The organism is Vibrio sp. MM46 (assembly GCF_027587135.1).
Taxonomy (GTDB): Bacteria; Pseudomonadota; Gammaproteobacteria; order Enterobacterales; family Vibrionaceae; genus Vibrio; species Vibrio harveyi.
On record NZ_JAPPTO010000007.1, the window covers coordinates 173,014 to 228,567 of the forward strand.

68 protein-coding genes and 1 pseudogene (2 of these 69 cut by a window edge) are annotated in these 55,554 nt (G+C 45.7%); 26 read left to right on the forward strand and 43 right to left on the reverse strand.

Going from position 1 to position 55,554, the window contains the following annotated elements; genetic code table 11:
* Positions 1-2,592, reverse strand: the 5' portion of a protein-coding gene (gene tamB / locus OH459_RS10215; protein WP_269986648.1) for an autotransporter assembly complex protein TamB. 1,323 nt of this gene lie to the left of the window's left edge; the window shows 2,592 of its 3,915 coding nt (coding positions 1-2,592); the start codon lies at positions 2,590-2,592; its stop codon lies off the left edge, out of view.
* The gene (tamA, locus tag OH459_RS10220) at positions 2,589-4,301 is read right to left on the reverse strand and encodes an autotransporter assembly complex protein TamA (RefSeq protein WP_009698863.1); all 1,713 of its coding nucleotides are present in this window, start codon (positions 4,299-4,301) and stop codon (positions 2,589-2,591) included. The genes tamB and tamA overlap by 4 nt, the downstream gene beginning before the upstream one ends.
* Positions 4,302-4,467: 166 nt before the next feature.
* On the opposite strand from tamA, the gene msrA reads away from it, so the two are divergent.
* The gene (msrA, locus tag OH459_RS10225) at positions 4,468-5,106 is read left to right on the forward strand and encodes a peptide-methionine (S)-S-oxide reductase MsrA (RefSeq protein ID WP_017817246.1); all 639 of its coding nucleotides are present in this window, start codon (positions 4,468-4,470) and stop codon (positions 5,104-5,106) included.
* A gap of 48 nt (positions 5,107-5,154) precedes the next feature.
* On the opposite strand, the gene OH459_RS10230 is transcribed toward msrA, so the two are convergent.
* Positions 5,155-5,355, reverse strand: a complete 201-nt coding sequence (locus OH459_RS10230) for a DUF1107 domain-containing protein (RefSeq protein ID WP_005450516.1) — start codon at positions 5,353-5,355, stop codon at positions 5,155-5,157.
* Positions 5,356-5,570: 215 nt separating this feature from the next.
* Here OH459_RS10230 and OH459_RS10235 point away from each other — a divergent pair, with 215 nt between their 5' ends.
* The 7 genes from OH459_RS10235 to OH459_RS10265 all read left to right on the forward strand — a co-directional run bounded on the left by OH459_RS10235 (position 5,571) and on the right by OH459_RS10265 (position 11,186).
* Positions 5,571-6,122, forward strand: coding sequence for a YtfJ family protein (locus tag OH459_RS10235; protein WP_009698865.1), 552 nt, complete (start codon positions 5,571-5,573; stop codon positions 6,120-6,122).
* 205 nt (positions 6,123-6,327) lie between these two features.
* On the forward strand, positions 6,328-6,627 hold the full coding sequence (locus OH459_RS10240; RefSeq protein WP_005450520.1) for a DUF2607 family protein: 300 nt from the start codon (positions 6,328-6,330) through the stop codon (positions 6,625-6,627).
* A gap of 94 nt (positions 6,628-6,721) precedes the next feature.
* Positions 6,722-7,423, forward strand: coding sequence for a zinc uptake protein ZrgA (zrgA, locus tag OH459_RS10245; protein WP_050924529.1), 702 nt, complete (start codon positions 6,722-6,724; stop codon positions 7,421-7,423).
* A 52-nt stretch (positions 7,424-7,475) separates the two neighbouring features.
* Positions 7,476-8,204, forward strand: coding sequence for an ABC transporter ATP-binding protein (locus OH459_RS10250; protein WP_029788842.1), 729 nt, complete (start codon positions 7,476-7,478; stop codon positions 8,202-8,204).
* Positions 8,201-9,460: an ABC transporter permease gene (locus OH459_RS10255; RefSeq protein WP_005450526.1), complete on the forward strand. Its 1,260-nt coding sequence runs from the start codon at positions 8,201-8,203 to the stop codon at positions 9,458-9,460. The genes OH459_RS10250 and OH459_RS10255 overlap by 4 nt, the downstream gene beginning before the upstream one ends.
* Before the next feature lie 5 nt (positions 9,461-9,465).
* Positions 9,466-9,960 carry a DUF3299 domain-containing protein gene (locus tag OH459_RS10260; RefSeq protein ID WP_005450528.1) on the forward strand — a complete coding sequence of 165 codons (495 nt, stop codon included), beginning with the start codon at positions 9,466-9,468 and terminating at the stop codon, positions 9,958-9,960.
* 320 nt (positions 9,961-10,280) lie between these two features.
* Positions 10,281-11,186, forward strand: coding sequence for a TIGR03899 family protein (locus tag OH459_RS10265; RefSeq protein WP_009698869.1), 906 nt, complete (start codon positions 10,281-10,283; stop codon positions 11,184-11,186).
* Positions 11,187-11,276: 90 nt separating this feature from the next.
* On the opposite strand, the gene cysC is transcribed toward OH459_RS10265, so the two are convergent.
* The 5 genes from cysC to cobA form a co-directional block, all read right to left on the reverse strand.
* Entirely contained in the window at positions 11,277-11,894 is a 618-nt protein-coding gene (gene cysC, locus OH459_RS10270; RefSeq protein ID WP_005450533.1) for an adenylyl-sulfate kinase, read from the reverse strand.
* 24 nt (positions 11,895-11,918) lie between these two features.
* Positions 11,919-13,643: an SLC13 family permease gene (locus tag OH459_RS10275; protein WP_009698870.1), complete on the reverse strand. Its 1,725-nt coding sequence runs from the start codon at positions 13,641-13,643 to the stop codon at positions 11,919-11,921.
* A gap of 210 nt (positions 13,644-13,853) precedes the next feature.
* Positions 13,854-15,284, reverse strand: coding sequence for a sulfate adenylyltransferase subunit CysN (gene cysN, locus OH459_RS10280; protein ID WP_269986651.1), 1,431 nt, complete (start codon positions 15,282-15,284; stop codon positions 13,854-13,856).
* An 18-nt stretch (positions 15,285-15,302) separates the two neighbouring features.
* Positions 15,303-16,211: a sulfate adenylyltransferase subunit CysD gene (gene cysD / locus OH459_RS10285; protein WP_005450539.1), complete on the reverse strand. Its 909-nt coding sequence runs from the start codon at positions 16,209-16,211 to the stop codon at positions 15,303-15,305.
* A 58-nt stretch (positions 16,212-16,269) separates the two neighbouring features.
* Entirely contained in the window at positions 16,270-17,145 is an 876-nt protein-coding gene (gene cobA / locus OH459_RS10290) for a uroporphyrinogen-III C-methyltransferase (RefSeq protein WP_050935616.1), read from the reverse strand.
* A 275-nt stretch (positions 17,146-17,420) separates the two neighbouring features.
* On the opposite strand from cobA, the gene cpdB reads away from it, so the two are divergent.
* Positions 17,421-19,382 carry a 2',3'-cyclic-nucleotide 2'-phosphodiesterase gene (gene cpdB, locus OH459_RS10295; RefSeq protein ID WP_269986653.1) on the forward strand — a complete coding sequence of 654 codons (1,962 nt, stop codon included), beginning with the start codon at positions 17,421-17,423 and terminating at the stop codon, positions 19,380-19,382.
* Positions 19,383-19,529: 147 nt separating this feature from the next.
* The gene (locus OH459_RS10300; RefSeq protein WP_269986655.1) at positions 19,530-20,102 is read left to right on the forward strand and encodes a Crp/Fnr family transcriptional regulator; all 573 of its coding nucleotides are present in this window, start codon (positions 19,530-19,532) and stop codon (positions 20,100-20,102) included.
* Positions 20,103-20,169: 67 nt separating this feature from the next.
* Here OH459_RS10300 and dbpA read toward each other — a convergent pair whose 3' ends face one another.
* Complete coding sequence (gene dbpA / locus OH459_RS10305; RefSeq protein ID WP_005430562.1) at positions 20,170-21,549, reverse strand: ATP-dependent RNA helicase DbpA; 1,380 nt, start codon at positions 21,547-21,549, stop codon at positions 20,170-20,172.
* 146 nt (positions 21,550-21,695) lie between these two features.
* Between dbpA and OH459_RS10310 the strand changes: the two genes are divergently transcribed.
* Together OH459_RS10310 and OH459_RS10315 are read left to right on the forward strand one after the other, a co-directional pair.
* Complete coding sequence (locus OH459_RS10310; protein ID WP_005450547.1) at positions 21,696-22,148, forward strand: GNAT family N-acetyltransferase; 453 nt, start codon at positions 21,696-21,698, stop codon at positions 22,146-22,148.
* On the forward strand, positions 22,149-23,009 hold the full coding sequence (locus tag OH459_RS10315; RefSeq protein WP_256902033.1) for a DMT family transporter: 861 nt from the start codon (positions 22,149-22,151) through the stop codon (positions 23,007-23,009).
* A gap of 76 nt (positions 23,010-23,085) precedes the next feature.
* Here OH459_RS10315 and OH459_RS10320 read toward each other — a convergent pair whose 3' ends face one another.
* Positions 23,086-23,682 carry a LysM-like peptidoglycan-binding domain-containing protein gene (locus tag OH459_RS10320; protein WP_269986656.1) on the reverse strand — a complete coding sequence of 199 codons (597 nt, stop codon included), beginning with the start codon at positions 23,680-23,682 and terminating at the stop codon, positions 23,086-23,088.
* A gap of 231 nt (positions 23,683-23,913) precedes the next feature.
* Between OH459_RS10320 and OH459_RS10325 the strand changes: the two genes are divergently transcribed.
* The gene (locus OH459_RS10325; protein WP_005450553.1) at positions 23,914-24,534 is read left to right on the forward strand and encodes an FKBP-type peptidyl-prolyl cis-trans isomerase; all 621 of its coding nucleotides are present in this window, start codon (positions 23,914-23,916) and stop codon (positions 24,532-24,534) included.
* A gap of 151 nt (positions 24,535-24,685) precedes the next feature.
* Positions 24,686-25,165 carry a DUF2780 domain-containing protein gene (locus OH459_RS10330; RefSeq protein ID WP_050907797.1) on the forward strand — a complete coding sequence of 160 codons (480 nt, stop codon included), beginning with the start codon at positions 24,686-24,688 and terminating at the stop codon, positions 25,163-25,165.
* Between the two features lie 156 nt (positions 25,166-25,321).
* Here the strand turns inward: OH459_RS10330 and rplQ are convergent, their stop codons facing one another.
* From rplQ to rpmE, 29 genes are all read right to left on the reverse strand, one after another.
* Entirely contained in the window at positions 25,322-25,702 is a 381-nt protein-coding gene (gene rplQ / locus OH459_RS10335; RefSeq protein WP_005383141.1) for a 50S ribosomal protein L17, read from the reverse strand.
* 26 nt (positions 25,703-25,728) lie between these two features.
* Positions 25,729-26,721 (reverse strand): DNA-directed RNA polymerase subunit alpha, encoded by a 993-nt coding sequence (locus OH459_RS10340; RefSeq protein WP_005383143.1) that lies wholly within the window; start codon positions 26,719-26,721, stop codon positions 25,729-25,731.
* 24 nt (positions 26,722-26,745) lie between these two features.
* A complete protein-coding gene (gene rpsD, locus OH459_RS10345; RefSeq protein ID WP_005383146.1) occupies positions 26,746-27,366 on the reverse strand; it encodes a 30S ribosomal protein S4 in 621 nt (206 codons plus the stop codon).
* Between the two features lie 27 nt (positions 27,367-27,393).
* Positions 27,394-27,783, reverse strand: coding sequence for a 30S ribosomal protein S11 (gene rpsK, locus OH459_RS10350; RefSeq protein WP_001118870.1), 390 nt, complete (start codon positions 27,781-27,783; stop codon positions 27,394-27,396).
* Between the two features lie 18 nt (positions 27,784-27,801).
* A complete protein-coding gene (gene rpsM / locus OH459_RS10355; RefSeq protein ID WP_005450559.1) occupies positions 27,802-28,158 on the reverse strand; it encodes a 30S ribosomal protein S13 in 357 nt (118 codons plus the stop codon).
* Positions 28,159-28,307: 149 nt separating this feature from the next.
* Complete coding sequence (rpmJ, locus tag OH459_RS10360) at positions 28,308-28,421, reverse strand: 50S ribosomal protein L36 (protein ID WP_000868186.1); 114 nt, start codon at positions 28,419-28,421, stop codon at positions 28,308-28,310.
* 38 nt (positions 28,422-28,459) lie between these two features.
* The gene (secY, locus tag OH459_RS10365) at positions 28,460-29,794 is read right to left on the reverse strand and encodes a preprotein translocase subunit SecY (protein WP_005435093.1); all 1,335 of its coding nucleotides are present in this window, start codon (positions 29,792-29,794) and stop codon (positions 28,460-28,462) included.
* A 20-nt stretch (positions 29,795-29,814) separates the two neighbouring features.
* The gene (rplO, locus tag OH459_RS10370; RefSeq protein WP_005450562.1) at positions 29,815-30,249 is read right to left on the reverse strand and encodes a 50S ribosomal protein L15; all 435 of its coding nucleotides are present in this window, start codon (positions 30,247-30,249) and stop codon (positions 29,815-29,817) included.
* 5 nt (positions 30,250-30,254) lie between these two features.
* On the reverse strand, positions 30,255-30,431 hold the full coding sequence (gene rpmD, locus OH459_RS10375) for a 50S ribosomal protein L30 (protein WP_005450564.1): 177 nt from the start codon (positions 30,429-30,431) through the stop codon (positions 30,255-30,257).
* Positions 30,432-30,438: 7 nt separating this feature from the next.
* The gene (rpsE, locus tag OH459_RS10380; RefSeq protein WP_005435090.1) at positions 30,439-30,942 is read right to left on the reverse strand and encodes a 30S ribosomal protein S5; all 504 of its coding nucleotides are present in this window, start codon (positions 30,940-30,942) and stop codon (positions 30,439-30,441) included.
* A 14-nt stretch (positions 30,943-30,956) separates the two neighbouring features.
* A complete protein-coding gene (gene rplR / locus OH459_RS10385; RefSeq protein ID WP_005435088.1) occupies positions 30,957-31,310 on the reverse strand; it encodes a 50S ribosomal protein L18 in 354 nt (117 codons plus the stop codon).
* A 9-nt stretch (positions 31,311-31,319) separates the two neighbouring features.
* Complete coding sequence (gene rplF, locus OH459_RS10390) at positions 31,320-31,853, reverse strand: 50S ribosomal protein L6 (protein ID WP_005450565.1); 534 nt, start codon at positions 31,851-31,853, stop codon at positions 31,320-31,322.
* Between the two features lie 12 nt (positions 31,854-31,865).
* On the reverse strand, positions 31,866-32,258 hold the full coding sequence (gene rpsH, locus OH459_RS10395; protein ID WP_005450567.1) for a 30S ribosomal protein S8: 393 nt from the start codon (positions 32,256-32,258) through the stop codon (positions 31,866-31,868).
* A 29-nt stretch (positions 32,259-32,287) separates the two neighbouring features.
* A complete protein-coding gene (gene rpsN / locus OH459_RS10400) occupies positions 32,288-32,593 on the reverse strand; it encodes a 30S ribosomal protein S14 (RefSeq protein ID WP_004410442.1) in 306 nt (101 codons plus the stop codon).
* Between the two features lie 17 nt (positions 32,594-32,610).
* On the reverse strand, positions 32,611-33,150 hold the full coding sequence (gene rplE / locus OH459_RS10405) for a 50S ribosomal protein L5 (protein ID WP_005450569.1): 540 nt from the start codon (positions 33,148-33,150) through the stop codon (positions 32,611-32,613).
* A gap of 23 nt (positions 33,151-33,173) precedes the next feature.
* Positions 33,174-33,491 carry a 50S ribosomal protein L24 gene (gene rplX / locus OH459_RS10410; RefSeq protein WP_005435084.1) on the reverse strand — a complete coding sequence of 106 codons (318 nt, stop codon included), beginning with the start codon at positions 33,489-33,491 and terminating at the stop codon, positions 33,174-33,176.
* Between the two features lie 13 nt (positions 33,492-33,504).
* Positions 33,505-33,876, reverse strand: coding sequence for a 50S ribosomal protein L14 (gene rplN, locus OH459_RS10415; protein ID WP_004410450.1), 372 nt, complete (start codon positions 33,874-33,876; stop codon positions 33,505-33,507).
* Between the two features lie 165 nt (positions 33,877-34,041).
* On the reverse strand, positions 34,042-34,296 hold the full coding sequence (gene rpsQ / locus OH459_RS10420) for a 30S ribosomal protein S17 (RefSeq protein WP_005450571.1): 255 nt from the start codon (positions 34,294-34,296) through the stop codon (positions 34,042-34,044).
* Positions 34,296-34,487 (reverse strand): 50S ribosomal protein L29, encoded by a 192-nt coding sequence (gene rpmC, locus OH459_RS10425; RefSeq protein ID WP_004410456.1) that lies wholly within the window; start codon positions 34,485-34,487, stop codon positions 34,296-34,298. The genes rpsQ and rpmC overlap by 1 nt, the downstream gene beginning before the upstream one ends.
* Entirely contained in the window at positions 34,487-34,897 is a 411-nt protein-coding gene (rplP, locus tag OH459_RS10430) for a 50S ribosomal protein L16 (RefSeq protein WP_005379577.1), read from the reverse strand. Before rplP ends, rpmC begins: the two co-directional genes overlap by 1 nt.
* 11 nt (positions 34,898-34,908) lie before the next feature.
* Positions 34,909-35,607, reverse strand: a complete 699-nt coding sequence (gene rpsC, locus OH459_RS10435; protein ID WP_005435080.1) for a 30S ribosomal protein S3 — start codon at positions 35,605-35,607, stop codon at positions 34,909-34,911.
* A gap of 18 nt (positions 35,608-35,625) precedes the next feature.
* The gene (gene rplV, locus OH459_RS10440; RefSeq protein WP_005383164.1) at positions 35,626-35,958 is read right to left on the reverse strand and encodes a 50S ribosomal protein L22; all 333 of its coding nucleotides are present in this window, start codon (positions 35,956-35,958) and stop codon (positions 35,626-35,628) included.
* Positions 35,959-35,968: 10 nt separating this feature from the next.
* A complete protein-coding gene (rpsS, locus tag OH459_RS10445; protein ID WP_005431614.1) occupies positions 35,969-36,247 on the reverse strand; it encodes a 30S ribosomal protein S19 in 279 nt (92 codons plus the stop codon).
* Between the two features lie 21 nt (positions 36,248-36,268).
* Entirely contained in the window at positions 36,269-37,093 is an 825-nt protein-coding gene (rplB, locus tag OH459_RS10450) for a 50S ribosomal protein L2 (protein WP_005450574.1), read from the reverse strand.
* A gap of 15 nt (positions 37,094-37,108) precedes the next feature.
* On the reverse strand, positions 37,109-37,411 hold the full coding sequence (rplW, locus tag OH459_RS10455) for a 50S ribosomal protein L23 (protein WP_004398471.1): 303 nt from the start codon (positions 37,409-37,411) through the stop codon (positions 37,109-37,111).
* The gene (gene rplD, locus OH459_RS10460) at positions 37,408-38,010 is read right to left on the reverse strand and encodes a 50S ribosomal protein L4 (RefSeq protein WP_005435074.1); all 603 of its coding nucleotides are present in this window, start codon (positions 38,008-38,010) and stop codon (positions 37,408-37,410) included. Before rplD ends, rplW begins: the two co-directional genes overlap by 4 nt.
* A 17-nt stretch (positions 38,011-38,027) precedes the next feature.
* On the reverse strand, positions 38,028-38,657 hold the full coding sequence (gene rplC / locus OH459_RS10465) for a 50S ribosomal protein L3 (RefSeq protein WP_005435072.1): 630 nt from the start codon (positions 38,655-38,657) through the stop codon (positions 38,028-38,030).
* Positions 38,658-38,671: 14 nt separating this feature from the next.
* Positions 38,672-38,983 (reverse strand): 30S ribosomal protein S10, encoded by a 312-nt coding sequence (gene rpsJ / locus OH459_RS10470; RefSeq protein WP_004410492.1) that lies wholly within the window; start codon positions 38,981-38,983, stop codon positions 38,672-38,674.
* Between the two features lie 456 nt (positions 38,984-39,439).
* Positions 39,440-39,661, reverse strand: coding sequence for a 50S ribosomal protein L31 (gene rpmE, locus OH459_RS10475; RefSeq protein WP_005450576.1), 222 nt, complete (start codon positions 39,659-39,661; stop codon positions 39,440-39,442).
* 296 nt (positions 39,662-39,957) lie between these two features.
* Here rpmE and priA point away from each other — a divergent pair, with 296 nt between their 5' ends.
* The 7 genes and pseudogenes from priA to rraA all read left to right on the forward strand — a co-directional run bounded on the left by priA (position 39,958) and on the right by rraA (position 48,138).
* The gene (priA, locus tag OH459_RS10480; protein WP_269986672.1) at positions 39,958-42,159 is read left to right on the forward strand and encodes a primosomal protein N'; all 2,202 of its coding nucleotides are present in this window, start codon (positions 39,958-39,960) and stop codon (positions 42,157-42,159) included.
* Between the two features lie 203 nt (positions 42,160-42,362).
* Positions 42,363-43,373: pseudogene (gene cytR, locus OH459_RS10485) on the forward strand (DNA-binding transcriptional regulator CytR); the annotation flags it as partial.
* Positions 43,374-43,538: 165 nt separating this feature from the next.
* Positions 43,539-44,084, forward strand: coding sequence for an SPOR domain-containing protein (locus tag OH459_RS10490; RefSeq protein WP_269986674.1), 546 nt, complete (start codon positions 43,539-43,541; stop codon positions 44,082-44,084).
* Between the two features lie 323 nt (positions 44,085-44,407).
* Entirely contained in the window at positions 44,408-44,959 is a 552-nt protein-coding gene (gene hslV / locus OH459_RS10495) for an ATP-dependent protease subunit HslV (protein WP_009698878.1), read from the forward strand.
* Positions 44,960-44,988: 29 nt separating this feature from the next.
* Positions 44,989-46,320 (forward strand): HslU--HslV peptidase ATPase subunit, encoded by a 1,332-nt coding sequence (gene hslU, locus OH459_RS10500; RefSeq protein ID WP_009698879.1) that lies wholly within the window; start codon positions 44,989-44,991, stop codon positions 46,318-46,320.
* Between the two features lie 297 nt (positions 46,321-46,617).
* Entirely contained in the window at positions 46,618-47,535 is a 918-nt protein-coding gene (locus OH459_RS10505) for a 1,4-dihydroxy-2-naphthoate polyprenyltransferase (RefSeq protein ID WP_005450584.1), read from the forward strand.
* 75 nt (positions 47,536-47,610) lie between these two features.
* Positions 47,611-48,138, forward strand: coding sequence for a ribonuclease E activity regulator RraA (gene rraA / locus OH459_RS10510; RefSeq protein ID WP_005450585.1), 528 nt, complete (start codon positions 47,611-47,613; stop codon positions 48,136-48,138).
* Positions 48,139-48,234: 96 nt separating this feature from the next.
* Here the strand turns inward: rraA and zapB are convergent, their stop codons facing one another.
* A complete protein-coding gene (gene zapB, locus OH459_RS10515; protein ID WP_005450586.1) occupies positions 48,235-48,477 on the reverse strand; it encodes a cell division protein ZapB in 243 nt (80 codons plus the stop codon).
* Positions 48,478-48,824: 347 nt separating this feature from the next.
* On the opposite strand from zapB, the gene glpX reads away from it, so the two are divergent.
* The 3 genes from glpX (at position 48,825) to OH459_RS10530 (ending at position 51,721) form a co-directional block, all read left to right on the forward strand.
* On the forward strand, positions 48,825-49,832 hold the full coding sequence (gene glpX / locus OH459_RS10520; RefSeq protein WP_005450587.1) for a class II fructose-bisphosphatase: 1,008 nt from the start codon (positions 48,825-48,827) through the stop codon (positions 49,830-49,832).
* Between the two features lie 792 nt (positions 49,833-50,624).
* Positions 50,625-51,239, forward strand: coding sequence for a helix-turn-helix transcriptional regulator (locus tag OH459_RS10525; RefSeq protein WP_050926558.1), 615 nt, complete (start codon positions 50,625-50,627; stop codon positions 51,237-51,239).
* A 137-nt stretch (positions 51,240-51,376) separates the two neighbouring features.
* Positions 51,377-51,721 (forward strand): DUF3135 domain-containing protein, encoded by a 345-nt coding sequence (locus tag OH459_RS10530; protein WP_009698881.1) that lies wholly within the window; start codon positions 51,377-51,379, stop codon positions 51,719-51,721.
* Here the strand turns inward: OH459_RS10530 and OH459_RS10535 are convergent.
* The 3 genes from OH459_RS10535 to OH459_RS10545 all read right to left on the reverse strand — a co-directional run bounded on the left by OH459_RS10535 (position 51,718) and on the right by OH459_RS10545 (position 53,186).
* A complete protein-coding gene (locus OH459_RS10535) occupies positions 51,718-52,005 on the reverse strand; it encodes a GIY-YIG nuclease family protein (RefSeq protein WP_269986706.1) in 288 nt (95 codons plus the stop codon). The two genes, OH459_RS10530 and OH459_RS10535, sit on opposite strands and share 4 nt — an antisense overlap.
* A 228-nt stretch (positions 52,006-52,233) precedes the next feature.
* Complete coding sequence (locus OH459_RS10540) at positions 52,234-52,656, reverse strand: DUF805 domain-containing protein (protein WP_269986679.1); 423 nt, start codon at positions 52,654-52,656, stop codon at positions 52,234-52,236.
* Positions 52,657-52,838: 182 nt separating this feature from the next.
* Positions 52,839-53,186 carry a 5-carboxymethyl-2-hydroxymuconate Delta-isomerase gene (locus OH459_RS10545; RefSeq protein WP_020195823.1) on the reverse strand — a complete coding sequence of 116 codons (348 nt, stop codon included), beginning with the start codon at positions 53,184-53,186 and terminating at the stop codon, positions 52,839-52,841.
* A gap of 271 nt (positions 53,187-53,457) precedes the next feature.
* On the opposite strand from OH459_RS10545, the gene tpiA reads away from it, so the two are divergent.
* Together tpiA and OH459_RS10555 are read left to right on the forward strand one after the other, a co-directional pair.
* On the forward strand, positions 53,458-54,228 hold the full coding sequence (tpiA, locus tag OH459_RS10550; protein WP_005428123.1) for a triose-phosphate isomerase: 771 nt from the start codon (positions 53,458-53,460) through the stop codon (positions 54,226-54,228).
* A gap of 577 nt (positions 54,229-54,805) precedes the next feature.
* Positions 54,806-55,554 carry the 5' portion of an MBL fold metallo-hydrolase RNA specificity domain-containing protein gene (locus OH459_RS10555; protein ID WP_269986684.1) on the forward strand. 601 nt of this gene lie beyond the right edge of the window, so the window shows 749 of its 1,350 coding nt (coding positions 1-749); it begins with the start codon at positions 54,806-54,808; its stop codon lies off the right edge, out of view.

The following is a 55,554-nucleotide window of genomic DNA, read 5'->3' on the forward strand; positions in this document are numbered from 1 at the left end:
ACCGTTATCCGTTACATCAAGCAACCACTCAGCATCTAGCTTATCTTGTGCCAACTTGGCTTTAAAACTCACGCTTTCCCAACCGACTTTCACTGGTTGTTCTAGCGTTTGTTCTACCTGACCTTTTGGCATATCGACATTCACCGTGACTTCCGGTTTCATGTCTGGCGCCCATTTCGCGAAAGCATTCGCGTTCACAGAACCTTGCAGTTTGGTTTCTGGCGGTAAGAATTGTTTGATTTGGTCGAAGTCAAAGTTAGTGATTGCTAACTTCGCCTCACCGCTTTTACCAACGCTGATGTCTTCACTTAAACACACGCTTGATTTTGACTGTAACCAACAGTGTGCTTGCACATCAGCAATCTGCTTGTCGATGTTCACTTTGACTGCCGTCGACTTTTGCAATGCCCATGGACCTTGAGGCGTGCTCAGCGTTAAGCGGCGTAGCGCACCATCCCAAATCATTTCTGGCTTTTGCTTAAAGGCGCCTTCGATCTCTAAACTGCTCGAAACAATGTCTGAAACCACGTCGAGTGTCAGTTGGTGTAGCTTTTCATCGCCACTCACTTCCAAATCTGCACTGTCAATTTTAATGTCGTCGTAGGTGATGTTCTTCGCAATTAGGCTAACATCAGCTTTTGGCGCAGGCAGTGGTGTAACATCCCCTTTTAGAGTGATGGTTTCCACCTTGGCTTGCTGCTGCCAATTCAGCTGGTTCAGCGCGAGATCTAAATTAATGTCCGGCTGTTTCAAACTGCCACGAAGAGCAACCGTACCATTCATCTTACCAGCAAGATCCGGTACGCTTTTCGCAAAATCAGGGAAATTAACATCAACATCCATCAAGATTTGTTTGTCGATTTTACCCTTTGCTCGCAAAGAGTTGGGACCATGTGACAAAGCTAAACCTTGCGTGTTCAATTGAATATCTTCACCTTTACCGTTCTTATCTGAGGCTTCTAATTGACCTTCGATATGCAAAGGGTAGCCACGTAAAATACCGTCAATATCCAATTTAGGTAAACTCACTTGCCAGCCACCTTGTGCGGTTAATGACCCCGACGTCGACAAGCTACCACTGATATCGCCTTCCGCTTCTTCCCACTGTAAGCCCGGTTGAATATTTTTTAAGTTCAGATCGGCTTGCCAGTTGATAGGTGCAGCCCAATTCGCCATGACTTTACCTGCAAGCTCACCACCCAGCGTTTTGACAACTAAGCTGTCTAAGTCAATCTGTTCTAAAGTACCTTTACCGTTTAACGCCACATCAACTGCTGGAATATCTTTACCAGACGCCTTAGTTTCCAAGGCAACCGTGTAACCTTGTAAAGAGCCTTTCGCTGCAAGACTCGGGACCGATACTTGGTAATCACTCTTACCACTCAATGGCCATTGCGCCTCAACATCTTTCAATTTGATATCAAACGGCAACTCAGACTTAAGAGGTTGAATTTGCCCCTGAATCTTGGCTTTCACCAAATCAGATAACGTGGCATCCAGTGATAAATCACCAACCGAGCCAGATGCCGTCAGTGACAATTTCTGACCTTTTACATCCGCTTGTTTAACCAATGCGTCAATTTGGGCTTGAATTGGGTAGTCACCTGATAATGTCACTTGAGTGCTTAACTGCCCTTTCACTTCTGGCATGTCAAGCTCAAGGGTTTTGACATCAACTTGGTCACCACCCGCTTTGGCTTCTAACCCTAAATGATGAACGATAACCGGTGTGTCGCCAGCCAACTTAAAGTCATGAATATCGAGGCGCTGTGCTTCAATAGTGAGCGGAATCCAGACTTCAGGTAGAGCGATACCATTTGATTCAGGCTTAACGTCTAACTTCTGTTCATCAGGCTTTGAACCTTTGTTAGCAGCAACATTTTCTGCACCTTGCTGCGATGGCTTTTTAGACGCGTCTGAATTGACCGATGTTGACGACTGGACTTCCGCGTCTTGCTCAACTTGAGCTTGATGGTTCGTTTTAGTGTCTTGAACTGGCGGCTGTTCCACACCCTCTTCACTTGGTGCAAGTGCCACATTAATGGTTTTCAATGCCGTAGGGGCAATCACCAAACGATCACCTTGCATTGATAATGCGGTTGAAAAATCTTGCCAATCAATCTTATTCCCCAAGATATTCAGATTGATATCATTAAAGCTGACTTTATTGACAAAAATAGGCACTGGCGTACTGATAGAGCGCAATGGTGGCGTTTCTTCTTCAGGCTCGTCAGATGCCGGAGGGAGCTCTGGCATCTGAAAGTTCACCCCTTTCAGTGCCAACTCATCGACACACACTTTCGGATCGAAGAAGCAACGGAAGTTGATAGCAAGCGTTACGCTTTCAACCTTAGCATCGACATGTAAGGATTCATCGACAAAGCTGACGTTACGTAAAGCAAAACGCGGAAAAAGCGAACCTTGAACTTCTTCCACTTTGAGTTGCGGTAAGGCTTTCTCTGCCCCCCACAGCGCAAGTTTTAAACCCGGATGGGTGAAAAGCAATGTGCCAACAAAAACCGTCAGCAGCAATAATAGACTCAGCAGACCGATTGAGAGCCATTTCGTCCACTTCAGAGTTGTTTTGATCATAGTTCAGGCCCCAACGAGAAGTGAATGCGGAATTCTGGATCAGGCTCGGAGTCGAGCCCCCAGGCAAAGTCAAAGCTCACCGGACCAACCGGTGACGCCCAGCGGATACCAACACCCGCACCAGCCTTCCATTCTGGGGTTTCATTAAATGCATCACCAATATCGTAGAAAGCAGCGCCCCACCAGTTACCGTAGACACGGTATTGATATTCAAGGGTGCTGGTCACCATATACTTAGCACCCGTCAATGCACCACTGGCATCTTTCGGTGAGATAGACTCATAGCCATAACCACGAATGTTGTTATCACCACCAGCAAAGAAACGTAGTGATGGCGATAGTTTTTCAAATTCATCCGTAATGTTGGCACCGCCCTCTAAACGGAACAAACCACGGTGGTTTTGGCCAATACCGCGAATCCAAGATGTGCGTCCTAACAAGCGCAGTACTCGTGTTTCTGACAGCAAAGCAGTATCGCCATATTCAACGGTCACACTCTGCTTATCCCCCCACATTGGCATATTGCCACCACGGGTTCGGGTTCGAGAAAAAGAAGCACCAGGCAAGACAAATTGCACACCATCTTCTTGCAAACCTTGCGAGAAGTTTTCGTACAGGTGGCGAACATACAAAGTCTTATGCCAGCCACCGTCGGTGATCCAGTGGCGTTCTACCGCAAGATTCGATTCCAAACTTTCGGTATCTCGGTTATCAAGATGCTTGAGACCAAACTGCAATTGGTAGTATTCGTGTAGAACGTCATCAAGAGGGATTTTGTAGCCTGCTGTGATAGTTTGTTCAGGCTTGGAAAGAGAAAGAGCAGTATCAAAACTATGACCACGTGCGCTTACCCACGGTTTTTTCCATTTCAGCGTACCGCGAACACCCGTATCGGTCGAATAACCAATACCAGTCTCAAGTTGGTTTTTCGCTGCGGGGGCAAGTGAGACTTTGATTGGCAGCTCGCGACCATCGTCTAGCTTACTTAAATCTGGCTCAACAAATACTGACGAAAACCAATCGGTATTAGACAGGTTTTGGTTGTATTCCCCAACTTCTGAAACCAAATAAGGTTCACCAGTTTTAAATGGACGCAGAGACTCAACACGGTCTTCCCAAATCTGACTTCCAAAAATCTCCACCGAACCAAAGTGATAACGGATACCACTGTCATAATGAAGACGCACATTCGCTTCGTTAAGTTCGGGAACCACCTCAAGACGGCTTAAAGTGAAATCTCCATTAAAGTAACCACGTTGCAACGCTAAGTTACGAATACTTGATTTCAAGCTGTCGTATTCACCTTGATTTAAGATGCGTCCTACCTTCAATGGTGATTTTTCAAGAAGCTTAACGAATGCTTCGTCTTGGTTTGCCTCACCTGAAATCACCACATCCATCAGTTTCACCCTTACAGGCTCACCCGGTTGGACATTGACGATCAATTCATCATTATCTTTCGTAATAGTGTATGAAATTTTCGCATGATAATAGCCGAGCGCATTGAGCGCTTCAGTGATACTTTGTTCCAATCGCGCCTGAAAACGCAGGGACGTGGAATAATCGTCTTCAGGAATGGAAGACAAATAAGCGTTCACATTATCTTCTAGCGCACCATCGATCCCTTTAATTTTTAAGGAAACATCGGCATAAGCGCTATGAGAAAAGGCAAGTAGGCTGACAATGATCGGAGTAGCTTTTCTTATCATGCTTTTTAGCTGGACGAGGTTAAATAAACGTAAACAATAATAACGCCAAATAAAGGCTAAGTCTGTAATATTAATAGGTTTAACACGGTCTATGTCATCACAACATCATATTCAGACTGAATAGATTTTTTCGCAAAATTAAGACACGTATTAAAGGACAAATACCATGCTCAACAAACAGACAATGATCAGTATAGAAGATGCACTGCCCGGTAGAGAGGCATCAATGCAGATCGACGACACTCATTTTGTCAATCAATCGAGTTTAACGGCGCAGCCACAAGCTAACCAGCAACAGATTTTGTTTGGCATGGGATGCTTTTGGGGAGCTGAACGCTTGTTTTGGCAACTCGATGGCGTGATCTCAACATCGGTCGGTTACGCTGGCGGTTATACTCCAAATCCAACTTACGAAGAAGTCTGCTCTGGAAAAACCGGACACACAGAAGTTGTTCGTGTCGTATTCGATGAAGCGGTAATTTCTGTAGAGCAGTTACTTGCGGCATTCTGGGAAAAACACGACCCAACTCAAGGTATGCGTCAAGGCAACGATTTGGGTACTCAATACCGCTCAGCGATCTACACCTACTCTCAAGAACAACAAGATGCCGCTGAAAAATCAAAAGCTCAATATCAACAAGCACTGCAAGAAGATCAACGTTCAGCAATCACTACAGAGATCCAAGCAGCAGGTCCTTATTACTTTGCTGAGACTTACCACCAGCAATACCTAGCGAAGAACCCTAACGGTTATTGTGGTTTAGGCGGTACGGGCGTGTGCTTCCCACCAAGCCTACAAAGTTAACCACAACGAAAAAGAGCGACAAAAGTCGCTCTTTTACAATTCTTGTCATCAAACTGGAAGAGATAAAATCGCTTGGTTTACTTCTCTAAATACAGAGAGTTGCTTGGGATTTTTGACATCAGGTAATAGCACTTTTCCGTTGTCAAAACGGAACTCACCAATACCTGCAATTGAGAATTGACCTTTGAATAAAGTCTTAACGAAACGCGCCACCTGACGTGGACGGTACACAGCAAACTCACGTAGCATAACCAACCTCAACATCCTTTTGAGAAAACACCGATTGCTCTTTCCTTGGCAACCTTTATGCGCAATTTGCGACGAACTTCATTCTATCAAATTCCAACGTGAACGCAACATTATTAGATGGCATACGTTAAATAATTGTTATGTCGGGTTCTACATTTTTATGCACCGTACGTATATACTTGGTGAGTCTCACAACCCATATGGAACATAACAACATGAAAACTAAGACTCTCCTCCCTCTTATACTCGCTCTTGCTCCGGGTCTGGCTCTGGCTCATAACCTATCTGTTGGTGAGAGTGTACCCGCAGCAAAAGTCGATGCTTATGGTGAAATCGTACTGCAAGGCGAAGGTGTCGCTTACCAGCCTTGGGCAACTCAAAACATGCTGGGTAAAGTTCGAGTCATTCATGCAATTGCAGGACGCAGCAGCTCAAAAGCGATGAACGCACCACTAATGACAGCGCTAACTGAAGCGAAATTCCCAGAAGACGCTTACCAAACGACTACCATCATTAACCAAGATGATGCTGTTTGGGGAACAGGTTCATTTGTAAAATCATCGGCGCAAGACAGCAAACAAGAATTCCCTTGGTCTTCAATGGTGCTGGATGAAAACGGTGTTGTGGCAAACACATGGGCACTGCAAGAAGAAAGCTCAGCAATCGTAGTCCAAGATAAGCAAGGTAAGATTTTGTTTGTAAAAGAGGGCGCATTAACCCCTGATGAAATCACTCAAGTGCTTGGCTTAATCAAACAAAATATTTAGAACTGTTGATATATGCCCAAGCAACCTTGAGATGCTTGGGTATACAGCTCTCTGCTCATTGCACTCTTTCAACAAAGAGCCCCCTATTTTCCTGAGCGTAAGCTCTTATTTCACCTAGATAATTTACCCAAAACGAACAAAAGTGTGAACTTTTAACGAAAATGGGTGTTATATTATAACACTAGGTATCGTTTCAGGTTTTAAGATGCATTCTCGTTGGCAAGTCACCACACATCATTGGCGTCGCACTGTCATATTACTCAGTGTTGCGCTGCTGCTTACCTGGAACTTTGCAACCATCGCGCATCAACTTGATCTCATCCCAGAACATCATAGCCATCATCATTGCCAGCTGTTTGCTGGTGCACAACATGGTTTGGTCAAGCAGTTACCGGAGATAATCCCTCCAACCTACCAGCGCGCCGCACACTCTGACGTCATAGAACGGCAGTTCAGCCTTAGCGACGTGCGTTATACTGCGCGTGCACCTCCTATTTTTGCTTAAACTTAAGAAGTCCCCTTATAAGAAATTAAGGTTGCTAGTCGCACGATTTGAACTGCAACCACATCAGAAAATTAAGCAAAATTAGGATAAGAAAATGCCATCTAAACACGCTCTAGCTCTTGTTATCGGTCTATCACTAACCGCTACTGCTAACGCTGAAGAATACCGTCAACATGAAGCACACGTACACGGTCACGTAGAATTCAATATTGCTCAAGACGGTAAAGACCTATTGATCGAAATCACATCTCCAGGTGCTGACGTAGTGGGCTTTGAGCATGCACCAGAAAACGCAGAACAAGAAAATGCACTGAATAATGCTATTGCTGCTCTAAAAGACACGAACAAACTGTTTGCTATCAACCAGCAAGCAAAGTGTGTAATTGAAGATGTACATGTAGCTCACACGCTAGGAGAAGAGTCACACGAAGGTCATGATCACCACGACCATGGAGGTCACGATCATGATAAACATGACCACGAAGGGCATGATCACGATAAACATGACCATGACCATGACAAGCATAAAGACCATGATCATGATGAGCATGATGACCACCACGATCATGACGGTCACGAGCATCACGAAGGTCATGACCATGAACACGGTGGTCATGGTGAATTCACCGTAGAGTACCGCTACCACTGTGATTCAGTTGCAGACCTAAACAGCATCGATACGACTTGGTTTAAGCAATTCCCAGCAACGGAATCTATCAGTGTGAACCTGTTCACTGACACCACTCAGTCTGCGACTAACCTAAGCAAAGACAACGCAAAGATCGCAATTAAATAACTCATATGGCGTGTAAGTACCCACTTACACGCCATTGCTTTGGTGATTTACTATGACTGAAACCACGTCAAACGTTGTTGAGCTATCTAACGCCCAGTTTGTCTGGCCCGGCTCAGAAAACGCGACCATTAACATCCCGCAACTTCACATTGCTCAAGGCGAGCATGTCTTTATCAAAGGTCCTAGCGGCTGTGGTAAATCGACTCTGCTTGCTTTGTTAACTGGCATCAACACACTCACATCTGGCTCACTGTCGGTATTGGACACTGATATCGCCAGCCTAAGAGCAAGCCAAAGAGACAAATTTCGTGCCGATCACATTGGCTATATCTTCCAACAATTCAATTTGTTGCCTTACCTAAATGTGATTGAGAATGTCCTAATTCCATGCCAATTCAGCAGAATTCGCCGCGACCGCGTTGCTCCAAATGCTTCTACGGCATCACTGGAGCAACAAGCAACGACGTTATTGGAGCGCTTACGTTTACCAAAAGCACTGCATGACAAGCCAGTATCAGAACTCAGCATTGGTCAGCAACAACGTGTCGCAGCCGCACGCGCTTTGATCGGTCAGCCTGAATTGGTGATTGCCGATGAACCGACATCTGCATTGGATCATGACAACCGTAAGGCTTTTATTGAACTATTAATGGAGCAAGCCAACCTTGCTAACGCGACACTGGTTTTTGTCAGCCATGACCCGACGCTAGAGTCCTTGTTTGACCGAACACTCAATCTGCCTGAAATCAATCAAGTGCAAACCCTAGGAGCCGCATCATGAGTGCAGTTGTAAAGCTCGCTTGGAAAAGCCTGATGAACCGCAAGGCGACTGCTATTCTCACCATCATGACAGTCGCAATTTCTGTTGTCCTACTATTGGGTGTAGAACGCATTCGAACCCAAGCAAAAGACAGCTTCGCTAACACCATTTCTGGTACAGACTTAATTGTCGGAGGTCGCTCAGGGCAAGTGAACCTGTTGTTGTACTCGGTATTCAGAATTGGTAATGCCACAAACAACATTGACTGGAAGAGCTACCAAGAGTTTGCTAACCACCGCGCTGTAGATTGGGCGATTCCAATCTCGCTGGGTGATTCACACAAAGGCTTTCGAGTCATGGGGACCAACCACAGCTATTTCGAACATTATAAGTACGGAAGTAAGCAACCACTAACCTTCTCTGAAGGTAGAGAATTCAATGGCTTGTTTGAAACCGTACTTGGCTCTGATGTAGCGAAACAACTTGGCTATAAGATTGGTAGCGAGATCATCATTGCTCATGGCATCAGTGATGTCGGCTTCAGTCGACACGATAACTTGCCATTTAAAGTGGTGGGGATTCTTGCGCCTACTGGCACTCCGGTGGACAAAACTGTCCATGTTTCTCTAGAAGCAATTGAAGCGATTCATGTCGGTTGGGAAAGCGGAGCTCGATTAGGTCCGACACCAAGTGCGGCTGAGCTCAAAGCCAGAGACTTCCAACCTAAACAGATCACTGCCATGTTGGTTGGCTTGAAATCACGCATTCAGACTTTTGCTCTGCAAAGACAAATTAATACTTACCCGAAAGAGCCGCTTAGCGCCATCATGCCGGGCGTCGCTCTGCATGAATTATGGGGCATGATGTCGGTTGCAGAACAAGCACTGATGGCAGTCTCAGGCTTCGTAGTCGTTGCAGGTTTATTGGGTATGTTGAGTAGCTTGCTAACCAGCTTACAAGAACGCCGCCGTGAAATGGCAATTCTGCGTGCGATGGGGGCAAGACCTAAACACGTCTTCTCATTACTGATCAGTGAAGCGAGTTTACTGACGTTTGCAGGCATCATTACTGGTGTTGCGGGCTTGTATTCCATTCTTGCCCTCTTGCAACCAATAATCCAACAAAGTTATGGTATACACCTAACCTTAACGGCACTGTCGCCGTATGAATGGATGTTGCTTGGCTTTGTACAGTGTGCAGGTATTGTGATTGGCTTCATCCCAGCATTCCGCGCTTACCGACAATCGCTCAGTGATGGAATGACAATTAGGATTTAGTAAAAATGTGGAAAAAGATACTCGCTAGCTGTTTGCTACTGATTTCCTTCACTGCGCCAGTAATGGCAAGTGATGAACCATTAACGCTCGATTGGATTGATCTTGTGCCAGAGAATGAGCGCAAGATGTTCGACAGTGTTGGCATGCCAGCCACTGACCACAATGGTGGTGCGGCACTTCAATCTAAGATTGGTAATGTTCGCCCTGAGCTTAACGGCAGCAAAGTGAAAATCCCGGGCTTTGTCATCCCATTAGAAGGTGATGCGAATACGGTGACGGAATTCCTACTGGTGCCATATTTTGGCGCTTGTATCCATGTTCCGCCACCACCACCAAATCAGATCATCTATGTAAAATTCCCGAAAGGAGCCCCAGTGCAGGAGCTTTGGGATGTCATTTATGTGGTGGGAACGTTAAAAACCGAGACCATTGAACATGAGTTGGCAGAAACTGCCTACGTGATTGAAGGCTCATCAATCGAACCCTACGATGACATGTAATGTCTGCTTGATTAAATAAATACACTAGGCGTCGGTTCGGCGCCTTTTTTATGCCTGCTGTTTATACGATGTAACGAGATAAATACGCTAACACGCCAACATACAAAACCAAAAGTAGCGCTATCGACAGGTGTTTTCTCAGTTTGCTTGCGTCTGAATATTTCATCACCCCTCCAAAATAACGATAACAATTTTAACAACTCATTATCATTTTGAATAGTCCTTATTCTGTCAAAATCCGGACATGCCTCTCTGGTCGAGAAAACAGGAAAGGTGTAAATTTAAGCAAGCGCTAATCGCCAGTCTTGGTAGGAAATGAAATGGCAGAACCAACAAAGCAACCTGTTGTTATCGAACACGAACCCACACAACAAAAACATACTCATCATGAAAAGAAGTCTGGCTACATTAAAGACAGTGCAAGCCGTGTTCAAAGCATTGCCCAAATCTACGGGTTAGACGCATTGTTGCAAAGTGATCCTCCAGCTAAAACCGCACTAGAACGCGCTCAATTGCGTGAACAACGCCGCCAAGAGCAAAGACAAAAGAACTTAGAGCAGATCCTAAAACTGGCGCACAGCTCATGTCGAGATGAGACCGCAGGTGAACCTGACCAAGACTGGTTGTATCGTTTTTTCGATATGGCTCAGGACATCCACAACAGCTCAATGCAAAAGTTGTGGGCACAAGTCATGAAGCGCGAAGTGACCAATCCCGGCTCAACATCGATGAAAGCGCTTAAAGTCCTTAAAGATATGTCGCCGAGAGAAGCACAGACTCTGCAACGGGCAGCCACACTGGCATGCAGCTTCGGTGGAGATACCAGTCGCAAACTGCTGATTGGCTACAAAGCGCATGGCGGGATGTTCAGCTTTGGCAAACGCGATACCACTAGCAATCTTAATATGGGCAGCTTCCAGCTTCCTTATTCAAGCTTGTTAGTGTTGATTGAATTGGGACTGCTGCACAGCACTGAATTAGAGTCCGGAGAAATTGGCATTGAAACGCCTTTGATGCTCACCTATCAAGGTAAAAACTTATCACTGCAGGTAAATACGAAAGGCGTGCGCCTGTTGTACTACCGCTTTACCCCAACAGGTAATGAGTTGTGTAAACTGCTCGGAAATAAACCTAACAACCAGTATTACGATCAGATGTTAGCGCTTTTAAATCAGAGATTTAGCGTTCATAGTGAAGCAAAACCTACGGTGAATCACACCGTTTAGTACAGCAAAAAGAGCTTTTGGTCACCTATGATCCAAAAGCTCTTTTATCTGCTCAATGACTTTTTGGCCACCTATGATCCAAATGCTTTTTTATCGGATCACGCCACGTTGTTTAAGGTCGATTAAACACAACTCCACCAGCTCTTCGACACTCTTTTCGCCCGCAGGCAAATCAATTTCTGGGTTTGCTGGTGCTTGGTATTCTGAGTCAATACCGGTGAAATTCGGGATTTCACCTGCGCGTGCTTTTTTGTACAAGCCTTTTGGATCGCGACCTTCACATACTTCTAGAGACGCATTGACGAACACTTCAATAAACTCACCCTCAGGCAGTAGATCACGCACCAATTGACGCTCAGCGCGGTGAGGAGAAATAAACGCTGACAAAACAATCAACCCCGCATCTGCCATCAGTTTTGCTAACTCACCAATACGGCGAATGTTCTCGCGACGGTCTTGCTCAGAAAAGCCTAAATCGCTGCACAAGCCATGGCGCACATTGTCGCCATCGAGCAAATAAGTGTGATAACCCAATTCGGCTAAGCGATTTTCCAATGCGCCCGCCACCGTTGATTTACCTGCACCTGATAGCCCAGTAAACCAAAGTACCGCAGGCTTCTGCTTTTTTAATCCAGCACGAAACTGTTTATCAACCGAGTGCTGATGCCAAACGATGTTTTCATCTTTTACCGGAGTTTCGGCAGTCATAACGTATCCTTGTAAATTTACAGATTAAAACGGAAAGAAGACCGGAATCAGCGTCAGTACTAGCACTGAATACACAATGGAAATCGGCACGCCAATTCGCACATAATCGGTCAATTTGTAATTCCCTACGCTGTATACCAACAAGTTGGTTTGGTATCCGTAAGGAGAGATAAAACTGGCACTGGCACCAAACAGCACCGCCATAATGAAAGGCATTGGGTCAACGCCATAGCCTACCGCCATGCTATAGCCAATAGGGAAAGACAGCGCCGCCGCCGCATTATTGGTGACAAGTTCCGTTAGCACCAGAGTCATGATGTAAGTTGCAACTAAAGCGCCAAACACGCCCCAGCCATTAAAGGCTTCGATAAACATATTGCCCATACGCACCGACAAGCCGGATGAAATCATCAATTGCGCAATAGATAACGCAGAGCCAACAATCACCACGATATCAATTGGGAAGCGACGACGAAGTTCAGAAAGTTGAATCACACCAAAGGCAAGTAGCGCAATCAAATACGCCGCCAGACCTTTGATAATAGGTACGAGTTCCAACAACGCACAGCCAATCACTGCAGCAAAGCCAAACAACACCAAGGCCGATTTATTCGCATCCAAACGTGCACTCGAATCTAAATCGTTCACCAACACGAACTCTTTACGATGCGCGCGACGTTCTGCTTCAAAGCGCTTACCGGGAACTAAAACTAACGTATCACCTGCGGCTAAAGTGATATTGCCTAAGCCACCTTCAAGACGCTCATGACCACGGCGAATCGCCACGACCACCGCATCAAATCGATCTCGAAAACGGCTCTCTTTAAGCGTTTTATGGCAGAAGGTCGCCGATGAGCTCACCACCACTTCCATAAAATTTTGTCCGTTGAGGTGTTGATGACCAAACAACGTTAAACCTGGGATCTCTTGTAGCGTCGCAACACTCTCTACATCACCACAAAATAGTAATCGGTCTTTAGCATTAAGCACAAAATCAGGACCAACAGAAGGTACACTGACACCATCGCGTATCACTTCAGCCAAGAATAGTTTTCTCAGTGCGCGTAAGTTATTTTCCGTAATAGTACGTCCAACCAGTGGCGAGCCCGGTTCGACACGAGACTCCAAGAAGTAAGGCAAGTCTTCTTGGTTTTGGTCATCGTAATTAGGCAAAAGGTAACTTAGCGGAATCAGAATCAGCACACCGCCCACTAGCACCGCTAAGCCAATCATGGTTGGAGTAAAGAAGCTCAAGCTTGGTAAGCCCGCATCCTCAACAAAGCTGTTGATGATTAAGTTTGTCGAGGTTCCAATCAGAGTCAGCGTGCCACCAAAAATCGCCGCATAAGAAAGGGGAATTAAAAGCTTAGAAGGCGCGTGTTGTTGATTACGTTTTATCGCACCAATTAATGACACCACAACGGCAGTATTATTAGTAAAAGAAGAAAGCAAAGCAGTAGAAAAACCCAACTTAGCGATCACACTGCCAAGGTGCCCTTCAGAAATACTGCGACTGACCCAACTGATTAATAGCGTTTTTTCTAATGCGCTCGATGCAAGAATCAACAACACCAAGGTCAGAAGTGAAGAATTAGTAAAGTTTGCCGCAATGGTATTGAGCTCAATCATCCCCGCCATAAACGCAATGAAAGCTGCCCCAGCAAATACGTAGCTTGGTTTGATTTTGGTTACGAGCAAACAAGTGATAATGCCAAGCAAAATCGCTAATACAAATCCTTGTTCCCACATAGCCAATCCTTACCAATAAACCCGATACGGGCACAACAACGACTCGTGCAAACTTAGCTGCACGGAGTGACAAACGAGTAACCAGACAAAAAAGCAAAGCAAGCGAAAAAGAACGCCAGAATGCTCGGTTTCTTGGGCTTCCGGAGCATTCTGGATTCGGGGGAAATCAGCCTGACGGGTTTCGCAATCCAGTCAGGCTAAGTGAACCAATTACTTCTTCAATAACTGGCTCAGGTCTTTAGCTTCCCAATGCGGGAAGTGCTTACGAACCAAAGCATTGAGTTCAAGCTCGAACGCAGAAACATCCGCAAGACCACGCTCAACAGCAGCCAAACTTTCTTTCACCATGCCGGCACCTACTGTTACATTGGTTAGACGATCGATGATGATGAAGCCGCCGGTATCGGCACAATCTTGGTAGTTATCCAATGCGACAGATTCGTTCAGCGACCACTCACACAAACCGATGCCGTTGAGTGGCAATTCAGCTGCACCGTGAGTAGAAAGATTGTTGATGTCGTACTGGTGACGAATCGCTTCAACGTGACCAACCGTCTTCTTACCAGCAATCTTAATGTCGTAATCACGACCCGGTTGCAGCGGTTGCTCTGTCATCCACACCACGTCAGCCAACAAGTGGTTAGTTGACTCTACTTGTGCATTTTCCAGCACCAGCAAATCACCACGACTGATATCAATTTCGTCATTCAGAGTCAGCGTCACAGCCAGACCTGCTTGTGCTTCCTGTACATCGCCATCAAAGGTCACGATGCGTGCAACGGTTGAGGTTTTGCCTGATGGCAGCGCCTTGATCGCATCACCTACTTTCACTGAACCTGATGAAATCGTGCCCGCAAAACCACGGAAATCGAGATTAGGACGGTTTACATACTGAACAGGGAAACGGAAATCACCTTCGCCTTTCTCATGGTCAACATCAACAGTCTCAAGTAGCTCAAGCAGAGATGGACCTTCAAACCAACTTAGGTTCTGTCCTTTCTCTACTACGTTGTCGCCTTCTAGCGCTGACAACGGAATGATTTGGATATCCGTCTCACCCGCTAGGTTTTCTAAGAACTGTAAGTACTCATCACGGATCTCTTCAAAACGTTCTTGTGAGTAATCCACCAAGTCCATTTTGTTGATAGCGACAACAAAGTGTTTCAAACCCAGTAGGTTAGAAATGAATGAGTGACGACGCGTTTGGTCCAACACTCCTTTACGTGCATCAACCAGAATCACAGCCAAATCACAGGTCGATGCACCTGTTGCCATGTTACGCGTGTATTGCTCATGCCCTGGCGTATCAGCAATGATGAACTTACGTTTCTGCGTCGAGAAATAACGGTAAGCCACATCAATGGTGATGCCCTGCTCGCGTTCTGCTTGTAGACCATCTACCAGCAATGCCAAATCTGGCTTTTCACCCGTGGTGCCTACGCGTTGGCTATCCGAGTGAACCGCAGCTAGCTGATCTTCATAAATTTGTTTTGAGTCGTGGAGTAAGCGACCGATTAGGGTACTTTTACCGTCATCTACCGAGCCACAAGTCAGGAATCTAAGTAACGACTTGTACTGGTGTTGTTTTAAATAGCCTTCAATACCAAGCTCGGCTAACTGAGCTTCAACTGCACTGTTCATTATCTTTCCTTAGATCCTTTAGAAGTAACCTTGACGTTTCTTAAGCTCCATCGATCCTGACTGATCGTGGTCGATCGCACGACCTTGGCGCTCACTTGAGGTTGCCACCAGCATTTCTTCGATGATGCCTGTTAGCGTGTTTGCTTCAGACTCAATCGCGCCAGTCAGTGGGTAACAACCCAAAGTACGGAAACGAACACTCTTCTCTTCAATCACTTCACCTGGTTCTAGCTCCATGCGGTCATCGTCTACCATGATCAGCATGCCATCACGCTCAACAACCGGTCGCTTGTCTGCAAGGTACAGAGGCACAATCTCGATGTTTTCTAGGTAGATGTATTGCCAGATATCCAGCTCAGTCCAGTTTGAAAGTGGGAACACACGAATGCTTTCCCCTTTGTTTACTTGACCGTTGTATGTTTTCCAAAGCTCCGGACGTTGGTTTTTCGGATCCCAGGTATGGTTCTTATCGCGGAATGAGTACACGCGCTCTTTTGCACGTGACTTCTCTTCATCACGACGTGCACCACCGAATGCCGCATCAAAACCATACTTGTTCAGAGCTTGCTTCAAACCTTGAGTCTTCATGATGTCAGTATGCTTTGAAGAGCCGTGCACAAATGGGCTACACCCCATTGCTAGACCTTCTGGGTTCTTATGAACCAAAAGCTCAAAGCCGTATTTCTCAGCGGTACGATCACGAAACTCGATCATCTCGCGGAATTTCCAATCCGTATCTACGTGCAGCAGTGGGAATGGAATTTTGCCTGGGTAGAAGGCTTTACGCGCAAGATGCAACATGACTGATGAATCTTTACCAATCGAATACATCATGACTGGGTTATCGAACTCAGCCGCAACTTCGCGGATGATATGAATACTCTCCGCTTCGAGTTGTTTAAGGTGAGTTAAACGTTGTTGGTCCATGTTTTGTCTTTCCTTTTTAAGCTTGAAGGCTCATTAGTCCCTAATCTTTGGTCTGAAATTATATGGAGCTGGCAATAGCACTTTTGTTGAATTCAGTACTAGACAAAAACCAGTCCAACTTTTGAGACAGACGCACAACTTCGCCGACAACAATCAAAGACGGAGCTTGAGCTTCTTTAGATAATTCAGATAGTTGAGAAAGTTCTCCGGTGAAAACTTTTTGCTGGATTTGCGTACCGCGCTCGATGATGGCGATAGGGGTTGAGGCTGCCCTACCATGTTTGATGAGCTGATTCTGAATATAGTGTGATTTCATCAGTCCCATGTAGATCACTAAAGTCTGATTCCCGCGCGCTAATGTCGACCAGTCCATGTCGTCACTTTCTTCTTTAAGATGACCCGTAACAAACAGTGCTGACTGCGCGTAATCACGATGCGTCAGCGGGATCCCTGCATAAGCAGTCGCACCCGCAGCGGCAGTAATGCCCGGAACTACTTGGAAACGAACACCGGCATCAGCCAAAACTTCCAATTCTTCACCACCGCGACCAAACACAAATGGATCGCCACCTTTAATGCGCACCACTTTGTAGCCTTGCTTGGCAAAGTCCACCAGCAATTGGTTAGTCTTTTCTTGCGGCACACTGTGGTGACCAGCACGTTTACCCACGCACACCAAAATGGTTTCGCTTGGAATTAGCGTCATGATCTCGTCAGACACTAGGTAGTCGTAAAGCACGACGTCAGCCTGTTGTAGGCAGTTAAGTGCTTTCAGTGTTAACAGCTCAGGGTCACCCGGACCGGCACCAACAAGGGCAACTTCACCCGGTTGAAGAGATTGCTTGCTAAAACGCGGAAGATCGGCAGCTCGGTTATTCGAAACCAGCCGAGGCTTGTTGATTGGAAAATTCGTTACTGAATCGTTAACTGCCATGTGCTTGCTCATCATCCATTGATATCGTTATGGATGGCATTATGGCGGTGGGTTTATATTACCGGAAATTCTAAAATTTCATTTTTTATTCAAAAAACTGCTAAGAAGCTTTTGTTAGGTCTCATTCAAAATGGTGAAAAAGGCATCACTTTGACACTTTCCTCCGCATTTAATTGCCTAATGTTCACAGTTTTCTGCATCTTAGCCTGAGCTTGCACTAATATTTGTTACATTACGCTGTACGACCCCTCTATCCCATTTAATTGGAGCACCTCATGAAAATGGCAGTTAATCCCGTATCCGTCGCAGTTTTAAGCGGTATGTTGACGCTTGCAGGTCCAGCAATGGCGGACACTATTAAGCTACGTATTATCGAAACCACCGATATTCACACCAATGTGATGGATTACGACTACTACAAAGATCAGCCTTCTCAACAAATCGGTCTTAGCCGTGCGGCAACACTGGTTAAGCAAGCTCGTGAAGAAGCTGTAAACAGTGTATTGGTCGACAATGGCGACTTGATTCAAGGCAGCCCGATGGGCGATTACATGGCAGCGAAAGGGATTAACGCTGGCGAAATCCACCCGGTATACAAAGCGATGAACCAGTTGGATTACGATGTGGGTAACATTGGTAACCATGAATTCAACTACGGTCTTGAGTTCCTGAAAAACTCTATCGACGGTGCGAACTTCCCTTATGTTAGTGCTAACGTTTTCGACAAGAAGACAGGTGAGCACTACTTCAAACCTTATCTCATTAAAACGCACACGTTTAAAGACACCGACGGTCAAAGCCACGAAATCAAAGTGGGCTACATCGGCTTCGTACCACCGCAAATCATGGTGTGGGATAAGAAAAACCTAGAAGGTAAAGTTTTCGCTGAAGACATCACTGAGACTGCGAAAAAGCTGGTTCCTCAGATGAAGAAAGAAGGTGCTGACGTAATTGTGGCAATTCCACACTCGGGCATTTCGACTGACCCATACAAGCTCGGCGCTGAAAACTCGGTTTACTATCTCACAGAAGTTGAAGGCATTGATGCGATTGCATTTGGTCACTCTCACGCCGTGTTCCCAGGTAAAGACTTTGCCAAGCTGCAAGGTGTCGACAACGCAAAAGGCACAATTAATGGCGTAACCGCAGTCATGCCAGGTCGCTGGGGTAGCCACGTTGGCGTAATGGACTTGATGCTGAAAGAAAAAGACGGCAAATGGCAAGTTGTTGAGAGTCAATCTGAAGCTCGCCCTATCTTCGACAAAGCCAACAAAAAGTCGTTGGCGAAAGCCGATAAAGGCATCGTGGATGCACTTGTTGATGACCACAAAGGCACACGTGAATTCGTCAATCAGCCAATCGGTAAAGCAAATGATGTGATGTACAGCTTCCTAGCGCTTGTACAAGATGATCCAACGATTCAAATCGTAAACCTTGCTCAAAAAGATTACGTGGAACGCTTTATCCAAGGCGACCCAGATCTTGCAGACATTCCAGTACTAAGCGCAGCTGCACCATTTAAAGTGGGCGGACGTAAAGACGATCCAAATGGCTTCACGGAAGTAGAGTCCGGTCAGCTGACTTTCCGTAATGCCGCGGATCTTTACTTATACCCGAATACGCTGGTAGCAATGAAGGTTAAAGGCAAAGAAGTTCACGAATGGCTAGAGTGTAGCGCGGGTCAGTTCAACCAGATTGATGTCAACAGCACCAAACCTCAGTCTTTGTTGAATTGGGATAACTTCCGCACTTATAACTTCGACGTGATTGATGGTGTGAACTACCAAATCGATGTCACTCAACCACCGAAGTACGACGCAAGTTGTAACGTGATCAACCCAGACTCACAACGTATCGTGAACCTGACTTATAACGGAAAACCGGTGGATCCGAAGCAAGACTTCATCATTGCAACCAACAACTACCGTGCTTACAGCGCGACTTTCCCAGGCACTGGTCCGGATTTCATCGCATTTGATTCTCCAGATGAGAACCGCTCAGTAGTTGCTGCTTACATCTCTCGCATCAGTAAAGAGCAAGGTGAAGTAACACCAAGTGCAGATAACAACTGGTCTTTCGCGCCAATCAAATCGGATAACAAACTTGATGTTCGCTTTGAAACCTCACCAAGTGATAAAGCTGCGCAGTTCATCAAAGAGAAAGGGCAATACCCGATGAAACGTGTCGCAACTGACGAAGTTGGTTTCGCGATTTACCAAATCGACCTGAATAAATAAGGGGTATGCCCAAGTAACCTCGAGATGCTAGGTTCTGCGAGAATGACTTGGGTATACTTGACAATGATTTCAAGCGGCTCTCATGAGCCGCTTTTTTGTTATCAGTAAAAACCGTTAGAATGAGAAAAACCGTTTCTGAGTTATCACATGCACAGCGATCTTTTTTCAGGCTTAATCAATCATGGCTTCCTCGAAAATGAGGCAAATCAGCTTATTGAACATGGGCAACAGCTTGAACTGCCAACGCGCCATATTCTCAATCACCAAGGTGAGTTCAGCTCGCACATCTACTTTGTATTAGAGGGATTGTGTCACGCCAGTTATCTGACCGACAAAGGGAAGGAATTCAGTAAAGAGTTCTACTGGGAAAAAGATTGGGTGATTGGCTTTGAAGGGCTTATCAAAAATCAGCCTTCGCCGTATTTATTGGAAACGCTGACACCTTGTCATCTGTTTTGCTTACCGGTTGAAGTGCTACATCAGTGGCGTGAAGAAAAGCATCCTATCTACTTAAAGCTGCTCGAAGCGCAACTGATGCATAAAGAAAACAAAGAACGTTTTATGTTGCTTTACTCACCAGAAGAACGTTACCAACTGTTTTGTCAACACTATCCAGACTTAGAACAGCGCATTACCGATAGCCAGATTGCCGCTTACTTGGGGATTACCGCGATCAGTCTTAGCCGAATTAAGTCGCGCTTAAAGAAAGGCAATGAATAAGGTCAGATAGGCTGGAAAAAACAAAGGCGCTCAATGTCGAGCGCCTTTGCATTAAATGAGGTTCTGCTTACTTCAGAATACGAGCACGGAATTGACGACCTTTCATCTTACCGTTACTGATAGTTTGCAGTGCTTTCTTCGCCACAGATTTCTCTACCGCAACGTAAGAGCGCATCGCCATTAACTGGATCTTACCCACTTGTGCACCCGTGATACCATTTTTACCAGTCAAACAGCCAAGGATGTCACCCGCACGTACTTTCTGTTTCTTACCGCCATCGATATTAATCGTCACCATCTTCGCTTGGTATGGCTGCTGAGTTGATTTCGCTGGCAGTGTTGCTGGTACCACATCCATATCTAGGTACTCTTCAATACGAGCTACACGTAGACCATCTTTCTCACCAAAGAAGCTGAACGCCAGACCTTTGCTGCCCGCACGACCAGTACGACCAATACGGTGAACGTGTACTTCAGGGTCACGAGACAGTTCGAAGTTAAATACTGCATCAAGGTTGTCGACGTCTAAACCACGCGCCGCCACGTCTGTTGCAACAAGGATAGACACACTCTTGTTAGCAAACTGTACCAGAGCTTGGTCGCGTTCACGTTGTTCTAGATCGCCATGAAGGTCCACCACACTGAAGCCTTTGTGATGCAGTTCATCTGCCACATTCTGTACTTCTTTCTTGGTATTACAGAACACTACTGCTGACTCTGGCTGGTGCGTCAGTAGTAGGTTTGCCAGAGCTTCATCGCGTGCTTCTGAACCTTCAACGTTGTAAAAGTATTGCGCGATGCTCGACGTATCATGTGTCGATTCTACTTTGATCATCTCTGGTGATTGCATAATACGTTGAGCAATCTGTTCGATCTTCTCTGGGAAAGTCGCACTGAATAGCAGTGTTTGACGTTGCTTCGGTGCTGCATCAATGATCGCATCGAGTGCGTCTTGGAAGCCCATTTCCAGCATGCGGTCTGCTTCATCTAGGACCAGCGTGTTTAGCTCTTCTAGGTTAATGCGACCTTTCTCTAGGTGATCAAGGATACGACCGGGCGTACCTACCAGAATATGCGCGCCATGCTCTAGCGAACCGATTTGCGGTCCCATTGGCATACCACCACACAATGTCAGTACTTTAATGTTGTGAATACCACGACCTAACGTACGGATCTCTTTCGCCACCTGATCAGCCAGTTCACGCGTTGGGCACAACACCAAAGATTGTACACGGAAGCGCTTCACGTTTAGGTTGGACAATACGCCCAGACCAAATGCCGCGGTTTTACCTGAGCCTGTTTTGCCCTGACCAATCACATCACGCTGATTCAAAATCGCAGGTAAGCTCAACGCTTGAATTGGCGTCATATGGGTGTAGTTCAATGATTCAAGCGTCTCTAGTAGCGCTGGATTAAGCCCTACTTGGTCAAAAGTTTGTTTGCTCACAGGGAAATATCCTCAGGTGGGATGAAAAAGAGGGCACATTATCGCCAGATTTGTCACGAAGACCAGTGAAAATTAACCATTGTTAATGAGTAATAGCAGAAAACGACGTAAAGTCAGCTGCATTCGCTCATTAATGGATATTGAAAATGATCAACTGGACTGCCCTACCTTTCTCTCAACTGACGACGACACAACTCTACGAGATGCTGCGCTTGCGCGTTGATGTCTTTGTGGTGGAGCAAACCTGTCCTTATCCAGAGCTAGATGGAAAAGATACACTGGAAGGCGTTTTTCACCTATTAGGTTACAAAGGAGATGAACTGGTTGCCTGTGCTCGCCTATTGCCTGCAGGTACCACCTACGACAATGTCAGTATTGGTCGTGTAGTAACCAAGCAAAGCGCTCGTGGTGGTGGTCTTGGACATGAACTGCTTGAGCAAGCCCTGCAACATTGCCAACAGCTTTGGGCAGGTAAAACGATAGATATCGGCGCACAGGAACACCTGATGGCTTTCTATGCGAGTCATGGTTTTGAAGTTATTTCCGAAAGCTACCTTGAGGATGGTATCCCTCATGTGGATATGCGCCGAGTAAGCTAAATGTCACCCCATCATCTGGCGTTACTATTACTGGTTATCGGCAACTTGGCGGCGTCACTCTCCGATGTCGCCGTTAAACTGATTGAAGGCGGCATTAGCCCGTTCCAATATATGTTTGTGCGCCAGTTGGCTTCACTGCTGCTCATCCTACCTTTCTATCTCAGACAACAACCGGATAAACGTAGCCTAAAGCAAGCACCTATTACCTTGTTGCGAGCGCATCTAATATTAATTGGTAGCGGATGTATGATGGTTGCGGTGACTCACCTCCCTCTGGCAACTGCAAACGCGGTTTTTTACGCAGCGCCGATTTTAATGTTGCCGCTGTCGATATTGTTCCTCAAAGAGCATCCTCCACTAAGTAAAATCTTGCTCACTTGCTTCGGGTTCCTTGGTGTCTTAGTGGTGCTCAGGCCGGATCATTTTCATTGGGCTGCACTATTTGCACTCAGCACGGCGACCACACTGGCGATGTTTAATATATTGGTAAGAAAGCTACCCAGTGAACAGTCTGTGGTCACCACACTTTGGTGGACCACGCTGTTCTCCCTGCCTATATCGGCGATAATGGCTTGGTTTTATTGGCAGCCGATTAGTTGGCAAGAACTGACACTAGTTATCGCAAGTGCAGTGTGCATCTTAAGCTATAACGGCTTGGCAGTAATGGCATATCAAAAAGCTCCAGCCGGAGAAATTGCTTTAGCAGAATACTCTGGCTTAGTGTTCGTAACACTCTTTGGGATATGGTGGTTTGACGAGATTCCAGATTGGCTGACTGCAATAGGGATCCTGATGATCGTATTACCGCTCTTACCATGGAATAAGAGAAGACAACTTGCCAATCAACAGGCACAAGATTGAGTTCCAGCAGCAAGTAAGGTGACAGACATAAAAAAGACGCGAATCATCGCGCCTTTAGAATGCTTACGAGTGAACGTTATTTATTACGTCCGAATGTCCCGTCAGATAAACGGAAGAACATCACCGACTCACCACTTTTCTCAAGTTGAAGCATATCTAATTTGCCATCGTCAGCGAGCTTGAAGCGCACCAATTGACCTTGCTTGATTCGACTTAAAGGTTTGTCGCTGCCTTCAATTTTAACTAGGGCGTTTAAGTCCGCCATTGGCAGTTGATTACTGCGGAATACTTGGGCCAGTGTATCGCCGTTCTTTACCATGTACTCTTTCCATTGCTCAGACTTTGGTTCTGAGTTTTGTGCAGAACGCTGCTCACTCAAGCTTTGTGCATTCAATTGAATGGCAACACGTTGATTCTCAACTTGAGTATCATCGATAAGTGCTTCAGTATCTTTTGGCACTGGAATGATCAGAAGCACCAACACCACAGGCACCAATACCATTAGTGCACGTTGATGTAGTTTTGGAAGACGGTGCCAAAACTGAGTGACAGGCTCGATCCTCTCCTGCCACTTCTCTTTGCTAAACGGCTGCTTCCAATCGATAGCAGCGAACTTTTGTTTCATCAATTCGACGTGGTCGACTTGCTGCTTTTTCTTTCTGCGACGATTCATTCTGATGAGTCCCTTAATACTTCTAATCTCAGTATAAAAATACCAGCGCGGAGAGTATATGTTTTTCGCCAAAGTAAAATGTAATTTGGCGTAAATTAGCAGAAATTTCACTTGGAGTAAGAGATAAGTCACACCCTCTGCTCCAGAATGCGACATTCGAGCTCAATCATTTAAACCGAGGCTCGAACCTGATATCCTGTGCCTTTATCACTCCTAACAAGAGCGACATTCATGTCTGAAATTAAATTTGAAACTGCAGAACAGAAAGCTAGCTACGGTATTGGTCTGCAAATGGGTCAGCAACTAGCTGGTTCTGGTCTAGAAGGTCTTAGCGTTGACGCTATCGCTGCTGGTATTGCAACTGCACTAACTGGTGACATGCCATCTATCGAAATCGATGAGATTAACAACGCGCTTCAAGAGCTACACACTCGTGCAGAAGCAGCTCGTCAAGAAGCAGCTAAAGCAGCAGCAGCTGACGGCGAAGCGTTCCTAAAAGATAACGCTCTACGTCCAGAAGTAAACGTTCTTGAGTCTGGTCTTCAGTACGAAATCATCACTGAAGGTACTGGTGAAATCCCAACAGCGGCGTCTCAAGTACGTGTTCACTACCACGGTGAGCTAACTGACGGCACTGTATTCGACAGCTCTGTATCTCGCGGTCAACCTGCTGAGTTCCCAGTAACTGGCGTAATCAAAGGCTGGGTTGAAGCACTTCAACTAATGCCTGTTGGCTCTAAGTGGAAACTATACATCCCGCAAGACCTAGCATACGGTGAGCGTGGCGCAGGTGCTGCAATCCCTCCATTTGCAGCTCTAGTATTCGAAGTAGAACTACTAGACATCCTATAATTGAGACCATTCTCAATAGCAAATTCGAAGCGGCGCACACTAGCGCCGCTTTTTTTGTCTAGAATAAACAGACTTGATCTCAATAACCTTACGTCTCAGTAATCTCAAGAAGTAAACAAACAATAATAATCGCAAGCCACATGGAGGTATTATGCGTAAAACACTCCTCACCCTAGCTCTGCTGTCAATGAATATTGGTACAGCTCACGCTTTTCTTGATGCCGTGACCAACAAAGATAACCAAGAAGGTTTAATGGACATGGTTAGCCAAGGTATGAATGCGGAGTCCTCTCCAATCACAGATTTACTAACGAGCCAATTACCAGTTTCGACTGAACAAGCCGCTGGTGGCACAAGTGCATTATTAGCTTTGGCACAAAGCCAACTGTCAGATCAAAATAGCAGTGAACTAAAATCTCTGATCCCAGGGATGTCGAGTTTGGATGGCGCACAAAGCTTGCTAGGTAATATTGAAAGTTTAAGCGCGGTACAAAGCACTTTTGACAAATTGGGGTTAGACCCTTCAATGATCAGTCAATTTGCGCCGGTGATACTGGGCTATTTGGGCGACCAAGGGGCAAGCGAGGGCTTACTCAAGTCACTAAGTGGATTGTGGGGTTCAGGCAGCTAAGAAGTTTCGCCTAAACATAAATTAAGACTAAAGATTCGATTATCAAAGATTAGTTTGAGAGGGGAGACGGAAAACTCAATTTGTTTCGCTTTCAAATACGACAGATACAAAAAAGCCGAGCTAATGCTCGGCTTTTTTTGTTCTTACGAACTGAGATTACTCAGCAGCTTCTTCAGCAGCTGGGCGATCTACAAGCTCAATGTAAGCCATTGGAGCTTTATCACCAGCACGGAAGCCAGCTTTTAGGATACGAGTGTAACCGCCCTGACGAGCAGCAAAACGTGGACCTAGTTCGTTAAACAGTTTTGCAACTACTTCGTTGTCACGAGTACGTGCAAATGCTAGACGACGGTTAGCAACACTGTCAGTCTTAGCTAGTGTAATCAAAGGCTCAACTACGCGACGTAGCTCTTTTGCTTTTGGCAAAGTAGTCTTGATAACTTCATGACGTACTAGAGAGCTAGCCATGTTGCTGAACATCGCTTTACGATGTGAGCTGTTGCGGTTGAGTTGACGACCACTCTTACGATGGCGCATGACCTAATCCTTCTAACTAGTATCGATTAATCTTCAGCGATTGATGCAGGTGGCCAGTTTTCTAGGCGCATGCCCAGAGACAGACCACGTGACGCAAGTACGTCTTTAATCTCAGTAAGAGATTTTTTACCAAGGTTAGGCGTTTTAAGTAGCTCAACCTCAGTACGTTGTACTAGATCACCGATGTAGTGAATCGCTTCTGCTTTCAGACAGTTAGCAGAGCGAACTGTTAGTTCAAGATCGTCTACAGGACGCAGTAGGATCGGATCGAATTCTGGCTTCTCTTCCTTCTCCTCAGGTACACGTACATCACGAAGATCTACGAACGCATCCAATTGTTCAGCTAGGATAGTAGCTGCACGACGGATTGCTTCCTCAGGTTCTAGAGTACCGTTTGTTTCCATATCGATAACAAGCTTGTCTAGATCAGTGCGCTGTTCTACACGAGCTGCTTCTACAGCGTAGGCAATTTTGTCTACTGGGCTGTAAGTAGCATCTACTAGTAGGCGACCGATTGGACGCTCGTCTTCTTCGTTATGGATACGCGCAGAAGCTGGAACATAACCACGACCACGTTCAACTTTGATACGCATTGCGATCTCAGCGTTGTCATCCGTTAGGTGACAAATAACGTGTTCAGGGTTAGCGATCTCTACATCACCGTCATGGGTGATGTCACCTGCAACCACAGGGCCCGAGCCTGATTTGTTCAAAGTAATGAACACTTCATCTTTGCCTTCAGCTACGCGCACTGCCAAACCTTTAAGGTTTAGAAGGATTTCAAGAATATCTTCTTGTACGCCTTCTTTAGTGCTGTACTCATGAAGTACGCCTTCGATTTCTACTTCTGTCACTGCACAACCAGGCATAGAAGATAGAAGAATGCGGCGAAGTGCATTACCTAGAGTATGACCAAAGCCACGCTCTAATGGCTCAAGAGTTACTTTTGCGTGAGTCGAGCTGATTTGTTCGATGTCAACTAGACGTGGCTTAAGAAATTCTGTTACAGAACCCTGCATTGTGTCCTCTCTTTAGTTTAAACCTTACTTAGAGTAAAGCTCGACGATCAATTGTTCGTTGATGTCAGCTGATAGATCAGAACGCTCAGGCATACGCTTGAATGTACCTTCCATCTTGCCACCATCTACTTCAATCCAAGTTGGTTTTTCACGTTGTTCAGCAACTTCTAGAGCTGCTTTGATACGAGCTTGCTGTTTAGCTTTCTCGCGGATAGAAACAACGTCATTAGCCGCTACTTTGAAAGAAGGAACGTTTACAACTTTACCGTTAACTAGGATAGCTTTGTGGCTAACTAGCTGACGTGCTTCTGCGCGAGTTGCGCCAAAGCCCATGCGGTAAACTACGTTATCAAGACGACCTTCAAGAAGCTGAAGTAGGTTTTCACCTGTGTTGCCTTTAAGACGCGCAGCTTCTTTGTAGTAGTTACGGAATTGTTTTTCTAGAACGCCGTACATACGACGAACTTTTTGCTTCTCACGAAGCTGAACGCCATACTCAGATAGACGACCGCGACGAGCGCCGTGTACACCTGGTGCGTTATCAATTTTACACTTGGTATCGATCGCGCGAACACCAGACTTAAGGAATAAGTCAGTGCCTTCACGACGGCTAAGCTTCAGCTTAGGACCCAAATATCTTGCCATGATCTTTCTCCAGTAATCTAAAAAACGTTATACGCGACGTTTCTTAGGTGGACGACAACCGTTATGAGGGATTGGTGTAGCATCAACGATGTTTGTGATGCGGAAACCAGCAGCGTTCAGAGCGCGAACAGTAGATTCACGACCTGGACCAGGACCCTTAACCATAACTTCCAAGTTCTTTAGACCGTATTCTTTAGCCATTTCAGCACAACGCTCAGCAGCAACCTGTGCAGCGAACGGAGTAGACTTACGAGAACCACGGAAACCAGAACCACCTGCAGTAGCCCAAGCTAGAGCGTTACCTTGACGGTCAGTAATGGTTACGATTGTGTTATTGAAAGAAGCATGGATGTGCGCAACGCCATCTGCAACTTGCTTGCGTACGCGCTTACGAGCGCGAGTTGGTTGTTTAGCCATTGTACTCTACCTTCCCGATTATTTCTTGATCGGCTTACGCGGACCCTTACGGGTGCGAGCGTTGGTTTTAGTACGCTGTCCACGTAGTGGTAGACTGCGACGATGACGAAGACCACGGTAACAGCCAAGGTCCATAAGACGCTTGATGTTCATAGATACTTCACGACGTAGATCACCTTCTACAGTGTACTTAGCTACACCATCACGCAGTTGATCGATCTGCTCTTCAGTTAGTTCACTGATCTTAACATCTTCAGCAATACCCACTTCAGCTAGGATAGCTTGAGAGCGAGTTTTACCGATGCCGTAGATCGCCGTTAGAGCGATTACAGCGTGTTTCTGATCAGGAATGTTAATGCCTGCTATACGGGCCATTATTCACTCCTAAGTGTTTCTATAAAAGAATTAGCCGCAGCAAAGCCCGTTATGGATACGCTGCGGAGTACTACTTCTTTTGCACGCAAAAGGTAGGCCGAGGAATATACTCGACCTAACCTTCATTTTCAAGTAAAAATTTCTGCTAATTAGCCTTGGCGCTGTTTGTGCTTTGGCTCACTGCAAATCACGCGAACAACACCGTTGCGCTTGATTACTTTACAGTTACGGCAGATTTTTTTAACGGAAGCACGAACTTTCATTGCTAAACTCCGTAATTGAAACTGAGTCTACCGTCGAATTAACGACCGTAGCCTTTCAGATTCGCTTTCTTCAACACAGAATCATACTGTTGAGACATCAGATGAGTCTGTACCTGTGCCATAAAGTCCATGATAACAACAACCACGATAAGTAGTGATGTACCGCCGAAGTAGAAACGAACGTTCCACGCGACCATCATGAACTCGGGAATCAGACAGATAAAGGTAATGTACAGTGCACCCGCTAGGGTTAAACGTGTCATCACTTTATCAATGTACTTAGCTGTCTGCTCACCTGGGCGGATACCGGGTACGAATGCACCGGACTTCTTCAAGTTATCTGCTGTTTCACGCGGGTTGAATACCAACGCCGTGTAGAAGAAACAGAAGAAAATAATCGCTGCTGCATAAAGCATTACATACAGCGGTTGACCTGGGCTAAGAGCCAAAGACACGTCAGTTAACCAACCGAACGCGCTGCTCTCACCGTTCTGACCAAACCACTGAGCCAGTGTTCCTGGGAACAGGATAATACTTGATGCAAAAATCGCTGGAATAACACCCGCCATATTAATTTTAAGTGGCAAGTGCGAGCTTTGCGCAGCAAATACTTTACGACCTTGTTGACGCTTAGCGTAGTTAACGACGATTCGGCGTTGACCACGTTCCATGAAAACAACGAAGTAAATTACTGCAAAAGCTAATACCGCGATTAGCAACAGAAGAAGTACATGCAATTCACCTTGACGCGCTTGCTCGATTGTTTGACCGATTGCAGAAGGCAATCCAGCAACAATACCTGCAAAAATCAGAATGGAAATACCATTACCGATTCCTCGCTCTGTAATTTGTTCACCTAACCACATTAGGAACATGGTACCAGTTACTAAACTTACGGTAGCAATTAGCGTAAACATGGTTTGGTTCATAACAACCAGATTATCGACCATGTTTGGTAAGCCTGTTGCAATACCAATAGCTTGGAATGTTGCAAGTACAAGCGTGCCGTAGCGTGTATATTGGCTGATCTTACGACGGCCTGCTTCACCCTCTTTTTTGAGTTCCGCTAACGCTGGATGAACTACAGTTAGCAATTGGACAACAATAGAAGCCGAAATATACGGCATGATGCCCAACGCTAATATAGATGCACGCTCAAGAGCACCACCGGAGAACATGTTAAACATTTCAACGATGGTACCTTTTTGCTGTTCGAACAAATCGGCAAGTACAGCAGCGTCAATACCAGGAATCGGCACAAAAGAGCCGGCTCGGAATACTAAAAGTGCACCAATTACGAATAACAAGCGCGACTTTAGTTCACTTAAGCCGCTCTGAGCACTACGAAAATCTTGTCCTGGTTTCTTAGCCATCTGTACCTCGTTCCTCGAGATTATTCCTCGATTTTACCGCCTGCAGCTTCGATTGCAGCTTTAGCGCCTTTAGTCACACGTAGACCTTTAACAGTCACTGCTTTGTTAATCTCACCAGAAAGAACAACTTTTACAAATTCGATGTTCTTAGTGATGATGTTAGCAGCTTTAAGGCTGTTTAGATCAACCACGTCACCAGAAACTTTCGCTAGCTCAGCTAGACGAACTTCAGCAGACACTAGGCTCTTACGAGAAGTGAAACCGAATTTTGGTAGACGTTGTTTCAGAGGCATTTGACCGCCTTCGAAACCTGGACGAACTTTACCGCCAGAACGTGATTTTTGACCTTTGTGACCACGGCCACCAGTTTTACCTAGGCCAGAACCGATACCACGACCTACACGCTTAGGAGCGTGCTTAGAGCCAGCAGCCGGTGCAAGAGTATTCAAACGCATTCTGATTACTCCTCAACTTTAACCATGTAGAAAACCTTGTTGATCATACCGCGTACACACGGAGTATCTTCAAGTTCTACTGTATGGTTGATTTTACGAAGACCTAGACCACGCAAAGTAGCTTTGTGCTTTGGTAGGCGGCCAATTGAGCTTTTAGTTTGAGTTACTTTAATAGTTGCCATGGTGTTCTTACTCCGAAATAGCTTCAACAGTTAGACCACGTTTAGCAGCAACCATTTCTGGCGACTTCATGCTACCTAGTGCATCGATCGTTGCACGAACGATGTTGATAGGGTTCGTAGAACCGTATGCTTTAGATAGTACGTTGTGTACGCCAGCAACTTCTAGTACTGCACGCATCGCACCACCTGCGATAACACCAGTACCTTCTGCAGCAGGCTGCATGTAAACTTTAGAGCCCGAATGGCGACCTTTCACTGGGTGGTGAAGAGTGCCTTCGTTTAGCGCGATAGTAGTCATGTTACGACGCGCTTTTTCCATTGCTTTTTGAATCGCTGCAGGTACTTCACGAGCTTTGCCGTAACCGAAACCTACACGACCGTTACCGTCACCAACTACTGTTAGTGCAGTGAAGCTCATGATTCGACCGCCTTTAACCGTTTTAGAAACACGGTTAACTGCGATTAGCTTTTCTTGCAAATCATTCGCTTGAACTTGTTGTTCTTTAGCCATCTTCCAACCCTACCTTAGAATTTCAGACCAGCTTCGCGAGCAGATTCTGCTAGCGCCGCTACTCGACCGTGGTATTGGAAACCAGAACGATCAAATGCAACTGCAGTTACGCCTTTTTCAAGAGCGCGCTCAGCAACAGCTTTACCTACTGCTTTAGCTGCATCAACGTTACCAGTGTATTTCACTTGCTCACGGATCGCTTTTTCTACAGTAGAAGCTGCTGCGATAACCTCAGAGCCATTAGCCGCGATAACCTGTGCGTACACGTGACGAGGAGTACGGTGTACAACTAGGCGAGTCGCACCCAGTTCTGCAATCTTACGACGTGCACGTGTAGCACGACGGATGCGAGATGCTTTCTTATCCATAGTGTTACCTTACTTCTTCTTAGCTTCTTTAGTACGCACATTTTCATCTGCGTAACGAACACCTTTACCTTTGTAAGGCTCAGGTTGACGGTAAGAACGAATGTCAGCCGCAACTTGACCAACTAGTTGCTTATCACAACCAGTGATGATGATTTCAGTTTGGCTTGGACATTCAGCTTTAATACCCGCTGGCAACTCGTGCTCAACTGGGTGAGAGAAGCCTAGTGTTAGACCTACAGCGTTGCCTTTGATAGCAGCACGGTAACCAACACCTTTAAGAGTTAGCTTCTTAGTAAAGCCTTCAGTAACACCAACAACCATGTTGTTAACTAGAGCGCGAGCTGTACCAGCTTGTGCCCATGCGTTAGCAACACCTTCTTTAGGACCGAAAGTTAGGTTGTTTTCTTCCTGAGCGATTACTACAGCGTTGTTAAGAACGCGAGATAGTTCGCCCTTAGCACCTTTTACAGTGATTTCTTGGCCGTTTAGTTTCACCTCTACGCCAGCTGGAATAGCGACAGGTGCTTTAGCAACACGAGACATATTCTACTCCTATTAAGCTACGTAGCAGATGATTTCACCACCAAGACCTGCTTTACGTGCAGCGCGGTCTGACATAAGACCCTTGGAAGTAGAAACGATAGCAATACCAAGACCACCCATTACAGAAGGAAGTTGATCTTTCTTCTTGTAAACACGTAGACCTGGACGAGAAACACGTTTAAGTTGCTCGATTACTGGTTTAGCTTGGAAGTACTTAAGAGTAACTTCTAGCTCAGGTTTTGCTTCGCCTTCAACAGCGAAGTCAACGATGTAACCTTCAGCTTTTAGTAGTGCAGCGATTGCAACTTTAAGCTTTGAAGAAGGCATTTTAACAGCAACTTTGTTTGCTGCCTGACCGTTACGAACACGGGTCAGCATATCCGAAATCGGATCTTGCATGCTCATATGATTTACTCCAAATGATTAAGTGGCAATTACCAGCTAGCCTTACGAAGACCCGGAATCTCGCCTTTCATGCAAGCTTCACGAACCTTAATACGGCTTAGACCGAACTTACGTAGGTAACCGTGTGGACGACCAGTTTGGTTACAACGGTTGCGCTGACGTGATGCACTTGAATCACGTGGAAGAGATTGCAGTGTAAGAACCGCATTCCAACGATCTTCTTCAGATGCGTTTACATCGCTGATGATAGCTTTTAGCGCTGCACGCTTTTCAGCGAACTTAGCTACTAGCTTCGCACGTTTTGCTTCACGTGCTTTCATTGAATTTTTAGCCATAACAGTAACCCTTCACCTTACTTACGGAATGGGAAGTTAAAGGCAGCCAGCAGAGCACGGCCTTCCTCATCAGTACCAGCAGACGTCGTAATAGTGATGTCTAGACCGCGTACTCGATCAACTTTATCAAAGTCGATTTCCGGGAAGATGATTTGCTCGCGAACGCCCATGCTGTAGTTACCGCGACCGTCAAAAGACTTAGCGCTAACACCACGGAAGTCACGTACTCGTGGAAGAGCGATCGAAATTAGACGCTCAAGAAAATCCCACATACGTTCGCCACGCAAGGTTACTTTACAACCGATAGGGTAGCCTTCACGGATTTTGAAACCTGCAACAGATTTACGAGCTTTAGTGATAAGTGGCTTTTGACCAGAGATCGTTGCCATATCAGCAGCTGCGTTTTCTAGCAGTTTCTTATCGTTGATTGCTTCACCAACACCCATGTTTAGGGTGATTTTCTCGATTCTAGGGACTTGCATGACGCTTGTGTAGCTAAACTGTTTGGTCAGTTCAGCGACTACAGACGACTTGTAGTAATCATGCAGTTTCGCCATAGTAGAACTCCAAATTACTTCTATTAGTTAGAAACGATTTCGTTGTTAGACTTAAAGAAACGAACTTTCTTACCATCTTCAAAACGGAAACCGATACGGTCAGCTTTACCAGTAGCTGCGTTAAAGATCGCCACGTTAGAAACGTCGATTGCTGCTTCTTGCTCTACGATACCGCCTTGGATACCTAGTGCAGGAACAGGTTTCTGGTGTTTCTTAACAAGGTTGATACCTTCAACGATAACTTTACCAGTTGCTAGGACCTTAGTTACTTTACCTTTCTTGCCTTTGTCTTTACCAGCAAGAACGATTACTTCGTCATTACGACGGATTTTAGCTGCCATTTCTACGTGCTCCTTACAGAACTTCTGGAGCCAGTGAAACGATCTTCATGAACTTATCGCCACGAAGTTCGCGTGTCACAGGACCAAAGATACGTGTACCGATTGGTTGCTCAGTGTTGTCGTTCAACAATACACAAGCATTTCGGTCGAAGCGAATGACAGAACCGTCAGGACGACGTACGCCTTTACGGGTGCGCACTACCACCGCCTTCAGAACGTCACCTTTTTTAACTTTACCGCGAGGAATTGCTTCCTTAACAGTAACTTTGATAACGTCACCGATATGTGCATAACGGCGGTGAGAGCCACCCAGAACCTTAATACACATTACGCTGCGTGCGCCTGAGTTATCAGCTGCGTCCAGCATACTTTGCATTTGGATCATGTTAGTGCTCCGCTAAATAATAAAAAAACTAGACCCTCTCGGGTCGGGCTGCCTCTTTAAAAGGGACGCGAATTGTACCACCCTTTTTTGTGATTGGGTAGTCAAAAAATAAACGGCTCCAAAAATAATTTTTGGAGCCGTTTGTCAATCATAGATTGGGGAAGATTACATCTTCGCCTTTTCTACAACTTTAACCAAAGTCCAAGACTTAGTCTTAGACAGTGGACGACACTCTGCGATTTCAACTTTGTCGCCTAGGCCACATTCGTTGTTCTCGTCGTGTGCGTGTACTTTAGTCGTGCGCTTTACGAATTTACCGTAAATTGGGTGTTTAACCATGCGCTCGATAGCAACTACGATAGACTTGTCCATCTTGTCGCTAACAACACGACCTTGTTGAGTACGTTTTACTTCGCTCATTATGCGCCTGCCTTCTCAGTCAAAACAGTTTTCACACGTGCGATATCACGGCGTACAGCTTTCAGAGTATGAGTTTGCTGTAGCTGGCCAGTTGCAGCTTGCATGCGCAAGTTGAACTGTTCACGTAGCAAATTCAATAGCTCAGCGTTAAGCTCTTCAACGCTTTTCTCGCGTAGATCTTGTGCTTTCATCACATCACCTGCTTAGTTACAAATGTAGTTTTGAATGGCAGTTTACGAGCCGCTAGGCGGAACGCTTCACGAGCCAATTCTTCAGGTACACCACCCATTTCGTACATAACCTTACCAGGTTGGATTTGGGCTACCCAGTACTCAACGTTACCTTTACCCTTACCTTGACGAACTTCAAGTGGTTTTTCTGTGATTGGTTTGTCTGGGAACACACGGATCCAGATTTTACCTTGACGCTTAACGTGACGTGTCATTGCACGACGTGCCGCTTCAATTTGACGAGCAGTTAGACGACCACGGCCAACAGCTTTAAGACCGAATTCGCCGAAGCTTACATCAGTACCTTTAGCTAGACCACGGTTACGACCTGTCTGAACCTTACGGAACTTAGTACGTTTAGGTTGTAGCATCTGTCGACTCCTTACTTACGGCCTTTACGCTGCTTCTTAGGCTTGTCGCCTTTAGGCTCTACAGCGTTAGCTGCTGGCATACCACCTAGGATCTCACCTTTGAAGATCCAAGTTTTAATGCCGATCACACCGTATTGAGTGTGAGCCGAAGAAGTTGCGTAATCAATGTCTGCACGTAGAGTGTGTAGAGGTACACGACCTTCACGGTACCACTCAGAACGTGCGATTTCAGCGCCGCCTAGACGACCGCTTACTTCTACTTTGATGCCTTTAGCACCTAGACGCATTGCGTTTTGTACCGCGCGCTTCATAGCACGACGGAACATAACACGACGCTCTAGTTGAGACGCGATGCTGTCACCAACAAGTTGTGCATCAAGTTCAGGCTTACGTACTTCAGCGATGTTAATTTGCGCTGGTACACCTGCAATTTTTGCTACAGCTGCGCGTAGTTTCTCAACGTCTTCACCTTTCTTACCGATTACAACGCCTGGACGAGCAGTGTGAATAGTCACACGGATGCTCTTAGCAGGACGCTCGATAACGATGCGTGAAAGAGACGCTTTTTGTAGTTCCTTAGTTAGGAACTGACGTACCTTGAAGTCGCCGTCTAGGTTGTCAGCGAAATCTTTGGTGTTAGCAAACCATGTAGCATTCCAAGGCTTAACGATGCCAAGACGAATACCATTAGGATGTACTTTTTGACCCATTGCTTACTCTCCTAGTCTCTAGCGATCTGCTACAACAACAGTGATGTGGCTTGAACGCTTCAAGATACGATCCGCACGACCTTTAGCACGAGGCATAATACGCTTCATGGTTGGGCCTTCATCTACAAAGATTTTTGCGACATTCAGATCGTCAATATCTGCACCTTCGTTGTGCTCCGCGTTAGCGATAGCAGACTCTAGAACTTTCTTAACTAGAGCAGCAGCTTTTTTGTTGCTGAACGTTAGAATTTCTAGAGCTTGGTCAACAGATTTACCACGAATTAGATCCGCAACTAAGCGAGCTTTCTGAGGCGAAATGCGAGCAAAGTTATGTTTAGCAATAGCTTCCATTATTTACTCCTTAACGCTTCTTAGCTTTCTTATCCGCAGCGTGACCGCGGTAAGTACGTGTTGGTGCGAATTCACCTAGTTTGTGACCGATCATTTCTTCGGTTACGAAAACAGGTACGTGCTGACGACCATTATGGACAGCGATGGTCAAACCGATCATCGATGGGATGATCATTGAACGACGGGACCAAGTCTTAAGTGGCTTTTTGTCTCCGCTTTCCACCGCTTTCTCTACCTTCTTCAGCAAGTGTAGGTCAATAAATGGACCTTTCTTGAGAGAACGTGGCATGGCGATTCCTCTTTATATAGATTACTTGTTACGACGACGTACGATGTACTTGTCAGTGCGTTTGTTCTTACGAGTCTTGAAGCCTTTAGTTGGCATACCCCAAGGAGATACTGGATGACGGCCACCAGAAGTACGACCTTCACCACCACCGTGTGGGTGATCAACCGGGTTCATTACTACACCACGTACGGTTGGACGTACGCCGCGCCAGCGTGAAGCACCAGCTTTACCAAGTTCACGTAGCATGTGCTCAGAGTTACCAACTTCACCGATTGTTGCACGGCCTTCAGAAAGAACTTTGCGCATTTCGCCAGAACGTAGACGGATAGTTACGTACGCACCGTCGCGAGCAACGATTTGAGCGTAAGCACCAGCCGAACGAGCTAGCTGACCACCTTTACCAGGTTTTAGTTCAACGTTGTGTACAGTTGAACCTACTGGGATGTTACGCATTGGTAGAGTGTTACCAGCTTTAATCGGTGCATCAACACCAGATTGGATAACATCACCAGCTTGAACACCTTTAGGTGCTAGGATGTAGCGACGCTCACCGTCTTTGTAAAGAACTAGAGCAATGTTTGCGCTACGGTTTGGATCGTATTCTAGACGCTCAACTGTCGCTGGGATACCGTCTTTAGTACGTTTGAAGTCAACTACACGGTAGTGGTGCTTGTGACCACCGCCGATGTGACGTACTGTGATACGACCGTTGTTGTTACGACCACCGTTCTTAGAGTTTTTCTCTAGAAGTGGTGCGTATGGCTTGCCCTTGTGTAGGTCAGCGTTAACAACTTTAACAACGTGACGACGACCAGGGGAAGTCGGCTTACATTTAACAATAGCCATTCTTAACTACTCCTGTTATTCCGCGCCGCCAACAAAGTCAAGATCTTGACCTTCTTTCAAAGTAACGTACGCTTTCTTAACGTCGCTGCGGCGACCTTGGCGTAGACCTTGACGTTTGGTCTTACCCTTAGTGATAAGAGTATTTACAGACTTAACTTCAACTTCAAAAAGCTTTTCTACAGCTGCTTTGATCTCTTTTTTAGTTGCATCTTTAGCTACTTTGAAAACGATAGTGTTCGCTTTCTCAGCTGCCATAGTTGCTTTTTCAGAGATGTGCGGAGCACGTAGAACTTTTAGGATACGCTCTTCAGTGATCATGCTAGCATCTCCTCAACTTGCTTAACTGCTTCAGCAGTCATTACAACTTTGTCGAACGCGATTAGTGAAACTGGGTCGATACCAGCAACGTCACGTGCGTCAACTTTGTATAGGTTACGAGCAGCTAGGAATAGATTCTCATCTACTTCGCTAGTCACGATTAGAGCGTCAGTTAGCTCAAGCTCTTTAAGCTTAGCAACTAGCTCTTTAGTCTTTGGCGCTTCAACTGAGAAGTTATCAACAACGATTAGACGCTCTTGACGAACTAGCTCAGAAAGAATGCTCTTCATAGCACCGCGGTACATTTTTTTGTTTACTTTTTGGCTGTGATCTTGTGGTTTCGCAGCAAAAGTAACACCACCTGTACGCCAGATTGGGCTACGGATTGTACCAGCACGCGCACGGCCAGTACCTTTTTGACGCCATGGCTTAGCGCCACCGCCAGAAACTTCTGAACGTGTTTTTTGAGCACGTGTACCTTGACGAGCACCTGCTGCAAACGCAACAACTACTTGGTGTACAAGAGCTTCGTTAAACTCACGTCCGAAAGTAGTTTCGGAAACAGTTAGTGCATCAGCACCTTTAACCATTAGTTCCATTACTTACTCCTGAGACGTTATGCTTTAACAGCTGGTTTAACGATCACGTTGCCACCTGTTGAGCCTGGTACTGCACCTTTAATAAGAAGCAGATTGCGCTCAGCGTCAACACGTACGATCTCTAGGTTTTGAGTCGTTACACGCTCAGCACCCATGTGACCTGCCATTTTCTTGCCTTTAAATACGCGACCTGGAGTTTGACATTGGCCAATTGAACCCGGTGCACGGTGAGACAATGAGTTACCGTGAGTCATATCTTGAGTACGGAAGTTCCAACGCTTAACAGCGCCTTGGAAACCTTTACCCTTAGATGTACCAGTAACGTCTACTTTCTTAGTTTCGTTGAATAGTTCAACTGTTAGCTCAGCGCCAACTGCGAACTCTTCACCGTTTTCCAAACGGAATTCCCAAAGACCACGACCAGCTTCAACGCCAGCTTTAGCAAAGTGACCTGCTTCAGCTTTGTTTACGCGGTTAGCTTTCTTAGAACCAGCAGTTACCTGGATTGCAGCGTAGCCATCTGTCTCAAGAGTTTTAACTTGAGAAACACGGTTTGCTTCAACTTCAACAACTGTTACTGGGATAGAAACGCCGTCTTCAGTAAATACGCGGGTCATGCCCACTTTACGACCGATTAGACCAATCATTCTTCTAATCTCCCTTAACCTAGGCTAATTTGAACGTCAACGCCCGCAGCAAGGTCTAGACGCATTAGAGCATCAACAGTTTTGTCTGTTGGCTCAACGATGTCGATTAGACGCTTGTGAGTACGGATTTCGTACTGGTCACGTGCTTTCTTGTTAACGTGTGGAGAGATAAGAACTGTGAAACGCTCTTTACGAGTTGGTAGTGGGATTGGACCACGAACCTGTGCGCCAGTGCGCTTAGCTGTTTCAACGATTTCCGCTGTAGAAGCGTCGATTAGTTTGTAATCGAATGCTTTTAGGCGGATACGGATACGTTGGTTCTGCATGAGACAGAGCTCCAATATTAAAAATTACACAAACAATATCGCCACTCAGACTCGTAAAGACGAGAGAATGCCGATTGATTTATGTGAAACCGTAGCATCCAAGATTAGGACGCATTGTCAGTTAATTTTCGATTAACTACCCCTACATACCAGAGTCACCTCTGGGGATAGTTTTTCCGAAGAAAAGATAGCTAATTGTATTAACCGCGAACATAAGCTGAGTCTACATTACCTCGTAAATCCGAAGATTTACTCGCTCCTCATTGCTCATTGGTTCACAACTGGCTTAACCAGTGCGCTGCATTATACAGATCACACTTTAGGATGCAATAGCCGAGTGAAAAATAATCGAACAAATTTTAGCCACTCGATTCTCCCCTACTTTTGCGCTAGCCAATAAACAAAAAGGACGCCGAAGCGTCCTTTTTTAAACTGTAATCGTAATAGCGTCTGCTATTATTTCTTACCGCTTGATAGTGCACCGAAACGCTTGTTGAAGCGATCAACACGGCCGCCTGTATCAACGATACGTTGCTTACCAGTGTAGAATGGGTGACACTTGTCACATACGTCTAGGTGGATAGATTCCTTCGCTAGAGTAGATTTGAACTCGAAAGAGTTGCCGCAAGAACAAGTAGCAGTGATTGCTTTGTATTCTGGGTGGATACCAGCTTTCATGGGATAACCTCAATTGTAGGCCGTGTCGCTATACGAGTCTAAGCCGCACACCACACGTAATTAATAATAAAAGTGCGATACCGCATCGACCAATCGCCGAAGCCATATCTCAAGGCGCAGTATAGTAATGAATCACTAAGCTAGGATCAACACATTTGGCAACTTTTTCGCCACTTTTTTCACCAGTACTTTAGTACTGAGAGGAATCTACCCTCATTAAATACCGATCACTCGAATTTCTTAGTGCGTTTTAATAGACTATAGCCCTCTTCCCTCTTTTATATAGTAAAGATTCTATGCGTCCATCCATAGCAAGAGTGGCACTGCCAGTCCCTCTCGACAAACAGTTTGATTATGCCATTCCCGGGCATCTGTTTCCGATCATTGGTGGGCGAGTTTCTGTACCTTTTGGGCGTCAAACTTTAGTTGGAATTGTCACCGCGATGGTTAATCACTCTGACTTTCCTAAAGAGCAACTTAAGCCACTTAAAGCTGTATTAGACACCCAACCCATTTGGTCAGAGAAGCTCTATTCTTTGCTTACTTGGTGTAGTCAGTTCTATCAGTATCCTCTTGGCGACACCTTGCACAATGCTATGCCTGCCGCCCTAAGAAAAGGCAAACCTGCTGACTTCTCAACCTTATACGAGTGGCAAATTACCACTTCAGGCAAAGATAAACTTATGCAGGGGCTTGGTCGCGCGGTTAAACAGCAGCGTGCTCTGCAGATGTTGATTGACGGTCCCATTCCACATCAAGAGTTTAGTGATCAAGAAATACCATCTTCAGTGCTCAAGTCTTTAGAGGAAAAAGGCTGGATTGAACGTATTGAAAAGAAACCTGAGATCACCAAGTGGGGAGAGCAAGTTGAGCGTGAAGTAGAGAAGCCCAAGCTTAACCATGAACAAGCTCTGGCAATCGCCAGTGTTAATAGCCAAACCGGATTTGCCTGCTATTTATTAGAGGGCGTTACCGGTTCGGGGAAAACCGAAGTCTACTTAAACCTGATCAAGCCAGTGCTCGAGAAAGGCAAACAAGCGTTGGTTTTAGTGCCGGAGATCGGCTTAACACCGCAAACCATCAATCGCTTTAAGCATCGCTTCAATGTTCCTGTGGACGTTGTTCATTCTGGTTTGAATGATACTGAGCGACTCAATGCTTGGCTTTCAGCGCGAGACAAAGCAGCTGGCATCATTATCGGAACACGCTCAGCTCTGCTTACCCCTTTTGCTGACCTTGGCATTATTATTGTCGATGAGGAGCATGACTCTTCATACAAACAGCAAGACAGCCTGCGCTACCACGCTCGCGATGTCGCTGTGATGCGAGCACATAAAGAACAAGTACCCATCGTACTTGGTTCTGCGACACCTGCTTTAGAAACACTGCACAACGCACTTTCTGGTAAATATCACCACTTAACGCTGACCCAACGAGCAGGCTCTGCGGTACCAACAACGAATAAGGTACTGGATGTTAAAGGGCTTTACCTAGACAGTGGCTTATCTGCCCCTCTGATCGCTGAAATGCGTAAGCACCTCGATTCTGGCAACCAAGTCATGCTGTTCCTAAACCGCCGTGGTTTTTCTCCTGCGTTGATGTGTCATGAGTGTGGTTGGACAGCAGAGTGTAAGCGCTGCGATGCCTACTATACCTTCCACCAGTACAGCAATGAGATCCGATGCCACCACTGTGGCTCTCAACAACCCGTGATTCATCAATGCCAAGGTTGTGGCTCCACTCAGCTAGTAACTGTTGGAGTTGGGACAGAGCAACTGGAGCTTCAACTTGCTAAGCTCTTTCCTGAATACAAAGCGATTCGTATTGATAGAGACAGCACTCGCCGTAAAGGCAGCTTGGAAGATGCTCTCGAATCGATTCGTAAAGGCGAATATCAAATCCTGATCGGTACGCAAATGCTGGCGAAAGGTCACCACTTCCCGAACGTGACGCTCGTGGCGCTGCTGGACGTGGACGGCTCTCTATATAGTAGTGACTTTCGGGCTTCGGAAAGGCTGGCGCAATTGTTCATTCAAGTTGCGGGGCGTGCTGGTCGTGCAAGCAAACCTGGCGAAGTGATTTTACAGACTCACCACCCTGAGCACAGCTTACTTCAGTCTCTATTACAGAAAGACTATCGTGACTTTGCCCTGACAGCATTAGAGGAACGTAAGTTGGCTCAGCTTCCACCTTACAGCTTCTTAACCCTATTTAAAGCGGAAGCTAACCAAAGCGAGTTGGTCGAAGACTTTTTGCGTCAGGTTCGCTTCACCCTTGAGTCACACCCATTGTTTGATGGTTCCTGCATGGTTTTAGGACCGACTCCATCACCATTAGCTAAGCGTGCCGGGAAATATCGTTGGCAGTTGTTACTGCAAACTCAGCATCGCTCATTGATGCAAAAGTTATTAACCAGTGCAAAACCTGCTATTGAGTTGTTGCCAAATGCCAAGAAAGTTCGCTGGAATTTAGACATAGAACCACAGGATCTCAGCTAGCAAACGTTTAACTATGTAATGAATTACCTTCTAATGTGAGTCAAATCACATTAGGATTGCAATTTTTGTTAAACAGACCGTAACTTTCCCTTTAGAAATGAATAGACTATTCAAATTAGTAAAGTCTAAAGTGGATCAGTCACATAGGCTTCAATTAGAACAATGACTCACGTCATCTTGGCGAATATTTTAAGAGGGTAAAAACTATGGCGACAATGAAGGATGTTGCCCAGCTTGCAGGGGTATCTACTGCTACGGTATCGCGAGCATTAATGAATCCAGAAAAAGTCTCTTCATCAACAAGAAAGAGAGTGGAAGATGCCGTACTTGAAGCTGGTTATTCACCAAATTCATTAGCTCGTAATTTACGTAGAAATGAATCAAAGACCATTGTCACTATCGTACCGGACATATGCGATCCGTATTTCTCTGAAATCATTCGCGGTATCGAAGATGCAGCAATGGAACACGGTTACCTAGTTCTTCTTGGCGATAGCGGTCAGCAGAAAAAGCGCGAAAGCTCATTCGTAAACTTAGTATTCACCAAGCAAGCTGATGGCATGTTACTACTGGGCACCGACTTACCATTTGATGTCAGCAAGCCAGAGCAGAAAAACCTACCACCAATGGTCATGGCGTGCGAATTCGCTCCTGAGCTGGAACTACCAACGGTGCATATAGATAACTTGACCTCTGCATTTGAAGCCGTGAACTACCTGACGCAACTTGGTCACAAGCGTATTGCTCAGATCTCTGGTCCAGATACTGCGGTGCTGTGCCAGTTCCGCCAACAAGGTTACCAACAAGCACTTCGCCGTGCTGGTATTAGTAAAGAAGAGCAATACAGCATTGTGGCTGACTTCTCTTTCGAAGGTGGCGTTCAAGCCGTACGCAAACTTCTCGAATTGCCTGAACCACCAACCGCTCTATTCTGTCACTGCGACACCATGGCGATTGGTGCTATCCAAGAAGCGAAACGTCTTGGTCTGCGTATTCCGCAGGATTTATCGGTTGTCGGCTTTGATGATATTCAATTCGCGCAATACTGCGATCCACCGTTAACCACCATCTCTCAACCACGTTATGAGATTGGTCGCCAAGCAATGTTAATGATGCTAGAGCTACTGAAAGGTCACGATGTGCACTCAGGCTCTCGCTTGCTTGAAACTAAATTAGTTGTGCGTGGTAGTGCAGCACCACCACCTTTGCGCTAATCAGTAAGCGAATCCACAACATAAATAGAAACGAAAGCGACGCATCTAGCGTCGTTTTTTTACGCCTATCCTGTACGTAGCTAACAAGATTACGTGAATAGGGTGTTTTCTCGTCGCGTTCTGGATTAACATATTTGCCAGAATCCTTGATGACCAGAAGTAACCGTGGCAAATAGAGATTATGTAAGACGCGGACGCGGCGCTCCGAAGAAGTCGACAAAAAAACAACCTTCCAGAAAGAAACCTTGGCGTAGTGGTCTACTAGCAATCCTGCTTGTGGGCGGTTTTGGCTACGGCTTATATCTACTCAGCAATGATCCTGAACCGAAACAACCCGTTGCGAAACAGGAACCAGTGATCACCAGCAAACCAAAGCCGAAGAAAGAGTTACCACCCCCACCAGAAGAAAAGTGGGAATACGTGGAATCTCTACCGAAGCGTGAAGTGGAAGTCGTTGCCAAAGAAGTCGAAGTATCAAAAGTCCCTTATGTGATGCAATGTGGCGCTTACAAAAAACAGAGCCAAGCTGAAGAACGTAAGCTAGCGATTGCTTTCCAAGGTATTACGAGCCGTGTCATTAAGAAAGACGGAAGCTCTTGGTACCGTGTTGTTCTTGGTCCATACAAGTTCAAACGAGACGCAGAGAAAGACCGCCACAAGTTGCAACGCGCGAAGATCGAGCCATGTGCAATTTGGAAAGAGAATCTTTAATTCTTATTCGATACATTAATGCAGAGACCAACCGAGTGATCGGTTGGTCTTTTCTTTTATTGGAGGGGGCTGCTCATTCTCACGCTAGGGGATGACTCAAGATCATTCATCACCACGAATCCAGTTCAGTTTCACTATATACCCAATATACTTAACGACTCGTTCGTATAAACCAGCCCCCTCGCCAAACACCCTGCTCTCTTCCTTGTTCAAAATGACAAAACGTAATGTCTGCAATCGAAAAACACCTTCCCCTTGAATCCCCGAATCCCTTACCCCATATACTTAATTAAATCCAAAGAGAAATAATTAAGAGGTCGACTGTGACTACCATTGTATCTGTACGTCGAAACAATAAAGTCGTCATCGCGGGTGATGGCCAAGTGTCGCTAGGCAATACCGTAATGAAAGGCAACGCACGTAAAGTTCGCCGCCTATACAACAACCAAGTTCTTGCTGGTTTTGCTGGCGGTACTGCGGATGCCTTTACCCTATTCGAGCGCTTTGAAAGCAAGCTGCAAATGCACCAAGGTCACCTTACTAAGGCTGCCGTTGAGTTAGCAAAAGATTGGCGTAGCGACCGCGCACTTCGCAAACTAGAAGCACTACTGGCCGTTGCGGATGAAACAGCTTCACTGATCATCACTGGTAACGGTGATGTCGTTCAGCCAGAAAACGATCTTATCGCCATTGGCTCTGGCGGCGCATACGCGCAAGCAGCAGCAACCGCATTATTAGAAAACACAGATCTAGACGCGCGAGAAATCGCAGAAAAAGCACTGAACATTGCTGGCGACATCTGTGTATTCACCAACCATCATCACACTGTAGAAGAGCTAGAATCTACAGCAGAGCTTCCTAAGCCAACGGCTTAAGCGTAATCGTAACGAAGTAAGGAAAGAATATGTCTGAAATGACTCCTCGCGAAATCGTTCATGAACTGAACCGCCACATTATTGGTCAAGACAAAGCAAAACGTTCGGTTGCGATTGCACTACGTAACCGCTGGCGTCGTATGCAGCTTGAAGAAAGCTTGCGTGTCGAAGTAACGCCAAAGAATATCCTTATGATTGGTCCAACTGGCGTTGGTAAGACAGAGATCGCTCGTCGTCTTGCTAAGCTGGCAAACGCACCTTTCATCAAAGTCGAAGCAACAAAGTTCACCGAAGTGGGCTATGTAGGTAAAGAAGTGGAAACCATCATCCGCGATCTGACCGATGTTGCTGTGAAGATGACTCACCAACAAGCGATGGAAAAAGTAAAATTCCGCGCTGAAGAGCAAGCAGAAGAGCGTATTCTTGATGCCCTGCTACCACCAGCACGTGATGCTTGGGGTCAAACAGAGCAGAAAGAAGATACTTCGAACACGCGCCAAGTCTTCCGCAAGAAACTGCGCGAAGGTCAGCTAGACGACAAAGAAATCGAAATAGATGTAGCTGCACCGCAAATGGGAGTCGAGATCATGGCTCCTCCTGGTATGGAAGAAATGACCAACCAGCTACAAGGTATGTTCCAAAACCTTGCTGGCGACACCAAGAAAAAACGCAAGCTGAAAATCAAAGACGCGATGAAAGCATTGGCGGAAGAAGAAGCAGCGAAACTGGTGAACCAAGAAGAGCTGAAAGAGTCTGCCATCTTCAACGTAGAGAACAACGGCATCGTATTCATCGATGAGATCGATAAGATTTGTAAGCGCGGTGAAAGCTCTGGCCCTGACGTTTCTCGCGAAGGTGTTCAGCGTGACCTATTACCTCTTATTGAAGGTAGCACGGTATCAACGAAGCACGGTATGGTGAAAACAGACCACATCCTATTCGTCGCTTCTGGCGCATTCCAAGTAGCGAAACCTTCTGACCTGATCCCAGAATTGCAAGGTCGTCTACCAATTCGCGTTGAGCTTGAAGCACTGACCAGCAACGATTTCAAACGTATCCTAACTGAGCCAAAAGCGTCTCTGACAGAACAGTACGTTGCGCTGATGAAAACTGAAAACGTGGATGTGGAATTCACGGAAGATGGCATCACGCAAATCGCAGAAGCAGCATGGACAGTAAACGAAACCACTGAAAACATCGGTGCACGTCGTCTGCATACTGTGATGGAGCGTTTGATGGATGAGATTTCTTACGACGCAGCAGAGCAATCAGGTGCGAAGTTCGTGATTAACGCGGCTTACGTGAAAGATCGCCTAGGCGATACGATTGAAGATGAAGATCTAAGTCGCTTTATTCTTTAATCGTAATCTATCATGCCAAAGCCCAGAACCTTGTTTCTGGGCTTTTTCGTTTAGAATGATGGGGACTTTAACAAGGTCTAGACCAAAAGAGTTCATCATCCTAGCGAAATCAGGCGTGGCTAGAGACCTAATCATCGCTCTTCTCTTCATGAAAGAGCGCCGTTTTATTGCCTCAAATATGGAAACTGTGTTCCTTCTCTATAAGTCTTTGAGTCTTAATTGAGTTGTTTCAAGTCAATAGCGCATCGAGCGCTTTGTGCTTATACTGGGCACATTGGTTACTAGCACGAAATATCCATGAAACAATCATTGCAGATCTGGCTTGAAGCCGCTCGCCCAAAAACTTTACCTCTCGCACTGGTGTCTATTTTAACTGGTAGCGTACTTGCATACTCTGCTGGTCACTTCTCGCTGACCATCGCAGTGATGGCATTTGTCACAGCAACACTGCTGCAGATTTTATCTAACCTTGCGAACGATTATGGCGACGCAGTGAAAGGCACAGATAACGACAATCGCTTAGGTCCTCAGCGGGCGATGCAGTCTGGCGCAGTCACAGCGGATCAAATGAAAAAAGCGATCATCTTCAACATCATTCTGACTGCCATTGCCGGTCTGACATTGGTGTTTTACGCGCTGAGCTCGTTTGAAAGCATCATTACCTTTATTGGCTTAGGCATTCTTGCCATCCTTGCGGCGATTGCGTACACCATGGGCAGTAAGCCTTACGGCTATGTTGGTCTAGGTGACTTATCAGTATTCCTTTTCTTTGGCTTACTTGGTGTATCTGGCACTTACTTCCTGCACACGGGTCATGTTGATGCGACATTGTTCTTACCTGCGCTAGGCTGTGGTTTATTGGCGGTAGCAGTACTGAACATCAATAATATGCGTGATATCGAAAATGATAGCGAATGTGGCAAACGCACCATGGCAGTTCGACTAGGACAACGTAAAGCCAAGCAGTATCACTTTATTTTGCTTGGTGGTGCGCTACTGGCTTTTGCCGCTTACCTGCTCATTCAAGACAAGCCAGTATGGATCAGCTTACCCTTCTTGCTCAGCATCTACGTAGTAGCCCACCACGGGAAAGCCGTTTGGGATACTGAGAAACCAGCACAAATTGCACCTATGATGCCAGTTGTCGTGAAGTGCTCACTGGTGACTAACGTTTTATTTGCAACAATTGTGGTAGCTCAAACTCTGATGAGTTAAAAAAGGATTGTCATTGCATTGACTTAATGCCTAGATATACTCAAAGACAACAGTTTCTGTTTAGAAAGGTACGCTATGGAATACAATACCTCAGCACTCTGTGATATCTATCTTGATCAGGTAGATGTAGTTGAACCGATGTTCAGTAACTTTGGCGGTCGAGCGTCGTTTGCCGGGCAAGTGACGACGATTAAGTGTTTTGAAGACAACGCACTGATCCGTGAAACGTTAGAACAAGATGGTATCGGGCGAGTATTGCTGATTGATGGTGGCGGTTCCTTACGCAGAGCCTTAATCGATGCAGAAATCGCAACACTAGCAGAAGAAAACGAATGGGAAGGGATTGTGGTTTACGGTTGTGTTCGCGAAGTGGACGAACTGGAAGACATGAACCTTGGCATTCAGGCTCTCGCTTCAATTCCTGTTGGGGCAGCAAATCAAGGCATTGGTGAAATAGACGTACCAGTAAACTTTGGTGGTGTTAGCTTCCTACCTGAAGATTACATCTATGCCGATAGCACAGGCATCATTCTTTCACCTGAGCCACTCAATGTAGACTTAGAGCTCGATGAAGAAGACGAAGATGAAGCAGAGTTAAATTAATCTTTTATTAGCAACTAGCCACATCGCTAAAAAACATCGCCAAATACGCAAACACCCGCCGAAGCGGGTGTTTTTGATTCTGGATACTTAGGTGGATTATTCCACTTCGTCCATCTTGCCAAGTAGTGCACGAATGCGCTCTTGCCATTGTGCGTGCTCTTGTTGAGCTTGCTGAGATTTTTGCTCTAGCTCTTCACGTTGAGAACGAAGCTCGTTAGCTTCTGTTTCAAGTTTTACTTTATCTTCTTTCAGCTCTTCGACTTCCATCTGAAGAAGAGTGATTGTGTCAACTGCAGTTTGAATTTTCGCTTCTAGTTGTTCTAGTACTTCAAAAGACATCTTGGCCTACCTATTGTTATTCCGTTGGGACGATGCGCGAGCGTTCGCTTGCACCTTACCGATAAGGTTCATTCTACTCAGCGTAGCGACGAGAAACACTCACTATATTCGATATTTCGCATCATTCGGTTAAAAAATCAGCGCAATCTCACTAAACGCTGACTTTTCTTATCCTAGAGGCATTTTTGAACAATGCAATTTGCTCTCACGACGCCAAAAACTCACCCAAGTATTGATCAAATTCAACTTAGTTAAAGTAAAAGCTCAGCAAAAAGGCAAACGTTTAACTTACGATGTGATAGAATCGCCGCGCAAATTCTTCTTCCCTCTTGTTACTTGGAGACATCATGAAACGCGATTTAGCAATGGCATTTTCCCGTGTTACTGAAGGTGCCGCTCTGGCTGGCTATAAATGGCTTGGTCGTGGCGACAAAAACGCAGCGGACGGTGCTGCTGTTGAAGTTATGCGCACCTTGCTGAACAAAACAGACATCAGTGGTGAAATCGTTATTGGTGAAGGTGAAATCGATGATGCGCCAATGCTATACATTGGTGAACAAGTGGGCATCGGTGGTGATGAAGTAGATATCGCCGTTGACCCGATTGAAGGCACACGCATGACGGCAATGGGCCAATCTAACGCATTAGCAGTGCTAGCAGCCGGTGAGAAAGGCAGCTTCCTTAAAGCGCCGGACATGTACATGGAAAAATTGGTTGTTGGTCCTGGTGCAAAAGGCGTTATCGACTTAGGTAAACCTCTAAAAGAAAACCTAGAAAACGTTGCTAAAGCACTGAACAAGACTCTTGATACACTTGTTGTGATTACGCTTGCTAAGCCACGTCACGATGAAGTGATCGCAGAGATGCAAGCGATGGGCGTTCGTGTATTCGCAGTGCCAGACGGTGACGTAGCCGCTTCAATCCTAACTTGTATGCCAGATAGCGAAGTAGACGTGATGTACTGCATCGGCGGCGCTCCAGAAGGCGTTGTATCGGCAGCAGTGATTCGCGCACTAGACGGTGACATGCATGGTCGTCTTCTTCCTCGTCACGAAGTAAAAGGCGATACTGAAGAAAACCGCATCTACGGCGCTGCTGAACTTCAACGCTGTGAAGAGATGGGCGTTCAAGCGAACGTGGTTCTAAAGATGGAAGACATGGCACGCAGCGACAACGTAGTATTCTCTGCAACGGGTATTACCAAAGGTGATCTACTGGAAGGAATCTCTCGTCAAGGTAACATCGCAACAACAGAAACCCTATTGATTCGCGGTCGCTGTCGTACTATTCGCCGCATCAAGTCTACGCACTACCTAGAGCGTAAAGACCCTGAAGTGCGCGATATCATTCTTTAAGCAGTATTCGAGGCTCCCACTCCCCCTGAGTTGGAGCCTTTCTTTTCTGGTAAGTCATTTAAACTTCGTTTTTAATCGCGAGACTGAGAATCTAATTCCAGCAAGCTCTTAAGCTTTATTCCTCCTCCAGACCACAGAATCAAAGGATAATAGATTCTGAATCACACTCGTTCCTCGTTGTTCAGAATGACGATTACTTTAACAAGCTACAAACCAAAAGAGTTCGTCATCCTAGCGAGCTCAAGCGAGACTAAGGATCTAGTAACAGCGCCCCCAAACTCTTCTTCATTCACCTTAAATCACAGCACAAACGGATAATAGATTCTGAATCACACTCGTTCCTCGTTGTTCAGAATGACGATTACTTTAACAAGCTATAAACCAAAAGAGTTCGTCATCCTAGCGAGTCCAAGCGAGACTAAGGATCGAGTAACAGCGCCCCCAAACTCTTCCTCATTCACCTTAAATCACAGCACAAACGGACAATAGATTCTGCGTCATGCCCGTTCCTCGATGTTCAGAATGATAATTACTTTAACAAGCCATAAACCAAAAGAGTTCGTCATCCTAGCGAGCTCAAGCGAGACTAAGGATCTAGTAACAGTGCCCCCAAACTCTTCTTCATTCACCTTAAATCACAGCACAAACGGACAATAGATTCTGAATCACACTTGTTCCTTGTTGTTTAGAATGACGACATATACCCAACAAATCCACACACAAATTAAGTCAACACTTTTCTTTACTAACCCTATCGAGCATAATATGTACTGATGTATAGATGGTGGGTATATGAAGACCGTAGATAGGATTTTGCAAATCGTTAAGCGTGATGGCTCTGTCACTGCGAAACAACTCTCTTCTGAACTGGGTATGACAACCATGGGTGCGCGTCAGCATCTGCAAGGTTTAGAAGATGACGGCATCCTGTCGATCCATGATGTGAAAGTCAAAGTTGGGCGCCCAACCCGTCATTGGTCCCTTACGCAAAAAGGTCATGAGCAATTTGCTGATCGCCACGGCGAACTGACCATTCAGTTTATTGAAGCGGTAGAGCACATCTTCGGTAAAGACGGATTGGAGAAAGTCACATCTGAGCGTGAGAAACTCACCCTACAAAACTACCAGCAATACCTTGAGCAGTGCGACTCTCTGGAAAGCAAGTTACAGACACTTGTTACTCTGCGTGAGCAAGAAGGCTACATGGCAGAACTAGAGAAAGATGAACATGGGTTTATTCTCATCGAAAATCACTGCCCTATTTGCAAAGCAGCCACTCGCTGCCCAAGTTTGTGCCAATCTGAACTCAATGTCTTCCAATCACTTTTAGGTAGCGAAACCAAAATCGAACGAGATGAGCACATCATCAGTGGTCAACGTCGCTGCGTGTACCGAATCCAGCAATAAATCTTCGATCAAACCAACCGCTATTATGAACATACTCTCTTATAAATGAGACTATGACGCAATTCATCCGCTCTCATCCTCCATGTAGATTAAGCTTTTAGTAACTAGGAGCAACATCCAATGGATTTGGAGCGGCTATGCCGAACAGCTACACACCTCAAGTTTTGCCCTCATTCGATGAAATGGTAAAAATGGCAGAACGCGACCCCGAAGCCTTTGAGCAATTTCGTCACGATATGGCGAAAGAGATGATTGAAGGTGCTTCAGAGCAGATGCAACCTCGACTGTGGGCACAGCAAAGTCACATAGATAGAGTCATTCATAACTGCAAAAATCCCAACCACACAAATGTCGTATTAATGAATGAATTGCAGAAACAGGTCGTGAAATTCAGAGAGGCATTACAAGGGGAAACCGCCCCAACTAAAAAAGCCGATGTGGTTGAGTTGAAAACGTTTAAAGATAGGGATGATTTTTACTAAAACTCGTTGGATAAATCGAGAAAGTCAGGATTCGTTTTTCTCACTAAATCTAACTTCCACTCTCGCTTCCATTGCTTAAGCTGCTTTTCTCGGTTTATGGCAGTTGCCATATCTTCAAACAACTCAAAGTAAACGAGCTTGTGAACGTGATATTTCTTGGTAAATCCCTCAACGACTCCGTTTTTATGCTGCCATATTCTTTGGGCTAGTTGGCAGGTAACACCAATGTAGAGAACTGAGTTATTTTTTGAAGTTAGGATGTAAACGCAAGGTACCTTGTCGATGGTTCATTCTCCTTAATGATCTGTGGTTGCTTTTCCATTGTAATTCACTAGCTCGGTCGTTTACTGCAAACTCGGAGCACTCGGTGAGTAGATTCTGAATCACGCTCGTCCCTCGCTGTTCAGAATGACAGTTAATTTAACTTGCTATTAAGTAACAGAAATCCGTCATTCTAGCGAGCACTAGCGAGACTAAGAATCTACTGCCAGCAAATTCGAGACCTAAGAACTTTACTCCGGCTCAGGACCGTATTTGTTCTGACCGGCAGAACCTTTCAAGAAACCACACTCGATAAGAATCCACAGACCGCATAGCAGAGAGACCGAAGCAATCAGCATTTGCGGTGTAGATGGGTCCTGCGTAGCAGGGTTAGTCATTGGCGTGGCAACTCGACCAATGATCAATGGAATGTTCAACGCTAGCCAGTAAATCGACTTATTACGGTCATGCCAACGCTTAGTGGTTATCGCCAAATCTGGGATCAGAAGAATCAATAAGAAGATAGGCAGAAGAATATAAGAAAATGCAGGGAACAACTTACTGATGCCCGCACCAAAACCTAAGATTAGGATGTAGTAGATGATGTTCCACATCCAGTAAGTTTTACGACCTATACGCCCTTGGAAAGAAAACAATAACTCTTTAATCGACATCGACTTTTACCCTAATTTTGAAAGGCTATAGATTAGCCGAGTCAGCATGGTTTGAAAAGTTCATCCCCCCAGAGGAAAACATCACCAGATTTCAAACTGTAGGTCTGCACATTTAGAGCCTCCAGCTTGCCGACTCTAAATGTCTAAATGAGGCAGTTTGGACTTTAACCCGAGCAATAGAGCTAGTTCACCACCTTCTGGAAGCAATCAATATCCATATCGCGCACATTCACCGTTAAGCTACGAACATGACTCGCTTGTTCCTGTAAAACAACCATCAGTGCTCTTGATAATTCGCGTTTTTGTTCTGCATTTCTACCTGCCAACAAATCAAAGTTGATGTGAATAAAATCAACACTATCGCCCTCTTCTCCCACCAACCAATTGTGGCAACGAAGCGCACGTGATTTGACGGACGCAAGCTCGAACAAACCACTCTCCAAGGTGACTTTGTGTAGATCTTCTAGTAATCCCTGGACATTTACACGCTCATCGACTGAGTTGGAATATTCTAAAACTAAGTTTGGCATTTTGATTCCTTTCTTATTACGGCGAACTTTTAACCCACAGTAATACCAATCTAAGGCGCATTTTCCGAGGAATGGACTATCATTCTGTCTACGCGATCACCAATCGATTGCTTTTGACAAAAATAACAGAACTAATGCAGCACCGACCAGATGAAGAAAGCCGAATAAGACATGACGCCAATCATGATCTGTTCACATTATTCTGTTATATTCCTACGTAGATTTTTTACATTAATAGACTATTTACATTAAAGATAAGGGAGATATTCCTATGCGTCGTCCTGTAGTGATGGGTAACTGGAAACTAAACGGTAGCAAAGCAATGGTAACTGAGCTGCTAACTGGTATTAACGCTGAACTTGAAGGCGTTGAAGGTGTTGACGTAGCAGTAGCTCCACCAGCTCTTTACATCGATCTAGCTGAGCGCGTAATCGCTGAAGGCGGTAACAAAGTTATCCTAGGTGCACAAAACACTGACCTAAACAACAGCGGTGCTTTCACTGGCGACATGTCTCCAGAAATGCTGAAAGACTTCGGTGCTTCTCACATCATCATCGGTCACTCAGAGCGTCGTGAATACCACAACGAATCTGACGAGTTCATCGCTAAGAAATTCAACTTCCTAAAAGAAAACGGTCTAACGCCTGTTTTCTGTATCGGTGAATCTGAAGCTCAAAACGAAGCTGGCGAAACTGAAGCTGTATGTGCACGTCAAATCAACGCAGTTATCGACACTTACGGTGTTGAAGCTCTAAACGGCGCAATCATCGCTTACGAACCAATCTGGGCTATCGGTACTGGTAAAGCAGCAACAGCTGAAGATGCACAACGCATCCACGCTTCTATCCGCGCACTAATCGCAGCGAAAGACGAAGCAGTTGCAGCACAAGTAATCATCCAATACGGCGGTTCTGTTAAGCCAGAAAACGCTGAAGCTTACTTCTCACAACCAGACATCGACGGTGCTCTAGTTGGCGGCGCTTCTCTAGACGCTAAGAGCTTCGTAGCTATCGCTAAAGCAGCGGCAGCAGCTAAAGCTTAATTTCGCTTTTATTAAGCAGAAATAACAAAGGGATGCATCACGCATCCCTTTTTGTTTGCCTACGATCTAATGAGTTTTGTCATTCCGAGGAGCCTAAGCGACATCAGGAATCTACCCTCCGCACACCCCCAAATCAAACCAGCAAAACAACAGACATAACCTATAAGACTCCCGTCATTCCGAGGAGCTTAAGCGACATCAGGAATCTACTAACCGCACGCACCCAAATCAAACCAACAAAACAACAGACATAACCTATGAGAATCCCGTCATTCCGAGGAGCCTAAGCGACATCAGGAATCTACTAACCGCACGCACCCAAATCAAACCAACAAAACAACAGACATAACCTATAAGAATCCCGTCATTCCAAGGAGCCTAAGCGACATCAGGAATCTACTAACCGCATGTATCAAACCCAAAGTTAAGTAACGAAAAGCGCCTTACATCAAAACAAAGAACCTAATCGCCCTTCCGATTATTCCCACTCAATTCCATCCAACCAACGAACTCTATTCACTTACCCTGCCCTCAGATTTAGTATTGACCTATGCTTGTTCAAGGAGGAGCAATCGACATGACAGCACCAATATCAGACATCGCCAGTGTGATTCACCATGGTGGGAAACATACCGTCACTGGCTCTTGTCATGAATTGAAACTGCCACACGGCAGCATCTTGATCGATTGCGGACTCTTCCAAGGCAAAGACATCCATTTTGGCAACCGCAGGGCATCATTGGATATTGAGTTTCCGGTTAAACACGTCAAAGCATTAGTCCTGACTCATGCTCATATCGACCATATTGGACGCCTACCTTGGTTACTGGCTGCTGGATTTAAAGGCCCCATCTACTGCACCAAAGCAACAGCCGAACTAGTACCGCTCATGCTAGAAGATGGATTAAAGCTGCAACTGGGTTTGAACTTCCACCAGCGTCAACAAGTCCTCAACGTTATTAAAAAACAGCTGAGACCTCATGACTACCAACAATGGCTGCCACTTGGTAAACAATGTTACCTGCGCTTTCAACCAGCAGGGCACATTCTTGGTTCCGCTTACGTGGAATTCAAACTCCCCAATAATGAAATCATCGTGTTTTCCGGCGATCTAGGTCCGTCCAATACCCCTCTCTTACCCGATCCAAAGCCGCCAAAGCGTGCCGACCATCTGTTCATCGAGTCCACATACGGCAACAAAGAGCATGAAGACATTGCCACTCGAACTGAGCGCTTGAACGCCATTATCGATCACGCACTGCAAGACGGTGGTGTTATTCTGATCCCAGCTTTCAGCGTAGGACGTACACAGGAACTGTTATTCGA

Coding starts and splice junctions, on each gene's coding strand:
- OH459_RS10540 (WP_269986679.1), bottom strand. CDS start 52,656: ATGTCGATTAAAGAGTTATTGTTTTCTTTCCAAGGGCGTATAGGTCGT.
- cysC (WP_005450533.1), bottom strand. CDS start 11,894: ATGACTGCCGAAACTCCGGTAAAAGATGAAAACATCGTTTGGCATCAG.
- rplB (WP_005450574.1), bottom strand. CDS start 37,093: ATGGCTATTGTTAAATGTAAGCCGACTTCCCCTGGTCGTCGTCACGTT.
- OH459_RS10240 (WP_005450520.1), top strand. CDS start 6,328: ATGCATTCTCGTTGGCAAGTCACCACACATCATTGGCGTCGCACTGTC.
- hslU (WP_009698879.1), top strand. CDS start 44,989: ATGTCTGAAATGACTCCTCGCGAAATCGTTCATGAACTGAACCGCCAC.
- OH459_RS10320 (WP_269986656.1), bottom strand. CDS start 23,682: ATGAATCGTCGCAGAAAGAAAAAGCAGCAAGTCGACCACGTCGAATTG.
- rplO (WP_005450562.1), bottom strand. CDS start 30,249: ATGCGTTTGAATACTCTTGCACCGGCTGCTGGCTCTAAGCACGCTCCT.
- rpmJ (WP_000868186.1), bottom strand. CDS start 28,421: ATGAAAGTTCGTGCTTCCGTTAAAAAAATCTGCCGTAACTGTAAAGTA.
- OH459_RS10235 (WP_009698865.1), top strand. CDS start 5,571: ATGAAAACTAAGACTCTCCTCCCTCTTATACTCGCTCTTGCTCCGGGT.
- OH459_RS10250 (WP_029788842.1), top strand. CDS start 7,476: ATGACTGAAACCACGTCAAACGTTGTTGAGCTATCTAACGCCCAGTTT.
- rpsD (WP_005383146.1), bottom strand. CDS start 27,366: ATGGCAAGATATTTGGGTCCTAAGCTGAAGCTTAGCCGTCGTGAAGGC.
- OH459_RS10255 (WP_005450526.1), top strand. CDS start 8,201: ATGAGTGCAGTTGTAAAGCTCGCTTGGAAAAGCCTGATGAACCGCAAG.
- rpsC (WP_005435080.1), bottom strand. CDS start 35,607: ATGGGTCAAAAAGTACATCCTAATGGTATTCGTCTTGGCATCGTTAAG.
- rplR (WP_005435088.1), bottom strand. CDS start 31,310: ATGGATAAGAAAGCATCTCGCATCCGTCGTGCTACACGTGCACGTCGT.
- msrA (WP_017817246.1), top strand. CDS start 4,468: ATGCTCAACAAACAGACAATGATCAGTATAGAAGATGCACTGCCCGGT.
- cpdB (WP_269986653.1), top strand. CDS start 17,421: ATGAAAATGGCAGTTAATCCCGTATCCGTCGCAGTTTTAAGCGGTATG.
- rpsH (WP_005450567.1), bottom strand. CDS start 32,258: ATGAGCATGCAAGATCCGATTTCGGATATGCTGACCCGTGTTCGTAAC.
- OH459_RS10545 (WP_020195823.1), bottom strand. CDS start 53,186: ATGCCAAACTTAGTTTTAGAATATTCCAACTCAGTCGATGAGCGTGTA.
- rpsQ (WP_005450571.1), bottom strand. CDS start 34,296: ATGAGCGAAGTAAAACGTACTCAACAAGGTCGTGTTGTTAGCGACAAG.
- rpsM (WP_005450559.1), bottom strand. CDS start 28,158: ATGGCCCGTATAGCAGGCATTAACATTCCTGATCAGAAACACGCTGTA.
- OH459_RS10315 (WP_256902033.1), top strand. CDS start 22,149: ATGTCACCCCATCATCTGGCGTTACTATTACTGGTTATCGGCAACTTG.
- rplX (WP_005435084.1), bottom strand. CDS start 33,491: ATGGCAGCTAAAATCCGTCGTAATGACGAAGTAATCGTTCTTGCTGGT.
- cysN (WP_269986651.1), bottom strand. CDS start 15,284: ATGAACAGTGCAGTTGAAGCTCAGTTAGCCGAGCTTGGTATTGAAGGC.
- rpsJ (WP_004410492.1), bottom strand. CDS start 38,983: ATGCAGAACCAACGTATCCGTATCCGCCTAAAAGCATTCGATTACAAA.
- zapB (WP_005450586.1), bottom strand. CDS start 48,477: ATGTCTTTTGAAGTACTAGAACAACTAGAAGCGAAAATTCAAACTGCA.
- rpsE (WP_005435090.1), bottom strand. CDS start 30,942: ATGGCTAAAGAACAACAAGTTCAAGCGAATGATTTGCAAGAAAAGCTA.
- OH459_RS10525 (WP_050926558.1), top strand. CDS start 50,625: ATGAAGACCGTAGATAGGATTTTGCAAATCGTTAAGCGTGATGGCTCT.
- cysD (WP_005450539.1), bottom strand. CDS start 16,211: ATGGACCAACAACGTTTAACTCACCTTAAACAACTCGAAGCGGAGAGT.
- rplD (WP_005435074.1), bottom strand. CDS start 38,010: ATGGAACTAATGGTTAAAGGTGCTGATGCACTAACTGTTTCCGAAACT.
- rplW (WP_004398471.1), bottom strand. CDS start 37,411: ATGATCACTGAAGAGCGTATCCTAAAAGTTCTACGTGCTCCGCACATC.
- rpsK (WP_001118870.1), bottom strand. CDS start 27,783: ATGGCTAAACAACCAACTCGCGCTCGTAAGCGCGTACGCAAGCAAGTT.
- zrgA (WP_050924529.1), top strand. CDS start 6,722: ATGCCATCTAAACACGCTCTAGCTCTTGTTATCGGTCTATCACTAACC.
- OH459_RS10300 (WP_269986655.1), top strand. CDS start 19,530: ATGCACAGCGATCTTTTTTCAGGCTTAATCAATCATGGCTTCCTCGAA.
- rplV (WP_005383164.1), bottom strand. CDS start 35,958: ATGGAAGCTATTGCTAAACATAACTTTGCTCGCATTTCGCCTCAGAAA.
- rpsS (WP_005431614.1), bottom strand. CDS start 36,247: ATGCCACGTTCTCTCAAGAAAGGTCCATTTATTGACCTACACTTGCTG.
- rpsN (WP_004410442.1), bottom strand. CDS start 32,593: ATGGCTAAAAATTCAATGAAAGCACGTGAAGCAAAACGTGCGAAGCTA.
- tamA (WP_009698863.1), bottom strand. CDS start 4,301: ATGATAAGAAAAGCTACTCCGATCATTGTCAGCCTACTTGCCTTTTCT.
- cobA (WP_050935616.1), bottom strand. CDS start 17,145: ATGGCAGTTAACGATTCAGTAACGAATTTTCCAATCAACAAGCCTCGG.
- rplP (WP_005379577.1), bottom strand. CDS start 34,897: ATGCTACAACCTAAACGTACTAAGTTCCGTAAGGTTCAGACAGGTCGT.
- rpmE (WP_005450576.1), bottom strand. CDS start 39,661: ATGAAAGCTGGTATCCACCCAGAATACAAAGCAATCACTGCTACTTGT.
- OH459_RS10505 (WP_005450584.1), top strand. CDS start 46,618: ATGAAACAATCATTGCAGATCTGGCTTGAAGCCGCTCGCCCAAAAACT.
- OH459_RS10530 (WP_009698881.1), top strand. CDS start 51,377: ATGCCGAACAGCTACACACCTCAAGTTTTGCCCTCATTCGATGAAATG.
- OH459_RS10275 (WP_009698870.1), bottom strand. CDS start 13,643: ATGTGGGAACAAGGATTTGTATTAGCGATTTTGCTTGGCATTATCACT.
- rraA (WP_005450585.1), top strand. CDS start 47,611: ATGGAATACAATACCTCAGCACTCTGTGATATCTATCTTGATCAGGTA.
- rplF (WP_005450565.1), bottom strand. CDS start 31,853: ATGTCTCGTGTTGCTAAAGCACCTGTCGCTATTCCAGCTGGCGTAGAG.
- rplE (WP_005450569.1), bottom strand. CDS start 33,150: ATGGCGAAACTGCATGATTACTACAAGTCGTCTGTAGTCGCTGAACTG.
- glpX (WP_005450587.1), top strand. CDS start 48,825: ATGAAACGCGATTTAGCAATGGCATTTTCCCGTGTTACTGAAGGTGCC.
- rplN (WP_004410450.1), bottom strand. CDS start 33,876: ATGATCCAAATGCAAAGTATGCTGGACGCAGCTGATAACTCAGGCGCA.
- OH459_RS10230 (WP_005450516.1), bottom strand. CDS start 5,355: ATGCTACGTGAGTTTGCTGTGTACCGTCCACGTCAGGTGGCGCGTTTC.
- OH459_RS10330 (WP_050907797.1), top strand. CDS start 24,686: ATGCGTAAAACACTCCTCACCCTAGCTCTGCTGTCAATGAATATTGGT.
- OH459_RS10310 (WP_005450547.1), top strand. CDS start 21,696: ATGATCAACTGGACTGCCCTACCTTTCTCTCAACTGACGACGACACAA.
- OH459_RS10340 (WP_005383143.1), bottom strand. CDS start 26,721: ATGCAGGGTTCTGTAACAGAATTTCTTAAGCCACGTCTAGTTGACATC.
- rpmC (WP_004410456.1), bottom strand. CDS start 34,487: ATGAAAGCACAAGATCTACGCGAGAAAAGCGTTGAAGAGCTTAACGCT.
- rplC (WP_005435072.1), bottom strand. CDS start 38,657: ATGATTGGTCTAATCGGTCGTAAAGTGGGCATGACCCGCGTATTTACT.
- rplQ (WP_005383141.1), bottom strand. CDS start 25,702: ATGCGCCATCGTAAGAGTGGTCGTCAACTCAACCGCAACAGCTCACAT.
- secY (WP_005435093.1), bottom strand. CDS start 29,794: ATGGCTAAGAAACCAGGACAAGATTTTCGTAGTGCTCAGAGCGGCTTA.
- OH459_RS10325 (WP_005450553.1), top strand. CDS start 23,914: ATGTCTGAAATTAAATTTGAAACTGCAGAACAGAAAGCTAGCTACGGT.
- priA (WP_269986672.1), top strand. CDS start 39,958: ATGCGTCCATCCATAGCAAGAGTGGCACTGCCAGTCCCTCTCGACAAA.
- OH459_RS10260 (WP_005450528.1), top strand. CDS start 9,466: ATGTGGAAAAAGATACTCGCTAGCTGTTTGCTACTGATTTCCTTCACT.
- rpmD (WP_005450564.1), bottom strand. CDS start 30,431: ATGGCAACTATTAAAGTAACTCAAACTAAAAGCTCAATTGGCCGCCTA.
- tpiA (WP_005428123.1), top strand. CDS start 53,458: ATGCGTCGTCCTGTAGTGATGGGTAACTGGAAACTAAACGGTAGCAAA.
- OH459_RS10265 (WP_009698869.1), top strand. CDS start 10,281: ATGGCAGAACCAACAAAGCAACCTGTTGTTATCGAACACGAACCCACA.